General features: G+C 73.5%; 53 protein-coding genes and 2 pseudogenes (1 of these 55 only partly in view). 33 read left to right on the top strand and 22 right to left on the bottom strand.

Annotated features, from left to right (window positions below):
- Positions 1-383: 383 nt before the first annotated feature.
- Positions 384-2039, bottom strand: coding sequence for an FAD-binding dehydrogenase (locus tag ACIRQY_RS25730; RefSeq protein ID WP_403929740.1), 1656 nt, complete (start codon positions 2037-2039; stop codon positions 384-386).
- Positions 2040-2132: 93 nt separating this feature from the next.
- Between ACIRQY_RS25730 and ACIRQY_RS25735 the strand changes: the two genes are divergently transcribed.
- The 5 genes from ACIRQY_RS25735 (at position 2133) to ACIRQY_RS25755 (ending at position 5052) form a co-directional block, all read left to right on the top strand.
- Complete coding sequence (locus ACIRQY_RS25735; RefSeq protein WP_403929743.1) at positions 2133-2783, top strand: TetR/AcrR family transcriptional regulator; 651 nt, start codon at positions 2133-2135, stop codon at positions 2781-2783.
- Positions 2780-3544, top strand: a complete 765-nt coding sequence (locus ACIRQY_RS25740; RefSeq protein ID WP_403929745.1) for a glucose 1-dehydrogenase — start codon at positions 2780-2782, stop codon at positions 3542-3544. The genes ACIRQY_RS25735 and ACIRQY_RS25740 overlap by 4 nt, the downstream gene beginning before the upstream one ends.
- A gap of 86 nt (positions 3545-3630) precedes the next feature.
- Positions 3631-4146 carry an NUDIX domain-containing protein gene (locus ACIRQY_RS25745; protein WP_403929748.1) on the top strand — a complete coding sequence of 172 codons (516 nt, stop codon included), beginning with the start codon at positions 3631-3633 and terminating at the stop codon, positions 4144-4146.
- Between the two features lie 43 nt (positions 4147-4189).
- Positions 4190-4585 carry a DUF202 domain-containing protein gene (locus tag ACIRQY_RS25750; RefSeq protein WP_351788746.1) on the top strand — a complete coding sequence of 132 codons (396 nt, stop codon included), beginning with the start codon at positions 4190-4192 and terminating at the stop codon, positions 4583-4585.
- A 143-nt stretch (positions 4586-4728) separates the two neighbouring features.
- Complete coding sequence (locus tag ACIRQY_RS25755) at positions 4729-5052, top strand: DUF202 domain-containing protein (protein ID WP_403929960.1); 324 nt, start codon at positions 4729-4731, stop codon at positions 5050-5052.
- A gap of 160 nt (positions 5053-5212) precedes the next feature.
- Here the strand turns inward: ACIRQY_RS25755 and ACIRQY_RS25760 are convergent, their stop codons facing one another.
- Both ACIRQY_RS25760 and ACIRQY_RS25765 read right to left on the bottom strand, forming a co-directional pair.
- Positions 5213-5467, bottom strand: coding sequence for a hypothetical protein (locus tag ACIRQY_RS25760; protein ID WP_403929751.1), 255 nt, complete (start codon positions 5465-5467; stop codon positions 5213-5215).
- Positions 5464-6345, bottom strand: a complete 882-nt coding sequence (locus tag ACIRQY_RS25765) for an isocitrate lyase/PEP mutase family protein (protein ID WP_351788754.1) — start codon at positions 6343-6345, stop codon at positions 5464-5466. Before ACIRQY_RS25765 ends, ACIRQY_RS25760 begins: the two co-directional genes overlap by 4 nt.
- Positions 6346-6596: 251 nt before the next feature.
- Between ACIRQY_RS25765 and ACIRQY_RS25770 the strand changes: the two genes are divergently transcribed.
- The 3 genes from ACIRQY_RS25770 to ACIRQY_RS25780 all read left to right on the top strand — a co-directional run bounded on the left by ACIRQY_RS25770 (position 6597) and on the right by ACIRQY_RS25780 (position 9937).
- The gene (locus tag ACIRQY_RS25770) at positions 6597-7508 is read left to right on the top strand and encodes an MBL fold metallo-hydrolase (protein WP_351788757.1); all 912 of its coding nucleotides are present in this window, start codon (positions 6597-6599) and stop codon (positions 7506-7508) included.
- Between the two features lie 185 nt (positions 7509-7693).
- A complete protein-coding gene (locus ACIRQY_RS25775; RefSeq protein ID WP_403929755.1) occupies positions 7694-8716 on the top strand; it encodes a phosphotransferase in 1023 nt (340 codons plus the stop codon).
- Positions 8717-8722: 6 nt separating this feature from the next.
- Complete coding sequence (locus ACIRQY_RS25780; RefSeq protein ID WP_403929759.1) at positions 8723-9937, top strand: acyl-CoA dehydrogenase family protein; 1215 nt, start codon at positions 8723-8725, stop codon at positions 9935-9937.
- Positions 9938-10089: 152 nt separating this feature from the next.
- Here the strand turns inward: ACIRQY_RS25780 and ACIRQY_RS25785 are convergent, their stop codons facing one another.
- Positions 10090-10683 carry a TetR/AcrR family transcriptional regulator gene (locus ACIRQY_RS25785; protein WP_351788765.1) on the bottom strand — a complete coding sequence of 198 codons (594 nt, stop codon included), beginning with the start codon at positions 10681-10683 and terminating at the stop codon, positions 10090-10092.
- A gap of 118 nt (positions 10684-10801) precedes the next feature.
- Positions 10802-11638, bottom strand: a complete 837-nt coding sequence (locus ACIRQY_RS25790; RefSeq protein WP_403929763.1) for an SDR family oxidoreductase — start codon at positions 11636-11638, stop codon at positions 10802-10804.
- Positions 11639-11976: 338 nt separating this feature from the next.
- Here ACIRQY_RS25790 and ACIRQY_RS25795 point away from each other — a divergent pair, with 338 nt between their 5' ends.
- From ACIRQY_RS25795 to ACIRQY_RS25810, 4 genes are all read left to right on the top strand, one after another.
- On the top strand, positions 11977-13254 hold the full coding sequence (locus tag ACIRQY_RS25795; RefSeq protein WP_403929766.1) for an exo-beta-N-acetylmuramidase NamZ domain-containing protein: 1278 nt from the start codon (positions 11977-11979) through the stop codon (positions 13252-13254).
- A 74-nt stretch (positions 13255-13328) separates the two neighbouring features.
- A complete protein-coding gene (locus ACIRQY_RS25800) occupies positions 13329-14672 on the top strand; it encodes an erythromycin esterase family protein (RefSeq protein WP_403929769.1) in 1344 nt (447 codons plus the stop codon).
- 175 nt (positions 14673-14847) lie between these two features.
- Positions 14848-16143, top strand: a complete 1296-nt coding sequence (locus tag ACIRQY_RS25805; RefSeq protein ID WP_403929963.1) for a serine-threonine protein kinase — start codon at positions 14848-14850, stop codon at positions 16141-16143.
- Positions 16144-16517: 374 nt separating this feature from the next.
- A complete protein-coding gene (locus ACIRQY_RS25810) occupies positions 16518-17129 on the top strand; it encodes a hypothetical protein (RefSeq protein ID WP_351788776.1) in 612 nt (203 codons plus the stop codon).
- Positions 17130-17389: 260 nt separating this feature from the next.
- On the opposite strand, the gene soxR is transcribed toward ACIRQY_RS25810, so the two are convergent.
- Positions 17390-17881, bottom strand: a complete 492-nt coding sequence (gene soxR, locus ACIRQY_RS25815; protein ID WP_351788779.1) for a redox-sensitive transcriptional activator SoxR — start codon at positions 17879-17881, stop codon at positions 17390-17392.
- 134 nt (positions 17882-18015) lie between these two features.
- Between soxR and ACIRQY_RS25820 the strand changes: the two genes are divergently transcribed.
- Positions 18016-18477 (top strand): MaoC family dehydratase, encoded by a 462-nt coding sequence (locus ACIRQY_RS25820; protein WP_351788782.1) that lies wholly within the window; start codon positions 18016-18018, stop codon positions 18475-18477.
- On the opposite strand, the gene ACIRQY_RS25825 is transcribed toward ACIRQY_RS25820, so the two are convergent.
- From ACIRQY_RS25825 to ACIRQY_RS25835, 3 genes are all read right to left on the bottom strand, one after another.
- Positions 18468-19094, bottom strand: a complete 627-nt coding sequence (locus tag ACIRQY_RS25825) for a TetR/AcrR family transcriptional regulator (RefSeq protein ID WP_403929774.1) — start codon at positions 19092-19094, stop codon at positions 18468-18470. The two genes, ACIRQY_RS25820 and ACIRQY_RS25825, sit on opposite strands and share 10 nt — an antisense overlap.
- A gap of 160 nt (positions 19095-19254) precedes the next feature.
- Entirely contained in the window at positions 19255-19542 is a 288-nt protein-coding gene (locus tag ACIRQY_RS25830) for a YiaA/YiaB family inner membrane protein (protein ID WP_351788788.1), read from the bottom strand.
- A 70-nt stretch (positions 19543-19612) separates the two neighbouring features.
- Positions 19613-20764, bottom strand: coding sequence for an acyl-CoA dehydrogenase family protein (locus ACIRQY_RS25835; RefSeq protein ID WP_403929778.1), 1152 nt, complete (start codon positions 20762-20764; stop codon positions 19613-19615).
- A gap of 58 nt (positions 20765-20822) precedes the next feature.
- Between ACIRQY_RS25835 and ACIRQY_RS25840 the strand changes: the two are divergent.
- From ACIRQY_RS25840 to ACIRQY_RS25855, 4 genes and pseudogenes are all read left to right on the top strand, one after another.
- A pseudogene (locus ACIRQY_RS25840) lies at positions 20823-21494 on the top strand (TetR/AcrR family transcriptional regulator); the annotation flags it as partial.
- 186 nt (positions 21495-21680) lie between these two features.
- On the top strand, positions 21681-22376 hold the full coding sequence (locus ACIRQY_RS25845; RefSeq protein WP_403929781.1) for an ArsR/SmtB family transcription factor: 696 nt from the start codon (positions 21681-21683) through the stop codon (positions 22374-22376).
- A gap of 104 nt (positions 22377-22480) precedes the next feature.
- Positions 22481-23389, top strand: coding sequence for a DMT family transporter (locus ACIRQY_RS25850; protein WP_351788795.1), 909 nt, complete (start codon positions 22481-22483; stop codon positions 23387-23389).
- Positions 23390-23603: 214 nt separating this feature from the next.
- Positions 23604-24293 (top strand): TetR family transcriptional regulator, encoded by a 690-nt coding sequence (locus ACIRQY_RS25855; RefSeq protein ID WP_403929784.1) that lies wholly within the window; start codon positions 23604-23606, stop codon positions 24291-24293.
- A gap of 138 nt (positions 24294-24431) precedes the next feature.
- Here the strand turns inward: ACIRQY_RS25855 and ACIRQY_RS25860 are convergent, their stop codons facing one another.
- A complete protein-coding gene (locus ACIRQY_RS25860) occupies positions 24432-25094 on the bottom strand; it encodes a helix-turn-helix domain-containing protein (protein ID WP_351788801.1) in 663 nt (220 codons plus the stop codon).
- A 155-nt stretch (positions 25095-25249) separates the two neighbouring features.
- Between ACIRQY_RS25860 and ACIRQY_RS25865 the strand changes: the two genes are divergently transcribed.
- From ACIRQY_RS25865 to ACIRQY_RS25910, 10 genes are all read left to right on the top strand, one after another.
- The gene (locus ACIRQY_RS25865) at positions 25250-26188 is read left to right on the top strand and encodes a DMT family transporter (RefSeq protein ID WP_403929787.1); all 939 of its coding nucleotides are present in this window, start codon (positions 25250-25252) and stop codon (positions 26186-26188) included.
- A gap of 324 nt (positions 26189-26512) precedes the next feature.
- Positions 26513-27313 carry an MBL fold metallo-hydrolase gene (locus ACIRQY_RS25870; protein ID WP_403929790.1) on the top strand — a complete coding sequence of 267 codons (801 nt, stop codon included), beginning with the start codon at positions 26513-26515 and terminating at the stop codon, positions 27311-27313.
- 35 nt (positions 27314-27348) lie between these two features.
- On the top strand, positions 27349-28050 hold the full coding sequence (locus ACIRQY_RS25875; RefSeq protein ID WP_351788808.1) for a DsbA family protein: 702 nt from the start codon (positions 27349-27351) through the stop codon (positions 28048-28050).
- A gap of 220 nt (positions 28051-28270) precedes the next feature.
- Positions 28271-29449 (top strand): aminotransferase class I/II-fold pyridoxal phosphate-dependent enzyme, encoded by a 1179-nt coding sequence (locus tag ACIRQY_RS25880; RefSeq protein WP_351788811.1) that lies wholly within the window; start codon positions 28271-28273, stop codon positions 29447-29449.
- Positions 29439-29984, top strand: a complete 546-nt coding sequence (locus tag ACIRQY_RS25885) for a DUF6190 family protein (protein WP_403929793.1) — start codon at positions 29439-29441, stop codon at positions 29982-29984. Before ACIRQY_RS25880 ends, ACIRQY_RS25885 begins: the two co-directional genes overlap by 11 nt.
- Before the next feature lie 25 nt (positions 29985-30009).
- The gene (locus tag ACIRQY_RS25890; protein WP_351788816.1) at positions 30010-30813 is read left to right on the top strand and encodes a dihydrodipicolinate synthase family protein; all 804 of its coding nucleotides are present in this window, start codon (positions 30010-30012) and stop codon (positions 30811-30813) included.
- Positions 30810-31706, top strand: coding sequence for an iron-containing redox enzyme family protein (locus tag ACIRQY_RS25895; RefSeq protein ID WP_403929796.1), 897 nt, complete (start codon positions 30810-30812; stop codon positions 31704-31706). Before ACIRQY_RS25890 ends, ACIRQY_RS25895 begins: the two co-directional genes overlap by 4 nt.
- Positions 31703-32017, top strand: coding sequence for a Rieske (2Fe-2S) protein (locus ACIRQY_RS25900; RefSeq protein ID WP_403929799.1), 315 nt, complete (start codon positions 31703-31705; stop codon positions 32015-32017). The genes ACIRQY_RS25895 and ACIRQY_RS25900 overlap by 4 nt, the downstream gene beginning before the upstream one ends.
- The gene (locus ACIRQY_RS25905; protein ID WP_403929802.1) at positions 32014-33501 is read left to right on the top strand and encodes a purine-cytosine permease family protein; all 1488 of its coding nucleotides are present in this window, start codon (positions 32014-32016) and stop codon (positions 33499-33501) included. Before ACIRQY_RS25900 ends, ACIRQY_RS25905 begins: the two co-directional genes overlap by 4 nt.
- Positions 33502-33504: 3 nt before the next feature.
- On the top strand, positions 33505-34461 hold the full coding sequence (locus tag ACIRQY_RS25910; RefSeq protein ID WP_403929805.1) for a PDR/VanB family oxidoreductase: 957 nt from the start codon (positions 33505-33507) through the stop codon (positions 34459-34461).
- Positions 34462-34596: 135 nt separating this feature from the next.
- Here ACIRQY_RS25910 and ACIRQY_RS25915 read toward each other — a convergent pair whose 3' ends face one another.
- The 10 genes and pseudogenes from ACIRQY_RS25915 to ACIRQY_RS25960 form a co-directional block, all read right to left on the bottom strand.
- A complete protein-coding gene (locus ACIRQY_RS25915) occupies positions 34597-35688 on the bottom strand; it encodes a Zn-dependent alcohol dehydrogenase (protein ID WP_403929808.1) in 1092 nt (363 codons plus the stop codon).
- A 35-nt stretch (positions 35689-35723) separates the two neighbouring features.
- Positions 35724-37115 carry an aldehyde dehydrogenase family protein gene (locus ACIRQY_RS25920; RefSeq protein ID WP_403929811.1) on the bottom strand — a complete coding sequence of 464 codons (1392 nt, stop codon included), beginning with the start codon at positions 37113-37115 and terminating at the stop codon, positions 35724-35726.
- 436 nt (positions 37116-37551) lie between these two features.
- Complete coding sequence (locus tag ACIRQY_RS25925) at positions 37552-38364, bottom strand: class F sortase (protein ID WP_403929813.1); 813 nt, start codon at positions 38362-38364, stop codon at positions 37552-37554.
- The gene (locus tag ACIRQY_RS25930) at positions 38351-38977 is read right to left on the bottom strand and encodes a hypothetical protein (RefSeq protein WP_403929816.1); all 627 of its coding nucleotides are present in this window, start codon (positions 38975-38977) and stop codon (positions 38351-38353) included. Before ACIRQY_RS25930 ends, ACIRQY_RS25925 begins: the two co-directional genes overlap by 14 nt.
- A gap of 372 nt (positions 38978-39349) precedes the next feature.
- The gene (locus ACIRQY_RS25935) at positions 39350-40858 is read right to left on the bottom strand and encodes a CitMHS family transporter (protein ID WP_403929819.1); all 1509 of its coding nucleotides are present in this window, start codon (positions 40856-40858) and stop codon (positions 39350-39352) included.
- 119 nt (positions 40859-40977) lie between these two features.
- Positions 40978-41373: pseudogene (locus tag ACIRQY_RS25940) on the bottom strand (molybdopterin dinucleotide binding domain-containing protein); the annotation flags it as partial.
- A gap of 50 nt (positions 41374-41423) precedes the next feature.
- The gene (locus ACIRQY_RS25945; RefSeq protein ID WP_403929822.1) at positions 41424-42284 is read right to left on the bottom strand and encodes a TetR family transcriptional regulator; all 861 of its coding nucleotides are present in this window, start codon (positions 42282-42284) and stop codon (positions 41424-41426) included.
- Between the two features lie 37 nt (positions 42285-42321).
- A complete protein-coding gene (locus tag ACIRQY_RS25950) occupies positions 42322-43581 on the bottom strand; it encodes a hypothetical protein (protein ID WP_403929966.1) in 1260 nt (419 codons plus the stop codon).
- A gap of 113 nt (positions 43582-43694) precedes the next feature.
- A complete protein-coding gene (locus tag ACIRQY_RS25955; RefSeq protein ID WP_403929969.1) occupies positions 43695-44507 on the bottom strand; it encodes a hypothetical protein in 813 nt (270 codons plus the stop codon).
- Between the two features lie 338 nt (positions 44508-44845).
- Entirely contained in the window at positions 44846-47197 is a 2352-nt protein-coding gene (locus tag ACIRQY_RS25960; protein WP_403929825.1) for a right-handed parallel beta-helix repeat-containing protein, read from the bottom strand.
- Positions 47198-47431: 234 nt separating this feature from the next.
- On the opposite strand from ACIRQY_RS25960, the gene hmgA reads away from it, so the two are divergent.
- The 3 genes from hmgA (at position 47432) to ACIRQY_RS25975 (ending at position 50976) form a co-directional block, all read left to right on the top strand.
- Positions 47432-48754, top strand: a complete 1323-nt coding sequence (gene hmgA, locus ACIRQY_RS25965) for a homogentisate 1,2-dioxygenase (protein WP_403929828.1) — start codon at positions 47432-47434, stop codon at positions 48752-48754.
- Positions 48755-48794: 40 nt separating this feature from the next.
- The gene (locus ACIRQY_RS25970; RefSeq protein WP_351788850.1) at positions 48795-49544 is read left to right on the top strand and encodes a GntR family transcriptional regulator; all 750 of its coding nucleotides are present in this window, start codon (positions 48795-48797) and stop codon (positions 49542-49544) included.
- A gap of 199 nt (positions 49545-49743) precedes the next feature.
- Complete coding sequence (locus ACIRQY_RS25975) at positions 49744-50976, top strand: type ISP restriction/modification enzyme (protein WP_403929972.1); 1233 nt, start codon at positions 49744-49746, stop codon at positions 50974-50976.
- A 260-nt stretch (positions 50977-51236) separates the two neighbouring features.
- On the opposite strand, the gene ACIRQY_RS25980 is transcribed toward ACIRQY_RS25975, so the two are convergent.
- Positions 51237-51971 carry a TetR/AcrR family transcriptional regulator gene (locus tag ACIRQY_RS25980; protein ID WP_403929831.1) on the bottom strand — a complete coding sequence of 245 codons (735 nt, stop codon included), beginning with the start codon at positions 51969-51971 and terminating at the stop codon, positions 51237-51239.
- A 63-nt stretch (positions 51972-52034) separates the two neighbouring features.
- On the opposite strand from ACIRQY_RS25980, the gene ACIRQY_RS25985 reads away from it, so the two are divergent.
- The 3 genes from ACIRQY_RS25985 to ACIRQY_RS25995 all read left to right on the top strand — a co-directional run bounded on the left by ACIRQY_RS25985 (position 52035) and on the right by ACIRQY_RS25995 (position 55015).
- Entirely contained in the window at positions 52035-52973 is a 939-nt protein-coding gene (locus ACIRQY_RS25985) for an ATP-binding cassette domain-containing protein (RefSeq protein WP_403929834.1), read from the top strand.
- Positions 52970-53749, top strand: a complete 780-nt coding sequence (locus ACIRQY_RS25990; protein ID WP_403929837.1) for an ABC transporter permease — start codon at positions 52970-52972, stop codon at positions 53747-53749. The genes ACIRQY_RS25985 and ACIRQY_RS25990 overlap by 4 nt, the downstream gene beginning before the upstream one ends.
- 69 nt (positions 53750-53818) lie before the next feature.
- Complete coding sequence (locus ACIRQY_RS25995; protein WP_403929840.1) at positions 53819-55015, top strand: CaiB/BaiF CoA transferase family protein; 1197 nt, start codon at positions 53819-53821, stop codon at positions 55013-55015.
- Between the two features lie 377 nt (positions 55016-55392).
- On the opposite strand, the gene ACIRQY_RS26000 is transcribed toward ACIRQY_RS25995, so the two are convergent.
- Positions 55393-55428, bottom strand: the 3' end of a protein-coding gene (locus ACIRQY_RS26000; RefSeq protein WP_403929843.1) for a hypothetical protein. The gene runs 237 nt beyond the window's last position; the window shows 36 of its 273 coding nt (coding positions 238-273); its start codon lies beyond the right edge, outside the window; it ends in the stop codon at positions 55393-55395.

Consider the following 55428-nt stretch of genomic DNA (forward strand, 5'->3'; position numbering starts at 1 on the left):
GGGGTGGGGGGACTGTTTTTGGGGGGGCGCGGGGGGGGGGTGTGGTCCCCGGGGGGCCCCCGGGCCCGGGGGGGGGCCGGGCCCCGGCCCCCCCCCCGCCCCCCCCCCCCGGCCCTCAGTCGCTCAAGCCCTTCCTCCTCGGGGAGATGCGGGAGGCCCTGGGCGACCCGGCCTTCACGGCGGACGACGGGACGATGCCGGTGGTGGAACGGTTCCGGGTGGTGGCGCCGCCGGGGAGCGCGGACGGAGTGGCGGGGGCCCCGAGCGGGGCCTGGGGGCGGGACAGGGCACGGGCCTCGGGTGCGACGGATCAGACTCGCACCCTCAGACCCGTATCCCCATCCCCGGACCCGCGTCTCGGACCCGCGCCCCGGCGGTACGTCTCAGCCCACCGCCCTCGCCGCCGCGCGGCCCGCCGCCCGGCCCGAGAAGACGCAGCCGCCGAGGAAGGTGCCCTCCAGGGAGCGGTAGCCGTGGACGCCGCCGCCGCCGAACCCGGCCGCCTCGCCCGCCGCGTACACGCCCTCCAGGGGTCCCCCGCCGTCCGTCAGGACCCGGGAGTCCAGGTCGGTCTCCAGGCCGCCGAGCGACTTGCGGGTCAGGATGCTGAGGCGGACGGCGATCAGCGGGCCCGCAGCGGGGTCGAGGACGCGGTGCGGGGCGGCCGTACGGATGAGCTTGTCGCCCAGGTATCTGCGGGCGCCCCGGATCGCCGTGACCTGGAGGTCCTTGGTGAAGGGGTTGGCGATCTCCCGGTCGCGGGCGGTGATCTCGCGGCGCAGCGCGGTCTCGTCGATCAGGTCCTCGCCGGTGATCCGGTTCATGCCCCGGACGAGGGCGGAGAGGTCGTCCTCGACGACGAAGTCGACGCCCTTGTCCATGAACGCCTTCACGGGACCCGGCACGTCGGCGCGGGCCCGGCCCAGGACGTCACGGATCGACCTGCCGGTGAGGTCGGGGTTCTGTTCGGAGCCGGAGAGGGCGAACTCCTTGCCGATGATCTTCTTGTCCAGGACGAACCAGGTGTGGTCGTACCCGCTCCGCATGATGTGCTCGAGGGTGCCGAGGGTGTCGAAGCCGGGGAAGAGCGGGACGGGCAGCCGTCTGCCGGTCGCGTCCAGCCAGAGGGAGGACGGTCCGGGCAGGATGCGGATGCCGTGCCGGGCCCAGACCGGGTTCCAGTTCTCGATGCCCTCGGTGTAGTGCCACATCCGGTCGCGGTTGACGTGCCGGGCGCCCGCCTTCTCCGCGACGCCGAGCATCAGTCCGTCGACGTGGGCGGGGACCCCGGAGAGCAGTCGGGCGGGCGGGGTGCCGAGCCGGTCGGGCCACTGGGCGCGGACCAGGTCGTGGTTGCCGCCGATGCCGCCGGAGGTGACGATCACCGCCTGGGCGCGCAGTGTGAAGGTTCCGGTGACCGTACGGGTGCTGGCGGTGCCCCGGGCGGCGGCGGAGGGTTCCAGGATCTCGCCGGAGACGGTGTCGACGGCTCCGGCGGTACGGCCGAGGGCGGTGACCCGGTGGCGGAAGCGGAAGCGGACGAGACCCCGGGCGGCGCCCTCCCGGACCTTTCGCTCGAAGGGGGCGACGAGACCGGGGCCCGTACCCCAGGTGATGTGGAAGCGGGGGACGGAGTTGCCGTGGCCGTTGGCGTCGTAGCCGCCGCGCTCGGCCCAGCCGACGACGGGGAAGAAGCGCACCCCGCGCGCGTGGAGCCAGGCGCGCTTCTCGCCCGAGGCGAAGTCGACGTAGGCCTCGGCCCACTTCCGGGGCCAGTGGTCCTCGGCGCGGTCGAAGCCCGCGGTGCCGTACCAGTCCTGGAGGGCGAGGGCATGGCTGTCCTTCACCCGCATCCGGCGCTGCTCGGGCGAGTCGACGAGGAAGAGGCCGCCGAAGGACCAGTGGGCCTGGCCGCCGAGGGACTGTTCGGGTTCCTGGTCGAGGAGGATCACGGTGCGGCCCGCGTCGACCAGTTCGGCGGTGGCGACGAGTCCGGCGAGACCGGCTCCGATCACGATCACATCAGCGTCGTAGGACATGGACCGCATCTTGGATACACGGATGTATCGAGTCAACCGTCCGGACCGACCCCGGCCCTCCCGCTTTCTAATGCCGAGCATTAACATGAACGCATGGCGAGGACATCCGGACCCGGGACCCGGGACAGACTGATCCGGGCGGCGGAGGAGATCTTCGCGGCCCGAGGAGTCCACGGCGCACAGCTGCGGGACGTGGTGGCGCTGGCCGGACAGGCCAATCCGTCCGCCGTGCAGTACCACTTCGGCTCCCGCGCCGGGCTCCTCGACGCGGTGATGGCGGGCCGCCAGGCCCGTACGGAAGAGGTGCTCGCCCCGCTGCTCGCCGCCGCCGAGGACGAGACGCGCGCCCTGGTCGGGGCCCTCGTCACCGCCGAGGCGAGCGAGCTGCGGACCGAGCGGGGGCGGCGCTGTCTGCGGATCTCGGCGCAGCTCAGCCACGAGAGCGGAATCCGTGCCCGCACTCCGCACCCCACCCTCGCGGGCACCGCCTACTGGCGTCTGATCGAGCGGATCGCCGACCGGCTGGGCGCCGACGGGCTGCCGGGGCCGCTGCTCCTGGAGCGCCTCGACCTGGCACTGACCGTGGTGGGCGCGGCGCTCGCGGACCGGGCCCGGCAGTACCTCGACGGCATCGAACCCCTCACCGGAGAGGCGCTCTTCCTGGCCGACCTGGTGGAGACCACCACCGCCCTGCTGCGCGCGGCACAGCCGGAGCAGGCGCACCACCGAAAGGAACTTCCATGAACGACCTCACCGGCCGGACCGTGCTCATCACCGGCGGAGCCCGTGGTCTCGGCGCCGAGGCCGCCCGTCAGGCGGTCGCCGCGGGGGCGAACGTCGTCGTCACCGACGTCCTGGACGAGGAGGGCCGGGCGACCGCCGAGGCGCTCGGCGAACAGGCCCGCTTCTTCCACCACGACGTGAGCTCCGAGGAGGAGTGGACGGCGGCCGTCGCGTACGCGGTGGCGGAGTTCGGCGGGCTGCACGGTCTGGTGAACAACGCGGGCATCTCCACGGGCACGCTCCTGGAGACCGAGTCCGTCGAGCACTTCCGCAAGGTCCTCGACATCAATCTGACCGGTGTCTTCATCGGCATGAAGGCCGCGGTCCCGGCGATGCGGGAGGCCGGGGGCGGTTCGATCGTCAACATCTCCTCGGCCGCGGGCCTCATGGGTCTGGCGCTGACCGCCGGGTACGGCGCCTCCAAGTGGGGCGTCCGGGGTCTGACGAAGATCGGCGCGGTGGAGCTGGGCACGTCGAAGATCCGGGTGAACTCCGTCCACCCGGGCATGACGTACACGCCGATGACCGCCGCCGTGGGCATCCAGCAGGGCGAGGGCAACTACCCGAACACGCCGATGGGCCGGGTCGGCGAGGCCGACGAGATCGCGGGCGCGGTCGTCTTCCTGCTCTCGGACGCCGCCTCGTACGTGACGGGCGCGGAGCTGGCGGTCGACGGCGGCTGGACCACCGGTCCGACGGTCAAGTACGTCATGGGCCAGTGAGGCCGGTCGGGCGCCTCGGGACGACTCGGGGTGACTCGGGTTGACTCGGGGTCCGGTGGGCCCGGCGGGTTTGCTTGGATGGCGGCATGAGCGCCGCTGAAGAGATCCTCGACGTCGTCGACGAGCACGACCGGGTGATCGGCCGGGCCCCGCGCGGTGAGGTGTACGCACGGGGGCTGATCCACCGCTGTGTCTTCGTCCGGGTCAGGGACGCCGGGGGCCAGGTCTTCGTGCACCGCAGGACACCGACGAAGCTGGTCTTCCCCTCCCTGTACGACATGTTCGTCGGCGGGGTGGTCGGAGCGGGCGAGTCCTACGACGAGGCCGCCCTGCGCGAGGCCGAGGAGGAACTCGGCGTACGGGGCCTGCCCCGGCCCGAGCACGTCCTCACCTTCCTGTACGACTCCGGGGGCGTGGCCGGGAAGTGGTGGTCGGCGGTCTACGAGGTGCGGTGCGAGCTGCCGGTGGAGCCGCAGGCCGAGGAGGTCGCCTGGCACGGCTTCCTCACCGACGAGGAGCTGTCCGCCCGGCTCAGGACCTGGTCGTGGGTGCCGGACGGGCTCGCCGCGTACGAGCGTCTCCAGGCCCGCCCGGCGGGCTGAGACCACCCGGGCGGGCCGGGCATCCGGCCGTTAGGGTGCACATGTGAGCGATTTTGTGCGGAGTCTGCGGCTGTGGTTCGCGCCGCAGCGCGTCCGGGACGAGGGGGAGACGCCCGACTACCGTTTCTCCCTCGCCAACGAACGGACCTTCCTGGCCTGGATACGGACCGCGCTCGCCCTGGTCGGCGGCGGTTTCGCGGTGGACCAGTTCCTGCCGGACCTGCGGTGGGGCGTCCGGGTCGGGCTCGCGCTGGCGCTGCTCGCCGCCGGGGTGCTGTGCGCGCTGCGCGCGGTGAACCACTGGGTGCGCTGCGAGCGGGCCATGCGGCGCGGCGAGGACCTGCCCGGCTCCCGCTTCCCCGCGGTCCTGAGCCTGGTGGTGGCCGTGGTGGCGCTCACGATGGTGGTGGTCGTGCTCTTCGGCTGGGCGGGGCGGTGACGGACGCCGGTGACGGGCGGCCCGCCGGGGACCCTCCCGATCGCGGACGCCCGCCCGCCGGGAACCCTCACCGTCCGGCGCTCCCGCCCGCCGGGGACCCCCACGATCACGGGCTCCCGCCCGCCGGAACCCCTCACCGTCCACTGCTCCGGCCGCCGGTCGAGTCACTCCGTGATCCGGGGCTCCAGCCGGAGCGGACCCGGCTCGCCTGGCGGCGCACGACGCTGTCCTGCACCGTGGTCGCGGTGCTCGCGGTCAGACTGGGCGTCCGGGACGGGACCACCCCGCTGGGGGTGGCGGGGTTCGCGCTGTCGGCGCTGGTGTGGATCGCCTTCCTGGCCGTCGCCCACCGCCGCATCCGGTCCCTGAGCGCGGCCCGGCCGGACCCGCTGTCGTACCGGGGGGCCTGGCTCACGGCGCTCATCACGGTCTCGCTCGCGGTGTTCGGCGCGGCGATGATCTGGTGAGGCCCCCGGCGCCCGGACCCGTAGGGGACGCGCGGACGGGACGCGCGGACCGGACGCGCGGACGGCCGGACACCCTCTCCCGGTGTCCGGCCGTCCCCGTGTCCGCGCGTCCTCACCTTCCCCGCGTCCGCGCATCTGCGTGTCCGTGCGTCCTGGGGCGTCAGTCCTCGTCGTCGCCCTCGACGACCCCCATCAGGGCCTCGATCGCATCGACCGCGCTGCCGTCGTGGTCGCTGCCGACGGTTCCGCTGCCGCCGTACTGGACGTTGGCCGCCCGGTCGACCTCAAGGATCGAGTCGGCCTCGGAGTTGTCGATGACGGTGATCAGGCTGCCGCCGGCGACGGCGGGCCCGGTGGCGGCCGCGAGCAGCGCCACGGCGAGACCGAGGGCTCTGAGCGGGACCGCCCGCTTCACACCCCCACCGCCTGGGGGGCCTCGTGGCGGCGGGCGATGTTCCGCTCCAGGAGGCGGGTCGACGCGGCCACCCCGATGCTGGCGGCGGGATCGAAGGACGGCAGCCGCCCGTCCGCCCGCTTCAGCTCGGTGAGCGCCGAGTCCATGGCCTGGTGCGCGGCGAAGAGGCAGGGGGTGCTGTAGATCGCCACGTCCACGCCCAGCTCGGAGAGTTCGGCGAGCGAGAGCCGGGGGGACTTGCCGCCCGCGATCTGGTTGAAGAGCAGCGGCTTGTCGCCGACGACCTCACGGATGCGCTTGATCCACTCCACGTTCCGCACGCCGTCGACCAGGACCACGTCGGCTTCGGTCGCGGCCAGGCACTTGGCCCGGTGGAGGATCTCCTCCTCGTCGGTCGCGTCCGTACGGGCCACGACGACCATGTCCCGGCGGGTCGCGAGGACCATCTCCAGCTTGTTCAGGTACTCGTCCAGCGGCAGCACCTGCTTCCCGTCCGCGTGCCCGCACCGGCGCGGGCGCTTCTGGTCCTCCAGGATCACCCCCGAGGCCCCGATCCGCTCCAGGCCCTCCACGACGTGGCAGGCCACCTCGGGGTCGACGTAGCCGTCGTCGATGTCCACGAGCAGGTGCTGCTTCGGGAACGCGCCCCGGAGCCGCTGCACGAACCCGACCATGTCCGGCCAGGCGATGAAGCCGACGTCCGGCAGTCCGTAGTACGAGGCGGAGAAGCCGAACCCGGAGACGAACATCCCGTCGTAGTGGTCGGCGGCGACGGACGCCGAGTACATGTCGAACACGCCGATCAGCGGGGTCGTGCCGGGCGCGGCGATCCGCTCGCGCAGTTTGGTTCCGTAGCTCTCGTGACGTGCGTCGCTCAACGTCCCACTCCTGGTCTTCTCGGGAAAGCAGAAAAAGCGTCGGGGCCGTCACGACACGACAACCCCTTGCCTAAACCTGATGATTTCGTGGGAAGTCGTTGAACTTCACCATGCGAACGCTTTACTCACTCTCCAGGCTCAGCGCATTCACCACAGAAACGTCACTGCCGACGGTGGACCCGGGCTCCGCGACGCCCTCTCCAACTGACAGTCTTCCTCTGTCCAGTTGGACTCCGAACGGAGGGAACCCCTTGTCCGCGACCGACCCCTACGTGGTCACGCTCGCACCGCACGTGCACGCCTTCGTCCAGCCCGACGGGGGCTGGTGCCTGAACAACGCCGGATTCCTCGGCGACGCGCGGGAGTCGCTGCTCGTCGACACCGCCGCCACCGAGCGCCGGGCCCGACTGCTCCGCGAGGCGGTCCTCGCCGAGGGCCTGCCGCTGCCCCGCACCGTCGTCTCGACCCACCACCACGGCGACCACACCTACGGCAACGGGGTGTTCATGCCGGAGGCACGGATCGTGGGGCACGAGAACTGCCGGGCCGAACAGCTGGAGGCCGGGCACCAGCTGCATCTGCTGTGGCCGCGGACGGACTTCGGGAAGGTCGAGATCCTGCCGCCGTCGGTCACCTACCGGGACCGGCTCACGCTGTACGTCGGCGACACCGAGGTGCGGCTGATCCACCCGGGGCCCGCGCACACCACGGGCGACTCCGTCGTGCACCTTCCCGAACAGGGCGTGGTGTTCACCGGCGACCTGGTCTTCCAGGGCGGGACGCCGTTCCTGCCGATGGGTTCGCTGACGGGGTCGCTGCGCGCCCTCGACCTGCTGCGGTCGCTGGACGCGCCGACGGTGGTGCCGGGGCACGGCCGGGTGACCGACCCCTCGGCGTACGACTCGACCGAGCGGTATCTGCGCTGGGTGCGGGAGCTGGCGGCGGAGGGGCACGCGCGCGGGGCGACGCCGCTGGAGACGGCCCGGCGCGCGGATCTGGGCGAGTTCGCCGTCTGGCGGGAGAGCGAGCGCCTGGTGGCGAACCTGCACCGGGCGTACGCGGAGCTGGCGGGCCTTCCGGAGGGCTCGCCGCTGGACCCGGTGGCGGTCTTCGGCGACATGGCGGCGATGAACGGCGGAGTGCCGGTGGCCTGCCACGCCTGAGCCGCGCCCGAGCCTCGCGGGGAGCCCGTACGGGGGATGGGGAGGGGGACGAGGAGGCGGGCGCGGGACCTGCGGGGGCTTCGGTTCCCTCCCGCGCCCGGAGGGCGCCCCGCGGGCCCCTCTGGACGACATACCGACTGGTCGGTCATCATGGGCGGCGACCGCAGCCGATCCGGAGGTAGCCCATGAGTTCCGCCCCGCCGCCAGGTCTCGACCCCGAGCGGCTGCGCCGCTTCCTCGACGCGGAACGGCCCGGCCTGGTGACCGGCCCCCTCGAAGCCGGGCTGATCCAGGGCGGGCGCTCGAACCTGACGTACACCGTCACCGACGGCACCGGCCGCTGGGTCGTCCGCCGTCCGCCGCTCGGTCATGTCCTCGCCACCGCCCACGACATGCGGCGCGAGCACCGCGTCATCAGCGCCCTGCACACCACGGACGTCCCCGTCCCCCGGACCCTGCTGCTCTGCGAGGACGAGTCGGTGCTCGGAGCGCCGTTCTACGTCATGGAGTTCGTCGACGGGACCCCGTACCGTTCGGCCGGCGAACTCGCCCCGCTCGGCCCCGGGCGCACCCGCGCCACCGTCCTCGGCCTCGTCGACACCCTCGTCGGCCTGCACTCCGTGGACCCCGGCGCCGTCGGGCTCGGCGACTTCGGGCGCCCCGAGGGCTTCCTCGACCGGCAGCTGCGCCGCTGGGGCAAGCAGCTCGACGCCTCGCGCGGCCGTGAACTGCCGGGGATCGAGGAGCTGCACGCCGCCCTCGGCCGGGCGCTGCCCGTCTCACCGCCGCCCACCGTGATCCACGGCGACTACCGCCTCGACAACGTCCTCGTCGGCGCCGACGACCGCGTCCGGGCCGTCCTCGACTGGGAGATGTCCACCCTCGGCGACCCGCTCACCGATCTGGGCCTGCTGGTCATGTACAGCACCCCGCTCGACCTGCCGGACTCCCCCCTCTCCAGCACCGCCACGGCCCCCGGCCACCCGAGCGCCGCCGAGCTGGTCGAGCGCTACGCAGCCCGGTCCGGCCGCGACACCTCCGCCCTCTCCTGGTACACGGCCTTCGCCTGGTTCAAGCTCGCCGTGATCCTGGAGGGCATCCACTACCGCTGGACCCTCGGGCAGACGGTCGGCGCGGGCTTCGACCGCATCGGCGAACTCGTCCCCGTCTTCATCGAGCACGGCCTGACCACCCTCCAGGAAGGCTGACCCGCCATGGACTTCGCCCACGACGCGCGCACCGAGGAACTCCGCGCGAGGCTCCTCGCCTTCATGGACGCGTACGTGTACCCGGCCGAGCGGACCGCCGGGGAGCAGCGCGCCCTGCTCGCCTCGCCCTGGGACACCCCGCCGGTCGTCGAGGAGCTCAAGGCCGAGGCCAGGCGGCAGGGGCTCTGGAACCTCTTCCTCCCCGACAGCGCCTACGGAGCCGGTCTGACCAACCTCCAGTACGCGCCGCTCGCCGAGATCACCGGCCGCAGCCCGCAGCTGGCCCCCACCGCCCTCAACTGCGCCGCCCCGGACACCGGGAACATGGAGCTGCTCGCCCAGTTCGGCGACGAGGAGCAGCGGAAGCGGTGGCTGGAGCCGCTGCTCTCGGGCGAGATCCGCTCGGCCTTCGCGATGACCGAACCCGAGGTCGCGTCCTCGGACGCCACGAACATCGAGACCCGCATCCGGCGGGACGGCGACTCGTACGTCGTCGACGGCCGCAAGTGGTACATCTCCGGGGCGATGAACCCCGACTGCCGGATCTTCGTCGTCATGGGCAAGACCGATCCCGACGGCGCCGACCCGCGCCGCCAGCAGTCGATGGTCCTGGTGCCGCGCGACACCCCGGGCGTCGAGGTCCGGCGCGCGATGCGGGTGTACGGGTACGAGGACCACTCCCACGGCGGCCACGCCGAGGTGCTCTTCGACGGCGTCCGCGTCCCCGCCTCGCACCTCATCGGCGAGGAGGGCGGCGGTTTCGCCATCGCGCAGGCCAGGCTCGGCCCCGGCCGCATCCACCACTGCATGCGGCTCATCGGCATGGCCGAGCGGGCCCTGGAACTGACCTGTCGGCGCGTGGTCTCCCGTACCGCCTTCGGGAAGCCGCTGGCCCAGCAGGGCGTGGTGCGGAACTGGATCGCGGACGCCCGGGTGACGATCGAGCAGCTGCGGCTCCTCGTCCTGAAGACCGCCTGGCTCATGGACACCGTCGGCAACCGGGGTGCGCACACCGAGATCCAGGCCATCAAGATCGCGACTCCGCGCGCGGTCGTCGACATCATCGACAAGGCCGTGCAGGCGCACGGCGCGGGCGGGGTCTCGCAGGACTTCCCGCTGGCCGAGCTGTGGGCGGCGGCCCGGACGCTGCGGCTCGCGGACGGCCCGGACGAGGTGCACCAGCGGTCGCTGGCACGGCATGAGCTGAGGAAGTACCGGTAGGCGGCGGACCGGGCGGGACGGGCCTTCGGAGGGCCCGTCCCACCGGGGCCCGAGGAGCCTCGGGGCGGGGCGGGCCTGAGGGGCCTGGTGACCTGAGGGGTTCCGGCGGGTGCGGGGCTCCGGGGCCGGGGAGGCCTCGGGGCGCGCGTACCTCAGGGCCGGAGGGCCCTCAGCAGCAGGTCGGCGAGGTGGTCGGCGACCTGTCCGGGGCCGAGGGGGCCGTCGGGGCGGTACCAGGTGGACAGATGGTGCACGGAGCCGAAGTGGTAGTCGACCACGAGGTCGGCGGGGGTCGCCGCGGAGAACACCCCGGTGCGCTGGCCCTCCTCGACCAGGGCCCGGAAGCGCTCGTGGTAGCGGCGGCGCTCGGCCCGTACCTGCTTGTTCTTCTCGGGGCTGAGGTGGTGCATCGAGCGGAAGAAGATGGCGGCGTCGTCGAGGTTCTCGATGGTGGTGACGACGACGTCGGCGGCGGCGGTACGCAGCCGGTCCTCGACGGGCGCGTCGGCGTCCGCGTGGGCGTCGAGCCGTTCCTGCTGGAGGCGCAGGACCCGGGCGTAGACCTCCTGGAGGAGGTCCTCCTTGGAACCGAAGTAGTGGTAGAGGGCGCCCTTGGTGACCCCGGCGGCCTCCACGATCTCCTGGACGGAGGTCCGGTCGTACCCCCGCTCCGCGAAGAGCCGGGTGGCGGCGGCGAGGAGCCTCTGGGGGACGGGCGTACCGCTGTCGTCCGTCGTCCTGGCCATGCTCCGCCGCCTTTCCTGATGATCGTTCTCGGCCGGGGGACTTCTCCCCGCCCGGTAGATCTTCCCATCCACCGGGGCCCGGGACGTCCGCCGAGGCCCGGCGGGCGCCCGGGCGCGGTCAGCGGGGGCCGCTCTCCCAGGTGCGCTGGAGGTGGTTCATCGTGCTGAGCCAGCGCTCGGGGTCGGTGGCCCGGTTGCGGTAGTACCCGGCGACCTCGGGGTGGGGCAGGACGAGGAAGCGGTCGGCGGCGACGGCGTCGAGGAGGGCGTCGGCGACGGCTTCGGGCTCGATCGCGGTGGGCGCGAGGACGAGCTCCCCGGCCGATCCGGCGGCGGTGAGCATGTCGGTGCGGACGCCCTGCGGGCAGATCGCGTGGACGGAGAGGCCCCGGTGCCGGTAGGTGAGCGAGAGCCATTCGGCGAAGGCGTACGCGCCGTGCTTGGAGACGCTGTAGGGGGCCGCGCCGATCATGGTGAGCAGCCCGGCGGCGGAGACCGTGGAGACGAACCGGCCGCTGCCGCGCTCCAGCCAGGCGGGGAGGAGGGCGCGGGCGGCGCGGACGTGCGCCATCACGTTGACGTCCCAGGCCGCGGCCCAGACGTCCTCGTCGGCGAAGGCGTCACCGGGCGAGGAGAGTCCGGCGTTGGCGCACCAGATGTCGACGGTGCCGCCGAGGGCCTCGCGGGCCTCCTCGACGACGGCGGAGGCGTCGCCGGGGACCGCGAGGGCGCCGGTCTCCTCCGCGATGGCCTTCAGCCGGGCGGGGTCGAGGTCGTTGACGACGACCCTGGCCCCCTCGGCGGCGAACCTGCGGGCGAGGGCGGCGCCGATGCCGCCGCCCGCCCCGGTGACGACGACTCCGGCGCCCCGGACGGCGCCGACGCCCGTGCTCCCGCCCGTGTCCGTGCTCGTATCCGTGCTCGTATCCGTGTCCGTGCTCGTGTCCCCGCTCATGTCCACCTCGTCGACGTGACGGCCCCGGCCTTCCGGACGGCAGACTAACCGGTCGGTATGTCATGGGGGAAGGGGCCGGAGCGGGAGCGGCGGCGAGAGGAGCGGCGGCGAACGGGAGGACCCGCCCTCCCGGTCCCGCACGTCCGGTCCGCACGCCCGATCCCGCACATCCGGTCCACGCGCCCGGTCCGCCCTCTCGGTCCCGCCCTCTCGGTCCCGCACGCCCGGTCCCGCACGCCCGGTCCCGCACGCCTCGTTCCCCGGTGGCGCCGGGAGCGCTAGCGTGCGTGCCCATGTCACGCACCCCGGCCGGGGGCGGCGAACGAGGAGGTCTGCGCATGGGTCTGACGCGACGGAGTCTGCTGGCCGCCGGGGGCGCCCTCGGGGCGGTGGCCGCCACCGCCCCGGCCGCCGCCACCGCCGCCGCGGCTCCGGCCGCCCCCGCGACGGGCCGGTCCCCGGGGCGCGGCCGGGTGCGGACGGGCTTCGACCGGCTGGCCGCCGACGGGTACGCGCTGCTCGCCGGGGAGCGCGTCGGCATCGTCACCAACCCCACCGGGATCACCGCCGACGCCCGGCACGTGGTGGACGTGATGCACGCCGACGACCGGGTGGAGCTGACCGCCGTCTTCGGCCCCGAGCACGGTTTCCGGGGCACGGCCCAGGCGGGCGGTTCGGAGGGCCGGTACGACGATCCGGCGACCGGGCTGCCCGTCCACGACACCTATCTGAAGAGCGGGCAGCCGCTCGCGGACGTCTTCACCGCCTCCGGCGTGGACACCGTCGTCTTCGACATCCAGGACGTCGGCGCCCGCTTCTACACCTACATCTGGACGCTGTACGACTGCATGGCCGCCGCCGCGCTCGCCGGGAAGCGGTTCGTGGTCCTCGACCGGCCGAACCCGGTGACCGGCCGGGCGGCGCTCGGCCCCGTCCTGGACCGGGCGTTCGCCACCTTCGTGGGGCGCGAGCCGATCGCGCAGGCGCACGGGATGACCGTGGCGGAGCTGGCCCGGCTCTTCGCCGCCGAGTTCCTGACCACACCGGTCGACCTGGAGACCGTACGGATGACGGGGTGGCGGCGCACGGACTTCTTCGACGCCTGCGGGCTGCCCTGGGTGCCCCCGAGCCCCAACATGCCGACCCCGGAGACCGCACTCGTCTACTCCGGCACCTGTCTCTTCGAGGGGACGAACCTCTCGGAGGGCCGGGGCACCACCCGCCCGTTCGAACTGCTCGGCGCCGAGGGCGTGGACCGCCGGTGGGCGCAGGCCGCGAACGCCCTGGGGCTGCCCGGGGTCCACTTCCGCGAGGCGTACTTCGCGCCGACCTTCTCCAAGTTCCAGGGCAGGACCGTGGGCGGGGTCCAGCTGCACGTCCACGACCGGGAGTCGTTCGACCCGGTGCGGACCGGCATCGGGCTCCTCGTCACCGCCCGCGCCTCCTGGTCCGGCTTCGCCTGGCGGCCGGACCACTGGATCGACAAGCTGACCGGCTCGGCCCGGGTGCGGACCCTGATCGACGCGGGGGCGGGCGTCGACGAGGTGACGGGCGCCTGGGGGGCGGACCTGGGCGCGTTCCGGGCGCTGCGGAAGGAGCACCTGCTCTACCGCTGACGGGGGTTGTCCCCCGCCGACGGCCGGGGGACGGCGGGATGTCGCCCGGCCGGTGCGGCGACCAGGCTGTCCCCATGAAGCCCACCACCCTCACCCTGCGCCGTCGGCTCCCCCTCGTCGGGCTGCTGGTCGCCGCCTGCCTCGGCGCCCTGACGCCCGCCGCCGGGGCGGCCGGTCCCCCGGCCGGTCCCGACCCGGCGCGCGAACTCGCCCGTACGGCGGTGCCGTTCACCGATCTGGCACCGCTCGACCGGATGATCGGCTCGGCCAGGGTCGTCGGTGTCGGCGAGGCCACGCACAGCTCGGCCGAGTTCTTCACCGCCAAGCACCGGATCTTCGAACACCTGGTGGAGCGGCGGGGCTTCACCACCTTCGCCCTGGAGGCCAACTGGTCGACCGGGCTGCTCGTCGACACCTGGGTGCGCACCGGCCGGGGGGACATCCGGGCGATCATGCGGGACGAGTTCCAGGAGTCGTACCGTCTGTGGAACACCGAGGAGTACCTCGACCTGTTCCGCTGGATGCGGCGGCACAACCAGCTCCATCCGGGGCACCAGGTCCGCTTCATGGGCAACGATCTGGGGTACGCGGGCCGGAACCTCTTCGACGCCGTGACCTCCCACGTGGCCCGTACCGATCCGGCGCTCCTCCCCCGGCTCCGGGAGCTGTACCGGGCGTCGCGGCCCACCGGGAGCGTCGAGAGCTGGATGAAGGGGTACATGGCGAGGCCCCTTCCGGAGCGGCGGCGGATGGCCGCCGAGGTGAACGGGGCGCTGGCACTCCTGGAGCGCCGCCGCCCGGCCACGGACCCCGGCGCACGCGAGGCCGACGCCTGGGCGGTCCAGCACGCGCGGGCCATCGCCCAGGTCGGCACCGAGATGGCGCACGACTTCGGGACCGACGAGGGGATCGCGGCGGCGATGCTCTACCGGGACCGGACCATGGCCGAGAACACGGTCTGGTGGCAGCGGCGGACCGGCGACCGCATGGTGCTCTCCGCGCACAACGGGCACGTCGGCTACGAGACCACCGCGCCGGAGCAGTACCCGAGGCTCCAGGGCGCCTTCCTCCGCGACGCCCTCGGCGACGGCTACGTCAGCGTCGGCGCCTCCTTCGGACAGGGCTCCTTCAACGCGCACGAGATCGGGGTCCCCGGCGAACCCCTCCGGTCCTTCACGGTCGGCCCGCTGGGACCGGACAGCACCTCCGCCGTCCTGGACCGCGTCTCGCCCGGCGCCTTCTACCTGGACCTGCGGCGCGCAGGCCCGGCGGCGCGCGACTGGCTCGGCGTCCACCGGCCGACCCGGAACATCGGGACCGCGTACCCCTGGCCCGGCGACCTCGTCCCGGTCCGGCTCGCCACCTCGTACGACCTCCTGGTCCACTTCCCCCGGGTCACGGCGGCGCGACTGCGCTGAGCGGGCCCGCCACCGCCCCCGGGCACCTTTCGGCTCCGGCGGCGCTTTCCGGACACCGTCCAGGTCTGACCGGGGCCCGGCACGGGAATGCTCGCCGGGGAAGCCGCCGCCCGCGCACCGCGCGCAGGGCGCGACGGCCCCCTCGACGCGGAGGGACGGTCGCCCCGTGACCGGAATGAGTGTGGAGCCGTACCGGGAGCTCGTCTTCGACAAGGAGGGTGACGGTCCCGCCGGGCAGGCCGGCGCCCTCGCCTCGCTCGCCCGGCAGGGGGTCGGCGACCTGATCGTGTTCGCGCACGGGTGGAACAGCTCGCCGTCGGGCGCCACCCGGCTCTGCTCCGACTTCTTCGCCCCCTTCCCGGAGCTGCTCGCGCCGGGGGCGGAGGTGGGGTACGCGGGCCTGATCTGGCCGTCCATGATGTTCAGCGGCGAACCGGCCCCGGACTACCGGGCCCTGGTGACCGTTCTGCCGGAGAAGGAGCAGGTCCTCGACCGGATCACGGACCTGCTGGTGGCGGCCGCTCCGGACGAGGCCGCGTTCGCCCGGTTCGGGGCGCTGCTGCGGGAGTTCGCGGACGTGCCGCCCGGGGAGGGCGCCGAGGGCGCGGCCGGACCCGCGGCGCGGGTCCCCGGGTTCCTGCTCGCGGACCCGGTGGAGACGTGCGCGCTGTTCACCGCCGCGCTCGACGCGTGCGGGCGGGGCGGGGCGGGCCCGGAGCCGGAGGGGTTCCGGGTGGGCCTCGGGGCGTACTGGCGGGGCGCGCGGGAGGCGCTGCGGCAGACCACGTACTACCTGATGCGGCAACGGGCGGGCCGGGTCGGCGAGTTCGGGCTCGGTCCGCTGCTCGGCGAGGTGGCCCGTGCCGCGCCCGGACTGCGGGTGCACCTCGTCGGCCACAGCATGGGCGCCCGGCTCGTCGCGTACGCGCTGAAGGGGCTGCCGCCGGGGGCGCGGCCGGTGGCCTCGGTGACGCTCCTCCAGGGCGCCTTCTCCCACTACGCGTTCGCGGAGCGGCTCCCGCACGATCCCCGGCGCTCCGGCGCGCTGTGGGACGTCCGGTCGCGGGTGCGGGGGCCGGTGGTGGCCTGCTACTCGCGGCACGACACGGCGCTGGGGGTGATGTACCCGCTGGCGTCCCGGCTCGCGGACGAGTCCGCGTCGCTGGCCGCCGCCGTCGGGGTGCCCGGTCCTTCCCCGGCCGGAGTCGCCGCCGGGGCGCCCGGCGCGGCCCTCTCCGGCGCAGGGCGGCTGCCGGGCGTGGACGACCCGCGCTGGGGGGCGATCGGGCACGACGGGGTGCGGGCCGTCCCGGGGACGGCGGAGCGGACGCTGGCGCGGGTGCTGCGCGAGGGGGTGCCGGGGTCGGGGTGCGTGAGCGTGGACGCGGCGGAGGTGGTCCGCTCGCACGCGGACATACGCCATGCGGAGCTGGCCCGGGTGGTGGTGTCGGCGGCGGGGGCGGGCCGGTAGCGGAGACCCGGGAGCACGGGAGGGGTCGCCGGGGTGGCGGGAGTCGGCGGTACGGGGGCAGGCGTTGAGCGTCGAGCGTTGGACGTCGGGCGTCGGGCGTCAGGCGTCGGGCGTCGGGCGTCAGGCGTCGGGCGTCGGGCGTCGGGAGCGAGCCGGGAGAGCGAGCTGGGAAAGGGAGTCGGCGCCGGGGTCCGGGCACGGGGATCCGGCGCGGTGGCCAGGGGCGGAAGCGCACCGGACGCCCTGGTTCTGCTGGTTCCCTTCCGTCTCTCCCGCCTCGCTGATGCCTGCCATCCGAATTCCGATGGAACACCGGGGGCCGCTCGTTCGTCCCTCTGATACCGCGGAAGGACCAGCGACGGAGGTGGCGAGGGATGGCCGGTTTCCGGAGTCTCGCGAGACAGGTGCGCGATCCGGGGTGCGACACCGCGCTGCGCAGGTACTCCCTGCGCAAGTGCCTGGAGCGGTTCGCGCCGTACGGGCACCGGGCCACGTGGGACCATCTGTGCCGCAGGCACGGGTTCGGTCCCGAGGACCGGGAGCTCGACCCTGGGCGGCTGACGGCCGCGCTCGACGAACTGGAGGAGGCGCGGGCCGTGTGGCTCGCGTACGAGGAGGGGTTCGCCGCCCGGCGGCGGCGCGAGAAGCAGGAGGGGCTCCGGCGGCTCGGGGCCCTGGACGACTGGCACCGGCGGGTCTGGGGCGGCAACGGGGTGGTCCGGTGCGGCGACCCGTCCGTGCACCCCTCGGCCCCGCTGCCCGAGGTGCTGCGGCGGCTCGTCACCGCCCTGGAGGGCGAGCCGGGCGAGGACTGTCCGGTGTGCGCGGGGCCCCGCGTCGCCTGGGCCGCCCCCACCGACCCGTACGAGCCGAGGCTGGGCCCGGTGTGCGGGGACTGCGGGGTGGACGTGCCCCGCGCGGTGCTGACCCCGGGGGCGCTGGCACGGGCCAGGAGGCAGGACCACACGCTGGCCTCCGCCGCGTGAACCGGGGCGGTGAACGCACCGCTCCAGATCCGTCCGGACGGGCACGGGGGAACGGGGGACCCGCCCACCGTGCGAGGCCGTCGAGGCGCTCGCCGCGCCCTGCGGCGCGGTCGGTGACGGCCGGAGCGCGGGAAGCACGCCCGCGCGCCCGTACACCCGGCAGAGGCCGCGTCGCTCCCGCACCGCGCGGTCGGTCCCGTGCGCGACCGGGGCGCGGCGGAAGTCGCGGTCACGGTCGCGGCGGAGGGAAGGAACCTGCCTCAGTCGCCCGGGGATTCCGGGGTGGCCGGTGCGGGGTGGCTGACCCCGAAGAGGAGGGAACCCGCGATCCGCCCGCCGAAGACGTCGTCGGGGTTGGACAGGACGCAGGTCTCCAGGGACAGACAGCCGCAGCCGATGCAGTCCGTCAGGTGGTCGCGGAGCCGACCCAACTGCTGTATGCGTTCGTCGAGTTCGGCACGCCAGGCGACGGAGAGCCGGGCCCAGTCCTCGTTGGTGGGGGTGCGCTCCTCGGGGAGCCGGGCGAGCGCGTCACGGATCGTGGCGAGCGGGATGCCGACCCGCTGCGCGGCCCGCACGAAGGCGACCCTGCGGAGAGTGTCTCGGCCGTAGCGGCGCTGGTTGCCCGAGGTGCGGCGGCTGCTGATGAGCCCCTTCGCCTCGTAGAAGTGGAGGGCGGAGACGGCCGCCCCGCTACGGGCGGAGAGCTGGCCGACCGTGAGCTCGTGGATCTTCTCTGGAATCTGCGGCACCCGGTGCACCCTACTGGTCCGTTGACACCGCATCCCCTGCCCCACATGCTGAGCAAGCGCTTGGACAGCGCGACCGGGAGCCGCCGCCGGGGAGCCGGGAGGGCGGGACGCGAGGTACGAGAGGGAGCAGGGACATGGCCGAGCCGAGGATCTTCACCTCCGCCGAGGAGCTGCGCGCGGGGGTCGGCGAGCAACTGGGGCACAGCGACTGGCTGGAGATCGACCAGAAGCGCATCGACCTCTTCGCCGAGGCCACCGGCGACCACCAGTGGATCCACGTGGACCCGGAGCGGGCCGCGGCCGGGCCGTTCGGCGCGACCATCGCGCACGGCTATCTGACGCTCTCGCTGCTGCCCGCCCTCGTCCCGCAGGTGATGTCCGTGGAGGGCATGCGGATGGGCATCAACTACGGCACCGAGAAGGTGCGGTTCCCCTCCCCGGTGCCGGTCGGCTCACGGCTGCGCGCCACCGCCGTCCTGACGGAGGTCACGGAGGCGGGCGGCGGCGTCCAGGTGACGGCGCGGGTGACCGTGGAGCGCGAGGGCGCGCAGAAGCCGGTCTGTGTCGCCGAGTCGGTCTCGCGCTACTACTTCTGACCGCCGACCATCCGCAGCACGAGGTCGGCGTAGAGCGCGCCGACCTCGTCGGGCGTCCGGCGCCCCTGGGTGGTGAACCAGCGGGAGACGTCGATGCACAGCGACAGCACGGCGACCGTGGTGCCCGGCACGTCCGGCACGTCGAACTCGCCCGCCGCGACGCCCTCGGCGATGATCCCGCGCACCGCCGCGTCGGACTCCCGGCGCAGTTCCACGATCTCGGCGCGGTGCTCGGGACCGAGGGCGTCCAGCTCGTACTGGACGACCCGCGCGGTGGCGTGCCGCTCGGCGTGCCAGCGGACGAAGGAGCGGACGGCGCCGGCGAGCCGCTCGGCGGCGGTGCCCTCCCCGTCGGCGGCGGCCCGGAGGATCTCCAGGGCCTTGTCGTGCCCGATCCGGCTGATCCGGTGGAGCAGCTCTTCCTTCGTCTTGTAGTGGATGTAGAGCGCGGCGGGGCTCATCCCGGCGCGGCCCGCGATGTCCCGGGTGGTGGTGGCGTGGTAGCCGCGCTCGGCGAAGGCCTCGACGGCGGCCACGAGCAGCCGACGGGCCGCCTCGGGCGTGACCTCGCCCCAGGACACGTCCTCGCCCCCGGGAGTCTCCTCCGCCGTGCTCATCCCACTGCTCCTTCTCGGACCCTGTCAGGACGAACACCATACAACGAACCTGAGCAAGCGCTTAGAGGCGGTCCGTGAAGTGGGCACCTCAAAGGCGGTCTTCCCAGGGCGGGCTCCCCCGGGCGGGCTCCGCGTGCAAGGCCGCGTGCGGAGCCGCGGGTCAGAGCTTCTGGAAGGGGTCGTGCTCCGCCAGGAGCTTCTCCAGGCGCGCCTGGTCCACCCGGCTGACGATCTGCCCCGCCTCCTGGCGGTCCCGTACGACCTTGGCGAGCGTGAACGCCGAGGTCGTGAGGTAGAGGACCGAGACGGCGAGGAAGGCCCGCACCCAGGCGCTCGCGTCGAGCTGGTAGACGCCGATCGCCACCGCCGCGATGGCGATCCCGAAGGAGATGACGGCCTGCGCGTAGTAGGCGGCGGTGTTCTGCTGCTTGACCGGTGTGTCGCTCATGCCGCCCAGCATCGGACGGATGTGGCGGGTGCCACATCCGTCCGGCTACTCAGGTGGGCGCCCCCGGTACTCAGAAGGCCGAGACGCCCGTCAGGGCCCGTCCGATGATGAGCTTCTGGATCTGGCTGGTGCCCTCGTACAGGGTCATCACCCGGGCGTCGCGCAGCAGTTTCCCGACCGGGTACTCGTCGATGTAGCCGTAGCCGCCGAACACCTGGAGGGCGTTGTTCGCGGCGCGGACGGCCGCCTCGGAGGCGTACAGCTTCGCCTGGGAGGCGGCGGTGGCGAAGTCCTGGCCCCGGTCGATCAGATCGGCGACCCGCCAGGTCAGCAGCCGGGCCGCCGCCACGTCGACGGAGATGTCGCTGATCAGCTCCTGCACCAGCTGGTACGAGGCGATGGGCTTGCCGAACTGCTCGCGCTCCCCCGCGTACCGCACGGCGGCGTCGAGGGCCGCCTGCGCGATGCCGACACAGCCCGCCGCGACCGACATGCGCCCCTTGGTGAGGGCGGACATGGCGACGGAGAAGCCCTTCCCCTCGGGGCCGAGCAGGGCGGAGGCGGGGACCCGGACGCCCTCCAGGACCAGCTCGGCGGTGGCCTGGCCGCGCAGCCCGAGCTTGCCGTGGACCGGACGGCGGGTGAGTCCGGGGGCGTCCGCGGGGACCAGGAAGGCGGAGACGCCCTTGTGGCCGGGGGCAGCCCCGGTCCGCGCGAAGAGCAGGACGACATCGGCCCAGGTGCCGTTGGTGATGAACATCTTGGTGCCGTCGATGACGTAGTCGCCGCCGTCGCGGACCGCGCGGGTGGTGAGGTTCCCCGCGTCCGAGCCGGTGCCGGGTTCGGTGAGACCGAAGCAGCCGAGCGCCTCGCCGGAGGCGAGCCGGGGCAGCCAGGCGCGCTTCTGCTCCTCGTCGCCCCAGGCGGCGATCGTCTTGGCGACCAGCCCGAGGGAGACGGAGACGATCCCGCGCACGGAGGAGTCGCCGCGCCCCAGCTCCTCGGTCACCAGGCAGTAGGCGAGGTGGTCGCCGCCGGAACCGCCGTACTCCTCGGGGACGGTGAGCCCGAGGAAGCCGACCGCGCCGAGCTTCCGCACGATCGCCCGGTCGACCTCCTCCGCGCGGTCCCAGGCGACGGCGTGCGGGGCGATCTCGCGGGCGACGAACTCCTCGGCGAGCCGCCGCACGGCCTCCTGTTCCCCACTGAGTGCCAGATCCACCGCGCCCACCCCGCCCACCATTAATTACCACTGCTAGTTTTTGATGTCCGGGCCTACTATGTGCGCCATGGCCCGACCGCGCAAGCCCCTGCTCAGCCGAGACCGCATCATCGAGACGGCGGGCGCGCTGGTGGACGCGGAGGGTCTCGCCGCGCTCTCCACCCGGCGGCTCGCGGCCGGGCTCGGGGTGAGCGGGCCCTCGCTCTACAACCACTTCCGCACCAAGGACGAGATCCTCGACGCGGTCGCCGACGCGGTCAGCGCCAAGGTCGACCTGTCGATGTTCGACGAGGACGACGGCCGCGACTGGCTGACGGCGCTGCGCGACTGGGCGGTGTCCTACCGCGCCGCCCTGGCCGACCATCCCCACATCGTGCCGGTGCTCGCCCGGGGCCCCGGCCGCCGCCCGGCGGGCCTGCGGGTGGCCGACGCGGTCTTCGGCGCGATGGTCCGGGCGGGCTGGCCCCCGGCCCAGGCCACCTCGATCGGCGCGCTCATGCGGTACTTCGTCACCGGCTCCGCGCTCGGCTCCTTCGCGGGCGGGTTCGTCGACGACGAGACGGCGTACGACCCGGCGGCCTACCCCCACCTGGGCCGGGCCCACCTCCTCGCGGAACACCGCCAGAAGGTGGACCAGGGCGCCTTCGACACGGGCCTGCGGGCCCTGCTCGACGGTCTCAGGCTCCAGTACGAGGCCAGGTTCGAGGCCGGGGAGCCGCGCACGGGACGGGACGGCGAGGGCCCGGCCCCGGACGGTCCGGGGCGGGGCGGTCCGGGGCAGGGCGGTTCCTCTGCGGACGGTTCGGGCCCGGACGGTCCAGGTTCGGTCGATTCCGGCCCGGTCGATTCCGGCCCGGGTGGTCCCCGTCCGGACGTTTCGGCGGCGGCCGAAGGGTGAGTGCGGCAGCCTGGGACCATGGCTGCCAGTGACCTCGCCGCGCTCGCGGCGCTCTTCGCGGACGAGACCCGCGCCGCGTTCCTCCTCGCGCTCCTCGACGGCCGGGCCTGGACGGCCGGCGAACTCGCCCGGCACGCGGGCGTGGCCCCCTCCACCACCAGCGAACACCTCGGCAGACTGGTCGGCGGCGGGGTGCTCACCGAGGAGCGGCAGGGCCGCCACCGGTACGTCCGCCTCGCCGACCCCGGGGTCGCGCACCTCGTCGAGGACCTCGCCGCCCGCTCCGAACCGGCCGTTCCCCCACCGCCCCGTTCGCTGCGGGCGGCGAACGCCGGACGGGCCATGGCCAGGGGCCGGACCTGCTACGACCACCTCGCCGGGCGCCTCGGCATCACGATCACGGAGGCGATGACCGGTCGCGGACTCCTCCGCCAGGACACCGGGTTCGCCCTCACCGACCGTGGTCTGGCCTGGTACGACGGGCTCGGCGTCCCGCTGGAGGACCGGGGGCGCAGACCCCTCGCGCGCGGCTGCCTCGACTGGACCGAGCGGCGGCCGCACCTGGCCGGGCTCGCGGGCGCCGCACTGTGCGCGCACGCGCTCGACGCCGGGTGGTGCGTACGGATCGGGTCCGAGCGGGCCGTACGGGTGACCGAGGAGGGCGAGCGCGCGCTCCGGGCGTCCCTGGGCATCGCCCCGGAATCCCTGCGCTGACCCGGGCCGGGGCATCCTTCCCGGAGCCCGGCGGACACCGCCCCGGCCGTGTCCCCACGACAGTGCGGCGGGCGCCGAAACGTCCGCCGCATAGCGTCGGGGGCATGCAGAAGCCAACCTCGCGTCCGGCGGTCGCCGCCGCCTGCGTCACGGTCGTCCTGTGGGCGTCCGCCTTCGTCTCCATCCGCAGCGCGGGCACCGCCTACTCCCCCGGCGCGCTGGCGCTCGGGCGGCTGCTCACCGGCGCCCTGGTCCTCGGGGCCTTCCTCCTGATCCGCCGGGAGGGTCTCCCGCCCCGGGCCGCGTGGCCGGGGATCGTGATCTCGGGGCTGCTCTGGTTCGGCGTGTACATGGTGGCGCTCAACTGGGGTGAGCAGGAGGTCGACGCGGGCACGGCGGCGATGGTGGTCAACATCGGCCCGATCCTGATCGCCCTGCTCGGCGCCCGCTTCCTGCGGGAGTCGCTGCCGCCCCGGCTGCTCGCGGGCATGGCGGTGTCCTTCGCGGGCGCGGTGACCGTCGGCCTGTCCACATCCGGTTCCGCCGGACACGCCTCACCGCTCGGGGTGCTGCTGTGCCTGCTCGCCGCGGTGGCGTACGCGGGCGGGGTCGTGGCGCAGAAGCCCGCCCTCGCGCACGGCAGCGCGCTCCAGGTGACCGCGTTCGGGTGCCTGGTGGGCGCGGTGGCCTGTCTGCCGTTCGCCGGGCAGCTGGTCCGGGAGGCGGCGACGGCCCCGTGGACGGCCACCCTGAACATGGTCTATCTGGGGGTCTTCCCGACCGCTCTCGCGTTCACCACCTGGGCCTACGCCCTGGCCCGTACGACCGCCGGGCGGATGGGCGCGACGACGTACGCCGTACCCGCTCTGGTCGTGCTGATGGCGTGGGGCTTCCTGGGGGAGCTGCCGGGGCCGCTGACGCTCGTCGGGGGCGCGTTGTGCCTGGCGGGCGTGGCCGTTTCCCGGTCACGCCCGAAGGCCTCTCCGGACACCGGAACGGCCGGATCCACCTGACAGGCCATACGCCTGGTTCCGGACACTTCACGGCCGGGCGGTGGCGAGGAAGCATCCCTCACCAGGAGGGCGGGCGCGCGTCAAGCCCCGGTTTCGGCCCGACTGCCGGGAGGCCACGTTTCGCGGCCTCCCGGCCGGATAGTTTCGAGACGGTCACAGGCGCGGGCCGGAACATGACGCTCCGGCACCTTCTCGCAAGCCGACGGGGGAGCTCATGGCGATTCAGCAGCGGGCCGAGCGGACGAGACGGGAGATCCTGTCGGCGGCCGCCCGGGTCTTCGACGGACTGGGGTACGAACGGGCCTCGCTGGCCCGGATCGCGGGCGAGGCGCGGGTCACCACGGGAGCCCTGGTCTTCCACTTCGCGACGAAGGCGGACCTGGCGACGGAGGTACGGGGGCGGGCCCGCGCGGTCACCCGCGTCACGGTCGAGTCGGCGTGCCTGTCGACGGAGGGCGTGGGCGGCACCGCGATCGACAAACTGGTGATCGCGACGCACGCGCTGATCCGGCTCTTCGAGACGGACCCGACCGCGCGGGCGGGCGAACGGCTGACGCGCGAACTGCAGTCGACCGGCCCGGGGGAGTCCAGGGAGTGCCCCTGGCGGCGCGAGGTGGCGCGGCTCGCACGGTTCGCGGCGGCGGAGAAGGCACTGCGGCCCGGGGTGGACGCGACGGCGGTCGCGGCGCTCATCGGGTACGTGATCACCGGGGTGGAGCTGGAGATGCGCTCGCCGGACGTGCGGGTCGAGGAGACCTGGCCCGCGGAGGAGTCCCGGGAACCCCGGTGTGCCACCGAGAGCGGTGCGCTGCCGGGCCCCGCCGAGCAACGGCTCGCCCGCATCTGGGAGTTGATCCTCCCGGGCCTGGTGCAGCAGCCGACCGTCCGGCGCCACGGCGTCTGATCCCGCCCCCACCGGGCCGGGGCCCGTCCGCCGGACGCCCCGGCCCGGTGGCGCGCCACCGGCCTGCCCCGCGCGACCCGGCCCCGGTCCCGTACGACCCGGCCCGCTCCGGCCCCGGTCCCGGCCCGTCGTCCTGGATCAGCCCCCGGAGCGCAGCAGTTCCCTGGCGAAGCCCGCGAGCGCCTGGCCGATGCGGTCGGTCGACAGGCCGAGTTGATGCCGCTGGAACTGGAACAGCTCGGGCGCCAGCGGACCGAGCGCGATGTCGATCAGCGGGTCCGGGTCCCGGACGCCGTGGTCGACGAGGAGCGTCCGGACATGGACGCGCCAGAAGCCGTACGCGCCCGTCCGGAAGCGCGCCGCGCCGGTCTCCGCCCCGAGGGCCAGCGGCAGGTGCCGTTCGAGGAGGTCCAGCATCGCGAGGTAGAACGCGGCGAGCCGCTCCCCCGCCGGTGCGCCGGGGCCGAGCGGCGGCGGACCGTAGATGAGCTGGCCCTGGAGCCTGCGCTCGTGCTCGTCGAGCAGCGCCACCGCGACCGAGGACGGGTCGGGGAAGCTCCGGTAGAGGGTGGCGCGGCCCACCCCCGCGGCCTTGGCGATCCGGTCCATGGTGACCGTCCGCGGGTCCTGTTCCGCGAAGAGCCGTTCCGCCGCCGTCAGGATCTGGGCGCGGTTGCGTTCCGCGTCCGCGCGCCTGCGCGGGGCGACGGGCTGTTCGTCCGCCGCCTGGAGGTCGCCGAGGAGCCCGCCGACCCGGTGCACGGATACGGCTCCACTCCGGCGCTGCTCGTCGTCGCTCATACACCCGACCTTACTTCCCTCGAAGCTAAGTGGACACCTTGTCCGTTTGCCATATTCCATGGCATGCTAAACGGACTCAGTGTCCACTTAACCGTTCGTCACCCCGCCATCTCGCCACCCCAGTCACCCCGTCACCCCGTCCCAGGGAGATCACGATGCACACCGCGCTCCTCGCCGCGGCCCTGCTGGTCGGCTGCCTCCTGGCCGTCCAGGCCTCGGTGAACCTCCAGCTCAACTCGGCCGTCGGCACTCCGTACGGCGCCTCGACCATCCAGCTCGGCGTCGCGACCGGTCTGCTGACCGTGCTCGCCGTCGTCGCCGGAGCCCTCGGCGCGCTCGGCAGACTTCCCGATGTCGAGCCCTGGCAGCTGCTCGGCGGACTGGCCAGTCCGCTCTACATCACCAGCGGCATCCTGCTCTTCCCGCGGCTCGGCGCCCTCGCCGCCGTCGGGCTCTTCGTCACCGGCCAGATGTTCGCCTCGCTCGCGCTCGACCTCTTCGGCCTCCTCGGCCTGGCGCGGAAGGACCTGAGCCCGGGCATCGTCATCGGCGCCCTCGCCGTCCTCGCCGGCATCGTCGTGATCATCCGAGGCATGAAGGCCGCGGCTCCCCCCGGCGCCCCCAGGATGTCCAGCGCCGGACGCGTCGGCTGGCTCGCGCTCGGTGTGCTCGCCGGTGCCGTGCTGCCCGTGCAGGGCGCGGTCAACGCCCAGCTGCGCGCGCAGATCAAGGAGCCCATCACCGTCGCCGTGATCAGCTTCGCCGTGGCGACCTTCACCATCGCCGTCGTCCTGCTGGTGCTCTACGCGACCCGCAGGACCCCCAAGCCCAAGATCGCCCCGCTGAAGAAGATGCCCTGGTGGGGCTGGCTCGGTGGCGCCTGCGCCGCCGTGTACGTCACCGGCACCTTCCTGCTCATCCCGTCCATCGGCGCGGCCGTCACCATCGCGCTCACCGTGACGGGCCAGCAGCTGACCTCGGCCCTGATCGACCACAAGGGCCTCTTCAAGCTCCCGCAGCGCTCGCTCACCAAGCCGCGCGCCCTGGGCCTCGCCCTGCTGATCGCCGGTTCGCTCACCATCCAGCTCGTCTGACCCGGCCCGTCCGATCCGGCATCCCGCATCCGGCATCCGGACCAGCTCGTCCGGCCCGGCCCGCCCGGTGCGGCGTCCGGTCCGGACCGCCCGATCAGGCTCATCCGACCCAGCCCGTCCAATCCGGCTGCTCCGATCCGGCCGCTCCGATCCGGCTGCTCCGATCCGGCTGCTCCGATCCGGGCCGATCGCCCCCAGGACCCACCCCGGGGCGATCGGCCCGGAGCCCGCCCGGGGGCCGCCGCCCGCCCGGTGCGCCGGGAGGCCCGCCCGGTGCGTCACGCAACTCGCCGCGTCATGAAAGCCCGTCATGAAAGGTGTGTCATGAAAGCGTCCTACACCGCCGGGCAGGACATCCATGTCCTCCCCTCGGCCCTGCCCATCCCGGGCCTAGGCGACCAGCCGGTGAACGGCTTCCTCCTCCGGTCGGGCCAGCCGCTCCTGGTGGACACCGGGATGCCGGTGGACCGCGAGGGTTTCGTGGACTCCCTCTGGTCGCTCATCGACCCGGCCGACCTGCGCTGGGTCGTCGTCACCCACGACGACCGCGACCACACCGGCGCCCTGGCCCGCGTCCTGGCGGAGGCTCCGCACGCGAAGGTGCTCGCCAACGCGATATCACTGACTCGAATATCCGAAGAGTTCAGCATTCCGCAGGACCGGGTAGTAACTGCGAACCCGGGCAGTCGCGTGAAGCTCGGGGACCGCGAACTGAGTTTTCACCGTCCGCCCACTTTCGACTCCCCCGGGACCCTCGCCGTGTTCGACCATTCCGATGGAACGCTCTACAGCTCCGACAGTTTCGGCACCGTGGTCGAGGAAATCGCCCACGAATTCACCGACCTCGCCGAGGAGGAATTCTTTCACGGCTTCGAGGTCCTCAACCGGGCGATAGCCCCCTGGACCGCGCTCGTCGACGAGGCGAAGTTCCTCCGCCCGGTGCGCGAACTGGCCGGGCTGCGGCCCGCGAAGCTGCTGAGCGCCCACGGACCGACCGTCCGCGGGGACGCCGTGCCGCGGCTCTTCGAGGCCATGGCCCGCATCCCCTCCCTGCCCGCCTGGCTGCCCGACGCCGACCTCGACCTGGAGGCGGCACTGGACGCCGTGGAGTCCCCGGCGGGCTGAGCCCCGCCCCGCCCGCGTACGAACCGAGGAGAACCATGTCCGACCCGACCACCGCCGACCTGACCCCGCCGCGCGGAGTCGTCACCGTCTTCTCCGACATCTGGTGTTCCTTCGCGCACATCGCGATCCACCGGCTGCACGCCGCACGGACCCGTCTCGGCCTGGAGGAGCAGGTCTCCTTCGACCTGCGCGCCTTCCCGCTGGAACTGCTGAACGACGCCCCGAGCCCGCGCCCCGGCACGGACAGCGAGGTCGCCCGGATGGCCAGCCTGGAGCCGGCCGCGGGCTGGCAGCTGTGGCAGGCCAAGGACTGGCTCTACCCCTCGACGACCCTGCCCGCCCTGGAGGCGGTGCTCGCCGCCAAGGAACAGAGCCTGAACGCCTCCGAACAGCTCGACCTCGGACTGCGCAGGGCCTTCTGGGCCGAGTCCCGCTGCATCAGCCACCGCAAGGTGATCCTGGACGTGGCCGCCGCCACCGGCGCGGTGGACGTGGGCGCCCTCACCGAGGCACTGGACGACGGACGGGCCCGCCGGGCCCTCGCCGACCAGGCGGCGCTGTCCGCGAGCGACCGGGTGAACTGCAGCCCGCACCTGTTCCTGCCCGACGGCTCCGACCACGCCAACCCGGGCATCGACGTCGGCTGGGAGGGCGCGTACGGCATCGGCTGGCCGGTGATCGCCTCGGACGACCCGAAGGTGTACGAGGACATCCTCCTCAAGGCCGCCACCGAATAACCGAAAAGACCGCGAAAAGCGGCCGTAAAACGAGAACGACGTCCAGGCATTCCTGTTCGAGGAATGCCTGGACGTCGTTCCTTTTTTTCTCCGTCAGAACATCGCGGTGATTATTAATTGCGTGACCCGGCCGTTATTCGCAAGGCCGCTCGAAGCTCCTAAAGTCATTCATGCCGCCGGAATTCCGGACGGACATTCGCACCGACAGCGGGAGTTCCTCATGTCCTTGACCGACAAGGCGGACGTCAGCACGTTCGTCGACCTGACCCAGCACGAGATCGAGGCCCTGAAGACCCGGTTCAACCTGGCCGACGCGCACACCCACCAGCGCCAGTCCGTCTCGCAGGAGCGGATCGTCTCGCGGCTGCCCGAGCTGTGGCACGAGTCCGAGTCCAAGCAGCAGGCGCACTTCGAGCGCCAGTTCGTCGACGCCTTCTTCCGGCTGCACCAGCAGCCCACCGCCCGCGCGATGGACCGCACGCTGCTCTCCTACTCCGCCAGCGTGTCGACGATGGTCGCCGGCATGTTCCTCAAGCAGCGCGGGATGTCCGTGCAGCTGGTCGAGCCCTGCTTCGACAACCTGGTCGACCTGCTGCGCAACATGCAGGTGCCGATCTCCCCGCTCGCCGAGTCGGCGCTGCACGAGAAGGACGCCATCTACGAGCGGCTCGTCGAGCAGATCGACGCGGACGCCCTCTACCTGGTGGACCCCAACAACCCGACCGGCTTCACCCTGCTCGCCGAGAAGCTGGAGGGCTTCCGCGAGGTCGTCCGCTACTGCGTGGACCACGACAAGGTCCTCGTCATGGACTTCTGCTTCGCCTCCTTCGCGCTCTGTGACGAGAACATCGGCCGGGTGGACATCTACCGGCTCCTTGAGGAGTCGGGCGTCACCTACATGGTCATGGAGGACACCGGCAAGACGTGGCCGATCCAGGACGCCAAGTGCGCCATGATCACCGCCAGCCGGAACATCCAGGAGGAGGTCTACAACCTCCACACCAGCGTGCTGCTCAACGTCTCGCCGTTCGTGCTCAACATGGTCACCCAGTACGTCGAGGACTCCATCACCGACGGCTTCGCCTCCGTCCGCGGCATCATCAGGACCAACGGCGACGCCGCCCGCGCCGCGCTCGACGGCACGATCCTGGAGTTCCAGGAGCCGGTGGTCGGCACCAGCGTCGCCTGGTTCCGCATCACGGCCGAGCACGTGACGGCCTCCCAGCTCCAGGCCGTCCTCTTCGACGAGGAGGTGTACGTCCTGCCGGGCACCTTCTTCTACTGGAACACCAAGGAGAAGGGCGAGCGCTTCGTCCGGCTGGCCCTGGCCCGCGAGCCCGAGGTGTTCGCCGGTGCCATGGAGCGGATGCGGAAGGTCCTCGAGCGCTATGCGGCCTGACGCGAACGCCCCCGTCTTCGTCGACGCCACCCTCTTCATGGGGATGCACAGCGAGGACGAGGCCGTACGGACCGGCTGCAAGGCCTTCTTCGCCGGCCGGCTGGCCGCCGGGGAGGCGGGCCGGGTCCTGATGAACTGGGAGCAGGTCGGCCGCTGCGACGACCTCGTCTGGGGCTACGGGCGACGGACGCAGGACGAGTACTACCCGTTCATGGACGTCCTCCACACCGATCTGGCCGTCAACCGGGTCCCGTACGACGAGGACGACGTCCGCCGGGCGTTCACCTCGCCCGGACTCGGCGGGCTGCCCGCGCACGAACGGCTGCTGCTGGCCCAGGTCGTCGGCCGCGGCGGCGTCCTGCACACGGCCAGCCCCCGGCTGGCGGAGGCGGCGGGCGGGTTGCCCGTCGTCCCGGTCGCCCCCCGCGCGTCGGCCGCCGCGCCCGCTCCGCTCGTGGAGCCCACGTTCCCCGCGTACCTGGAGGACCTCTACCAGCGGTCGCTGGTCCTCACGGTCGTGTCCGCGAACCTCTGACAGACCTGCGAAGGACACCCCACTCATGGCTGGCACCTACTCCGGGACCGTCGTCCCGCTGATCACCCCCCTCGACGAGCACGGCACCGTCGACGAGCAGAGCCTCGTCCGCCTCCTGGACCACATCAGGGGCGAGGTCACCGGCTTCATGCCCGCCCTGACCTCCGGCGAGGGCTGGAAGCTCGACGCCCGGCAGTGGCAGGACGTCGTGACGTACACCGTCCGGCACGCGGGCGGACTGCCCGTACTGGCCGGCATCCAGCTCCCCGACACCGACTCGGTGATCGAACGGGCCCGTACGGCCGCCGCGATCGGCGTGGACGCGGTCGTCGTCACCACCCCGTTCGGCACCGAGGTCACCCAGGACCGGATCGTCGAGCACTACCGGGCGCTCCGCGCGGCCGTCGACGTCCCGGTCTTCCTCTACAACGAGGAGGCCCTCTCGGGCAACCGCATCGAGTTCGACACCCTGCTGAGGATCTGCGAGACGCCCGGGATCGTCGGCATCAAGGAGTCCAGCGGCGACGCCGCCTTCACCCGCAAGACGGCCGAGGCGGGCACCGGCATCCCGGTCTTCGAGGGCTGGGAGAACCTGCTCGTCGACGCCCGGGGCATCGACGGCTTCATCGGCCCGCTGGCCAATCTGGAACCCGGTCTGTGCAACGCGATGCTGGTCGACCCCACCCCCGACCGGCAGGCGGAGATCAACTCCGTCTGCGAGAAGTACGGCGTCTTCAAGGACGACTGGTACCGCTGGGTCAAGCGGGAGCTGCACCGGCGCGGTGTGATCAGCTCCCCCACCGTCCACGAGGAGGCGAAGGCGGCATGAGCACCACCCCCGCCACCCCTTCGCCCCCCGGCCCCGTCGCCGTCCCCGTCCCTGTCGCCGCGCACTCGATCACGGCTCCCCCGGCGACGGCCCAGCGCGAACTGCACGCCCTCTACCGGCGCGTCCCCCACCTCGGCGACTACGGATCGATGACCGCGATCGAGGAGCGGTGGATCCTGCCGAAGGCACGGGCGTACGAGGCCTCCGCGCCGCGCTTCGGCTCGGCGGGCGAACTGCTCCAGGCCCTCAAGGAGTTCCTCGCCGAGGAGGAGGCCGCGCTCCCCGAGAGCGCGACCTTCCTCGCCGAGCGGGCGACGCTCGACCAGTTCAAGCTCGTGGTGCGGCAGTTCGCCCTCGACGGGCTCACCGAGTCCGAGTCGCTGCTGCCGGTCGTCCCCCGGCTGCCGTACCGCTCGGCCATGGCGGTCTTCCGGGTCCTCATCGACGAACTCGGCTGCGGCAACGAGGAGAAGGCGCACTCCCAGCTCTACCGCGACCTGCTCACCGAGCTGGATCTGAGCCTGCGGCTCGACGACTACCTCGACGAGACGACCCCCGAGTGCTTCGCCTACGTCAACATGTTCCACTGGCTGGCCAGCCGGGCGCCCTCGCCCCAGTACTTCCTGGGCGCGTACGCCTACTTCGAGACCAGCGTCCTGTACGCCTTCCAGAGCTACGCCCGCGCGGCGCGGCGGCTGGGGATCGTCCACGACGCCTACTACACCGAGCACCTCTACATCGACTCGTACCACAGCGGTCACATGCGTACGGCGATCCGCTCGCTGGAGGAGCCGGACCTGGCGAAGATCTGGGCGGGCGTGCGGCTGGCGTCCGACATCGTCGGCGCCGCCAACGAGGCGGCCGTCGCGCGGGCCAGGGGGACGGCCGCGTGACGGCCGTGCCCGCCGGGCGGCGGCGGGGCACCGAACCCGCCGTGCGCCAGGTGACCGAGGAACTGATCCTGGTCGAGGTCGCCGGACGCAAGGTCCTCGCGTCCGCCGTCTGCCCGCACCGCGGGGGCAGGCTCAAGTACTCCCGGGTCGACGGGGAAAAACTCCGTATCACCTGTCCCCTGCACCACACGACCTTCGATCTGACCAGCGGGGAGCGCACCTCCGGCGCGCTGTGCGCCTCCCTCCGCGTGGTCGACGTCCTGCCCAGCCGGGACGACACCGGCCCGACCCCGTCCGGAGGCGCCCCATGACGAGCACACCGACCGGGGCGGCGCCCACCGCGGCGCCGCCCCGCGCGGCGGCGGACCACGACGGCATCGCCCCGGTGCCCGAGGCCGAACGGACCTCGTCACCCGGTGACTTCGGCTGGATCTGGCCCTCCGCGCAGTTCTCCTTCGGCACCGTCGTCCTCGGCGCGCTCCCGGTCGTCTTCGGTCTCGGCTGGTGGGCCTCGGCGAGCGCGATCGCCACGGGCGTCGCCGTCGGCACGGTACTGCTGGCGCCGCTCGCCCGGTTCGGCGTCCGCACCGGCACCAACGATCCCGTGTCGAGCGGCGCGCACTTCGGGGTGCGGGGCAGGATCGTCGGCAACACGATCACGGTGGTGACGGCGCTCGGCTTCTTCGCCATCGCGGTGTGGACCGGCGGCACGGCGGTGATGGTCGCAGGGCACCGACTGCTCTCCACGCCGACCGGGCCAGGCGCGCTGACGGCCGCGATGTCCGTGACGGCGGCGGCGGTCGCGCTGGTCGCGGTCCGGGGCCACGAGACCCTGGTGCGCACCTACAAGGTCACGGCGGTCACCGGCGGCGCGGTGCTCCTGGGGACCGTGCTCGTCCTCGCGCCCGACTTCGACGCCGGGTACGCCGGGGGGACGCTCGCCCTCGACAGTCCGCTGCACACCTGGCTGCTCGCGGTGACCGCGTCCGCGACCGTGCCCCTCTCCTACACCACCTTCCAGGGCGACTACACGCGGTTCATGCCCGCGTCGACGCCCCCGGGCCGGGTGGTGCGGGCGAGCGGTGTCCCGATGTTCCTCAGCAGTCTGACCGCGCTGCTCACCGGCGCGTACGTGACGACGCTCTTCCCGGTCCCGGACGGGCCGTGGCTCCAGGGGCTGACCGACGCGGTGCCCGGCTGGTTCGCAGTAGCGGTCGTGGTCTTCGGCTTCGCGGGCACCCTCCCGCAGGCCGGTCTGTGCCTGTACGCGGCCGGGCTCTCCGCCAACTCGGTGTTCTGGCGCTCCTCCCGGGCGGCCGTGACCACGGTGGTCGCGCTGCTCGCGGCGGGCGTGCTGTACCTCGGGGCGGTGGTGTACGACGCCATGGACGCGATGTCGGCGTTCGTGACGCTGCTGCTCACGGTCGTCGCCCCGTGGGCGGCGGTCCTCTCGGTGGGGTACGCGCGCCACCGGGGCCGGTACGACGCGGCGGCGCTGCGCACCTTCACCAGCGGCGGGGGCGGCCGGTACTGGTACACGGGCGGGGTCAACCCGCGTGCCGCCACGGCCTTCACGGCCGGTTCCGTCGTCGGTGTCCTGTGGGTCAACAACCCTCTGTACATCGGTCCGTTGACCGAGTTGACCGGCGGGGTGGACCTGAGCCTGCCGGCCTCGTTCCTGGTCGCCGCCGCGCTGTACGGGGCGCTCTGCCGGATCCGGCCGGAGCCGCTGCTGCCGCCGTCGCCCGCCGGGCCCCGGGCCCGTTCCCGTCCGTCCGTCCCTGATCCGAGGTGATCCGTGTCCCTGTTCCCGCTCACGGTCCGGTCGGTCGTCCGGGAGGCCGAGGACGTCCTCGGCCTGCTGCTCGCCGATCCCACGGGCGCCGCACTGGCACCGTGGGAGCCCGGCGCGCACCTGGAGGTGACGCTGCCGTCCGGCGCGGTACGGCACTACTCGCTCTGCGGCGACCCGGGGGACCGGAGCGCGTACCGGCTCGGGGTGCTGCGCGAACCGGCGGGCCGGGGCGGCTCCGAGGAGATCCACACCCAGGTGCGGGAGGGCACGGTCCTGGGGGTCCGGGGGCCGGTCAACCGGTTCCCCCTGGTGCCCGCCGAGCGGTATCTGTTCCTCGCGGGCGGCATCGGCATCACTCCGCTGCTGCCGATGGTCCGCGCCCTGCCGCCGGGCACCTGGAGCCTGGTGTACGGGGGCCGGAGCCTGGCCTCGATGGCGTACCGCGAGGAACTCGCCGGGCTCCCGGGCGTCACCCTCGTCCCGCAGGACACGGCGGGGCGGCCCGATCTCGACGGGGTCCTCGGCGGGCTCGCGCCGGACACGGTCGTCTACTGCTGCGGCCCCGAGGGGCTGCTGCGGGCGGTGGCGGAACGGTGGCGGGGGCCGCTGCGCACGGAACGGTTCGGCGCGGTGGTCCCGGCGGGCACGGAGAGCCCGGCGTCGCCTGCGTGCGGGCAGGGCCCGGCGGGGCCGGAAGGCTTCGAGGTGGAGCTGCGCCGGAGCGGGCTGACCCTGTGGGTGGAGCCCGGCCGGACACTCCTCGACGTGGTGCGCGGGGCGGTGCCCGGGGTGGCGTACTCCTGCGAGGAGGGCTGGTGCGGCACCTGTGAGACGAAGGTGCTCGCCGGGGCGCCCGAGCACCACGACACGGTCCTCGGCGCGGACGAGAGGGCGTCGGGGACGACGATGATGATCTGCGTGGGCCGTGCGCACGGCCCCCGCCTCGTCCTGGACATGTGAGACGCGGGGAGCCCGTACCGGCGCGGTCGCCGGTACGGGCTCCCCGCACGCGTCCGCACGCCGGGGCCGCCCGCGTTCCCGGGGCGGTACGGGTTCCTCCCCGGGCCGGGTCCGTCGGGCGGGAGGACCATCGGCTCACCGTCGGGCGGGGAAGACCACCAGGGCCCGGCCTCCCTTGCCCGCGAGCATGTCGGCGAAGGCTCCGGGGATTCCTTCCAGGGTGATGCGTTCGGTCACGAGGGCGCCGAGGTCGAGCCGTCCCGCCCTGATGTGCCCGGCGAGCACGGGCAGGTCCTCGGCGGGGTTCGCGTTGCCGTAGACGCAGCCGGAGAGGGTGCGGCCCCAGTGGAAGATCTCCAGGGCGTTGAAGGTGACCTGCTGGTCCTTGCCGCCGATGCCGACGACCGTGGTCCGGCCGCCGCGCCGGGTGGACTCCCAGGCGGTGCGGATGGTGACGGCGCGGCCGACGCACTCGACCGCCACGTCGGCACCGTGGCCGCCGGTCAGCGCCCGGATCTCCCGGGCGGTGGTGCCGGAGGCCACGACGTACTCGGTCGCGCCCGCCGCCCGGGCCAGCGCCTCCTTCTCCGGGGAGACGTCCACGGCGACGATCGTCCCGGCGCCCGCGATCCGGGCCGCCTGGAGAGCGGCGAGGCCCACCCCGCCGACGCCGAACACCGCGACGGTCTCGCCCGCCCGGACCCGCGCGGAGTGGTGGACCGCGCCCCAGCCGGTGAGCACGGCGCAGCCGAGCAGCGCGGCCTCGACGAGCGGCACCCCTTCGGGCAGCGGCAGGACACAGCCCGCCGGTACGACGGTCTCCTCCGCGAAGGCGGCGACGTTGAGGCCGGGGTGCAGCGCGGTGCCCTCGGCCGTGTGGGCGTGGACGTTCCCCGTTCCGGTCAGGGCCTCGGCGCAGAGCCAGACCTCGCCGAGCGAGCAGGCATGACAACGGCCGCAGGAAGGCGCCCAGTTGAGGACGACCTCGTCGCCGGGAGCGATATGCGTGACGCCCTCGCCGACGGAGACGACCGTGCCGGAGCCCTCGTGGCCGAGGACGGCCGGGACCGGGACGCGCATGGTGCCGTCGGACAGGGAGAGGTCGGAGTGGCAGACCCCGGCGGCGGCGAGGCGGACCCGGACCTGTCCGGGTCCGGGCTCAGGAAGCTCGATGCCGGTGATCTCCAGGGGAGAACCGACGGCGGGCAGGACTGCGGCGCGGATCACGCTCGTTGCTCCTTCTGCGCTCGGGACCGTGGGGATCAGAACTGCAGGGACTTGGTCTGGAGGTACTCGGCGAGGCCGTGCGCGCCGAGCTCCCGGCCGACGCCGGACTGCTTGTAGCCGCCGAAGGGGGCGAGCGGGTTGAACCGGCCCCCGTTGATGTCGACCTGGCCGGTCTCCATCCGGCGGGCGAAGGCGACGGCCTCGTCGGGCTCGCCCCAGACGGCTCCGGCGAGACCGTAGACGGTGCCGTTGGCGATGCGGAGCGCCTCCTCCTCGTCCTCGTAGCGGAGGAGCGAGAGGACCGGCCCGAAGATCTCCTCCTGGGCGACGGTCATCTCGGGGGTGACGTCGGCGAGGACGGTCGGGGAGACGTAGTAGCCGGTCTCGCGGGGGGCCTCGGGGCCGCCCGCGACCAGCCGGGCGCCCTCTTGGAGGCCCTTCTCGATGTGGCTGCGGACGCGCTCCCGCTGCTTGGCGCTGACCAGCGGGCCGACGCGCTCGCCGGGGACGTACGCGGCGACGGCCTCGGCGGCGAGCGCCACGGCCTCCTCGTAGCGGTCGGCGGGGATCAGCATCCGGGTCCAGGCGCTGCACGTCTGGCCGGAGTTGGACATCACGTTGGCGACGCCGACGGCGACGGCCCTGGCGAGGTCGGCTCCCGGCAGGATCACGTTGGCGGACTTGCCGCCGAGTTCGAGGGCGACGCGCTTGACGGCGCCGCCCGCGAGGGCGCCGATGCGGCGGCCGACGGCGGTGGAGCCGGTGAAGGAGACGAGGTCCACGTCGGGGTGCTCGGCGAGCGCCTGTCCCGCGACCGGGCCGACCCCGGTGACCAGGTTGAAGACTCCGGCGGGCAGGCCCGCCTCATGGACCGCCTCGGCGAAGAGCTGGGCGGTGAGCGGAGTGTCCTCGGCGGGCTTGAGAACGGTCGTGCAGCCCGCGGCGAGGGCCGGGGCGACCTTGGCGACGATCTGGTGGAGCGGGTAGTTCCAGGGGGTGATGGCCCCGACGACGCCGATCGGCTCGGCGTACACGGTGGAGTTGCCGATCCGCTCCTCGAAGGGGTGGGTGGCGGCGAGTTCCGCGTAGGAGCCGGCCACCGCGATCGGCAGTCCGGTGTGGACGGCGGCGGCGAGCCGCGGCGGGGCGCCGAGTTCGGCGGTGACGGTGGCCGCGATCTCGTCCGCGCGGGCGACGAGGGCGTCCCGCAGGGCGGCGATGCGGGCGGCGCGCTCGGCGGGCGGGGTCGCGGCCCAGCCGGGCAGCGCGGCGCGGGCGGCCCGTACGGCGGCGTCCACGTCCTCGGCGGTGCCGGCGGGGACGTGGCCGATGACCTGTTCGTCCGCCGGGTTGATCACGGCGATGGTGCCGGAGCCCAGGGCGGGACGCCACTCCCCGCCGATGTACATCGCGTCGTGCGCCTTCATCCGCCGTCTCCTCACACTGCCGACAGGTCCGCCGTCGCCCCAAACTAGCGTCGTTAGTTTTCGGGCGCCAGAGCCTTCCGGAGTGCCCCCTGTCTCATGCGGCCCGGTGGTTCACGGCCGCGCCCGGCGGGCACGCACCGGACGGCACGGCCCGCCGGGCGCGGCGGGAAGGGGCCGACGGAACGGCTGGAATCCGTCGGAACCGGGTGCGGTGGTGCGGGTCGGCCTCCTGAGGGGTCGGTTCTTCTGCGGTCCGGCTCTTCCGGGCCCGGCTCTCGCGGTTCAGATCTTCCGGTTCGACGCTCCGGATCCGGCCTCGGGTCCGGCGTCCCGGGTTCAGATCTCCAGGTCTCTGGGCTCGGATCCTCGGGTCTCTGGGCTCAGACCCTCGGGCTCAGATCTTCCGCTTCAGACCCTCGGGTTCAGGTCTTCCGCTTCAGATCTTCTGGGCGATGTCGGTGAGATGGGCGAAGACGACGATGTTCGCCTCGTAGCCCGTTCTGCGGTCGAAGGATCCGCCGCAGGTCAGCAGGCGCAGTTCGGGGCGCCCGGTGGAGCCGTAGACCTCCTTGTCGGGGAATTCGGCCTTGGTGTACGTCTGGACGCGATCGACCGTGAAGACGGCGACCCGGCCGTCGGCGCGGGCGATCCGGACCGTGTTGCCGGGGCTGAGCGAGTTCAGGTTGAGGAAGACGGCGGGTCCCGTACGGGTGTCCCGGTGGCCGACGACGACGGCGGTCCCACTCTCCCCCGGTGTCGCTCCCTTCGCGTACCAGCCGACCGCCCGGGGGTTGTCGACCGGCGGGGTCGCGAGCCGCCCCTGGCCGTCGAGACCGAGTTCGACCACCGGCGCCTCGATGGTGATGGCCGGGACGGCGACGGCGGTGGGACGCGAACGCGCCAGCGGGGCGGGCGGGGGTCCCGGACGGGGCGGGGGTGCGGTCTTCGCCCGTTGCGCGGGCACACCGTCCGGGCCCTTCGCGCCGCCCGTGCCGTCGGTGCCGTGCGGTGGGGCCCCGGGGTGCTCCCTGGCCTTGGCCTTGTGGTCGAGCGCGGTCGCCGCACCGGCCGCCACGGCGTTCAGGCCGGGGGCCGCCGGTCCGACGGAGAGCTGCGGCCCGGCCGGTTCCTCGTCTCCGGCCCACCAGGCGCCTCCGCCCACCAGGACCACCGTCACCGTCACGGTCCTCGCGAGCCGGAAGAGGCGCCGCCGTCGGCGCGAGAGGCGGGCGGGCCTACGCGACGCCATCGTCGCGGCGGCGGGAGCGGCGGATCAGGACCAGTCCGGTCGTACCGGCGAGAGCGGCGGCCACGGCCGTCCCGATGCCGAAGAGGGAGGGGCCGTCGTCGGCGGCGAGTTCCGCGCTGCCGCCGCCTCCCGCGCCGACCGGGCCCTGCGGGGGTTTGCCGGGGCCGTTCCCGCCGGTCGTCGGGGGGCCGCTGGTGGCACAGTCGACCTTGAAGACCTTCTGCTTGGCCGCCCCGGTCTCGCCCAGGAAGGTCCAGACGAGCTTGTACTGCCCGTCGGGCAGCGACAGCGGGGCGGTGTGTCCGGTCCCGGTGCCCAGGTTGATGAGACCGCTGAGCTGCGGGACGGCGACCCTGGCCGACTGGGCGGTGATCGACCAGCTGACCTGCTGGAGCGCGTCGAAGTCGAAGGCCGCGAGGTAGAACCTGCAGACCTTCGGCTCGTCCTTCGAGTCACCGAAAGGCGTGCCGACCGTGTGGATCTTCACGTCGCCGTTGTCGCCGGGGGCGGCGGACGCGGTCTGCGCCCCGGTCAGCGCGAGGCCGCCGACGGCGAGCACGGCGGCGGTCACGGCAGCGGTCCCGGCGAGGGGCCGGACGGTACGAGGGGACATGCGGGGGTCCTCCGGAAGGGCAAAGTCAGATGGATGATCCGATAATCGGACTATCTGTCATGACATGACCACGGAGGGTCGCAACATGCCCGCGCCGCCCCCCGATGTCGCCCGTCCGGCCGCAGGCCCGCCCCGAGGGCGTGTTTCGAAAGTCCCGCCTGCCTGGCGGCGTCTGGTGCGCACGCTCGCCGCGTTGTCGGGATCACCCCGATACATCCAGTACCGGGGCGACCCTCCGCCTTGCGATCGCACGCACCAGACGCCGCCAGGCCTGCCCTCCGGGCAGACGACGCCACTTTCGAAACACGCCCTAGGAGGGGCGGGCCTGCGGTCCTTCCGGTGCCGGGCAGGGGCCCGGCTCCTGAATCCGGATCAGATGATGCCGAAGAGCATGCCCGCCGCGAGGACGACCAGCGAGGTCAGCGCCGCCCACTTCACGGTGAACCTGGTGTGGTCGCCGAACTCCACCTTCGCCATGCCGACGAGGACGTACACGGCGGGCACCAGCGGGCTCGACATGTGCAGCGCCTGGCCGACCAGCGAGGCCCGCGCGATCTCCAGGGGCGAGACGCCGTGGGCCGCGCCCGCCTCCGCGAGCACCGGCAGCACGCCGAAGTAGAAGCCGTCGTTCGACATGAAGTAGGTGAGGGGGAGGCTCAGCAGGCCCGTGACCAGCGCCATGTGCGGGCCCATGCCCTCGGGGATGGTGTTGACCAGCCAGTCGGCCATGTGCTTGACCATGCCCGTACCGGTGAGGACACCGGTGAAGACGGCGGCGGCGAAGACCATGCCGGAGACGTTGAGGACGTTCTCCGCGTGGGCGGCGATCCGCTCCCTCTGCTCGCTCATCTTCGGGTAGTTGACGGTGAGCGCGAGCGCGGCGCCGAGGAGGAAGAGGACCGGGATCGGCATCAGTTCGAGGATCATCGCGGTGAGCAGCGCGATGGTCAGACCGGCGTTGAACCAGTACAGCTTCGGGCGGAGCGTCGGCCGGTTCGGGTCGAGCCCCTGGAAGCCCTCGTCGCCACCCAGGACGGCGACGGAACCGGCGGGACCGGCGGAGCCGGAATCGGAGGAGCCGTCGGCGGCGGTGCCCGAGAGGGCTCCGGCACCGGAACCGGCGGCCGACTTCCCGGCCTTCCCGGCCTTACCCGTCTTGCCGGACTTCCCGCCCTTGCCCGACGTGGTGGAGGTGTCCGAGGTGCCGCCACCCGTCCCGACCAGTACGGTCTCGTTCTCCGGCGTGAGGGCCTCGTCGAGCGTGAGGTAGCCGACGCGCTTGCGCTCACGCAGACCGAGGGCGTACGCGAGGACGAAGACGAAGAGCAGGCCGACGCCGAGCGCGGGGATCATCGGGACGAAGATGTCTCCGGCGTCCAGCTTCAGCGCGGTCGCCGCACGGGCGGTGGGGCCACCCCAGGGCACGGTGTTCATGACGCCGTTGGCGGTCGCGGCGACACCGGTCATGACGACCAGGCTCATGCCGAGCCGCTTGTAGAGCGGATACATCGCCGAGACGGTGATCATGAAGGTGGTGGAGCCGTCGCCGTCCAGCGAGACGATCGCGGCGAGCACCGCCGTACCGACGACGACCCGCATCGGGTCCGCCTTGCAGAAGCGCAGGATGCCCCGGACGATCGGGTCGAAGAGACCGACGTCGATCATGACGCCGAAGTAGACGATGGCGAACATCAGCATCGCCGCCGTCGGAGCCAGCTTGCCGACCCCTTCGATCACGTAGTCGCCGAGCTGGGCCCCCTGGCCGACCGCGACACAGAAGAGCGCGGGAATGAGTACGAGCGCTGCGATCGGCGACATCTTTTTCGTCATGATCAGAACCAGGAAGGTTGCGATCATGGCGAAGCCGAGGACGGTCAGCATGGAGGACACCTCACGTTCACCCTTGAACTGCCGCCGAGCGGCGGTCCGGATGACCGTAGGTGCCCGCTTCTGTTGTTAACAAGATGTTGACGTGTGAGCAATACGAGCAAAACCCCAGGTCAAGGCAGGGGTGACAGCTCCACGGGGCAGCCGTTCAGGACGGCGGCCCCCGACAGGGGGTCGATCCGGGAGCCGTCGAGGAGCTGATGGACGTCGGTCCCGGGGCGCGCGGACGCGACGGACAGCCGGGTCCCGGGCCGGTCGTGACCCCAGCCGTGCGGGATGCTCACGACCCCCGGCCGCACCCCGTCGCCGCTCTCCACGGGGAGCTCCGGCTCGCCGCCCTCGCCCTTCACCCGGGCGAGCCCGCCGTCGACCAGCCGCAGCCGGGCCGCGTCCTCGGGATGCACCTGGAGGGTGCACCGGCCCGAACCTCCGCCGAGCGCCAGGATGTTGTGCGGCCGGTTGTTGTTCGAACGCGGATGGCGGCGCCCGACGAGCCGGAGGGTGCCCGGGTCGGGTACGCCTCGAAGTCACCCCGGAGCGCTGGAACTCTCCGGATGCGTCACACCAACGAGGGCGCCAGGTAGGCGTGGAGGAGCAGGCGGGTCTCGTCGACGAGCGCGGGGTCTCCGGCGGGATCGGTGCGGAAGGCGAGCCGGACGAGGGCGTCGGCGGTCTCGACACCGACCAGGACCTTCCGGCGCAGATCGGTGTCGGCGGGCCGGTCCAGATGGGCGGCGAGCAGGACGCAGATCCGCTCGGCGACGAGCCGGTTGGGGTCGTCGAGTTCGCCTCCGGCCCCGGCGCCCCCGTTTCCGGCGCTTCCGGTTCCGGCGCTTCCGGCGCTGTCGCCTGCGGCCCCTTCACCTGCGGTGTCTTCGGGTCCGGTCCCGGCGCCCCCTGCCCTGCGGGTCCCGGCGCCTTCCGCCCCGGTACCTTCCGTTCCGGCTCCCTCGCCCTCCTCCCCCTCCGTCTCGCCGCCCCCGCCGGGGCCTTCCTCGCGCTCGCCCGCGTTCTCGCCGGGAGTGGCGGAAGGGATGCCGAAGTCGACGAGGGCGAAGCCCGGGACGGTCCGCTTCATCGCGATGAACTCGTCGAGGACGCCGTCGATGGCCCCGTGCGCGTCGAGGGCCGGGGTCTCGGCGAGGCGGCGCGAGACCCGTCGGGCGTACTCGTCGAGGTTGCGGTGGGCGAGGGCGGCGACCATCGCCCGTTTGTTGCCGAAGAAGCGGTAGACGGAGCCGATGGGGACCCCGGCGCGGCCCGCGACGGCCCGGGTGCTCAGCTGCTCGTAGCCCGTCTCGTCGAGGAGCGCGGCGCAGGCGTCGAGGATGCGGGCGAGCCGCTCGGCACTGCGCTGCTGCACGGGGGCACGGCGGAGGGCGGGCGGAGTCTGGGGTCGCGTCTGGTGCACGGGGACCATGATGCCGCTCCGGTCGGTGGTCGGGCGAGGAGCGCCCTCAGGCGATCAGCAGACCGATGCCGCCGAGGGTGTACGCGATCATCAGGACGAACAGCGGGAGTTGACCTGCGACGGCCCGCTCGGGCGGGAAGAGCCGGACCGCCCGGTCGTGTGCGGCGATCACACCGAGGACGTGGCCGGTGACGATCGCGGAGACCTGGAGCGTGGCGAGGCCCGCGGGACCCAGGAGCGGGGCGGGCGGAAGGGCGTTGTCAGTGCCCCCTGCCATCATGACTGTACGTGGTCCTTCGGTGACGAAGAGCGAGAAGTAGTGGGCGACGAGATAGCCGAGGGCGATGGGCAGCAGCGAGTGGGCGAAGGAGGTGAGCGGGGTGGTGACGGCTCGGTGCATCAGACGCAGGGCGCCCGCGCAGAGTCCGTAGCAGGCGGCGGCGAGGGCGACGGCGGCGAGGAGGCCGAGGGTGGCGGTGGGAGTGGGGCCGAGGGATGAGGTCTGGAGGGTGGTGATCCAGCGGGGGTTGTCGGAGAGGCCGTCGTAGGCGGTGGAGCCGAGGAGGACACAGACGGTGGCGACGAGTCCGGGGATCTGTGGGGTGGCGTCGAGACCGTGGAAGGGGGAGCGCAGGACCAGGCGGCCGTCGGTGCGGCGGCCGAGCGGGGAGAGCCGGGCGAGGAGGGAGGAGAAGACCTCGAAGGGGTCGGCGTGGGCGAACCACCGGTCGCCGTAGCGGGCGGCGCCTACGAGCTGCACACCGGTGTGGACGGCGAGGGCGACGAGGAGGGTGGCGGAGGAGGTGTTGTCGGGGACGACGAGTTCGAGCCAGGTGAAGAGGAGGAGCCCGACGGCGGCCGGGCGGATGCCGACGGCGGCGGGGAGGGGGCGTGGTGTGCGGGGCGGGCGGAGGGAGTGCAGGGCGCGCAGGGGGTTGAGGAGGCGCCAGACGGGGCCGAGAAGGAGGGAGGCGGGGACGAGTCCGACCCAGAGGAGGACGTAGAGGGCCCCGGGCGCGGGGTTGTGGTCCGGGTCGTCGGGACCGAGGAGGAGGTGGAGGAGGACGACGAGGGCGGCGGCGCTGCCGAGGAGGCGGAGGACCGTGCGGGTGGTGGGGGCGTCGGCGGCCCGCTGGAGGGCGGCGGGGAGCGGACGGCCCGCGAGGTCGCCGCGGAAGCGGGAGGTGGACCAGAGCAGGCCGAGGGCGAGGAAGGAGACGAGCAGCGCGGCGAAGGCGCCCGCGTAGGCGTAGAACGGTGAGAGGGGGAGGTCGTGCTGTGAGCCCACGCCGTGGGCGAGGGAGATGCCGGGGCTGAGGGGCGTTCCGGGGGCGAGGGGCGTTCCGCCGGTGAGACCGGACACGGGGGCGGTGGCCCAGACCGCTTGTGCGGCCTGGGCGGCCTGGGCGAGGGGGCCGGTCATCGGACGACGAGTTGAGTCAGCACGAGTCCGGACTCGTGGGTCTCCACCTCGAAGAGACCGGTGCGGTCGACGGTGAGGGTGAGGGTCGCGGGAGTGCCGGGGGCGAGGGTCAGTTCACGGTCGTAGCCGTGTACGTGGACGGTGTCGGCGCGGTCGGCGGTGACCCGGAGGGTGAGGCGGTCACCCTTCTTCAACTCGATGCGGGACGGAGGTGGTGAGACGGTCTTGCCGGTGACGGTGAGGGTGACGGTCCGGCCGGGGTCGGGTGCGGCGGTCCCGGTGGGGCGCGGGGCCCCCGAGGTGGCGGGGCCGGGGGTGGCGGCCGGGGGCGTCCCGGGGTCCGACGGGGCGGGCGCGGCGCCCAGGGGCAGGGTGGTCTGGACGGGGGCACCGGCGACGGCCCAGACGGTGTGGTCGTCCGCGTGGAGCCTGACGGTCAGGGTGCGGGCACCCGGGGGCACGTACCCCCAGGGGCCGTAGAGACGGCCGGTCTCCCGGCCGTCGACCAGCAGACGGGCGTGGCCGCGGCCCGGGAGGGCCCCGCCGCCGGTGCTCTCGGGGGTGAAGCGGAACCTCTCCACCGTGAGGTGGACGTTCCAGCCGCCCTCGCTGTCGGGGACGGCCTCGGCCCGGACGGTCGGCGCGTCGGCCGCGGGCAGCTCCCGGAGCCGGTGCCCGCCCTCGTCCCGGGCCGGGAGCAGGGTGCCGTTGCTCCCGGTGGCCTCCTGGTGGCTGGTCCCCGGCTTGTGGTGGGTGGTGGCGCGGCCGCCACAGCCCACCAGGGCCAGGGCGGCGACCAGGACGCCCATGACGAGCGCCCGGGGAGCCACGAGAGTCCGTCGCGCCAAGGGCCCCCGGGAGGCCCCTCCGGCGCCGGGAAGGAAGGGGGTACGGGCAGCGGCGGGGGTGGGGGCGGACGCATGGACAGAGGCGGGGGCGGGGGCATGGACAGAGGCGGGGAAGGGCGCACTGACGTCCGTACGCGCTGCGGTCCGGACGGAGGCACTCACGGCCGCACGGGCTGCGACACGGCCGGGAGTACGGACGGCTGTGCGGACTGCGGTACGGAAGGGGTTGTGGACGGCCGTACGGACTGCGGTCCCGAAGGGGGTACGGACTGCGGTCCCGAAGGGGGTACGGATCGGGGTCACGCCGTCCCCTCCTCGCCGGGCCTGGCCTGCGCGGGTCCGGACGGGGGCCCGGGACGGAGGCCGGTCGGGGACGCGGACCCGGGGCCGGAAGTGGAGCCGGGGCTGGGGTTGCTGCCGGTGCCGGTGCCGGAACCGGCAGCGAGGCCGGAGCCGTGACGGGACGCCGACGCGCCTCCGGGTGCGGGGCCGGAGCGTGAGCCACCCATGGCGCCCGCCCCGCCCACGGAGCCGGTGGCACCCCCGACACCGCCCGCGGCACCCGCGCCCGCGCCCTCGTCGGTGTCCTCACCGGGTCGCGCTCCCCCGGGGCCCGTGGGCGACGGCGGTTCCGGGGACGGGGCGGCGGAGCTGCGCCCGCCCGCTGCCACGACGGCCCAGAGGACCCAGACCACGCCGAGGAGCAGACGGAGCCAGGCCGGGCTCAGGGGGATGCCCGGGACCATCAGGACCGCCTTGTCGAAGGCGTCGAGGAGGGTGAGGGCGCCCAGGGCCACGGTGGTCCAGGCGAAGACGGGACGGGTGGGACGGAGGGCGAGGCCGAGCAGGGTCCACCAGGCGCCGGTGAGGAGCAGCGCGAGGGCGGGGACGACGGTCGGCGTGAGGGCGAGGGTCGATCCCGCCACGTCGAGGGCGAGGCCCGCGAGGCCGAGGAGGGAGGCGACGGCGGCGAGGCGGCTGCCGCGGAGGCGGCGCCACCAGACGGCGAGGCCCGCCAGGGCGAGGACGAGGGCGCTGCCGAGGGCGAGCTGGGTCTCGACGCGCTGGACGCCCCGGGCGCCGTACCAGTCGCAGCCGGCCGGGAGGCGGCGGGCCTGGACGTTGTAGTCGGCGCAGACGAGGAGCTGGGCGAGCTTGACGGGTTCGCCGACGAGCCGGTCGGTGTCGCCGGAGACGTCGCCCCGGCGGGCTCCGCAGCCGGGGAGGGCGCCGGGAGTGGTGGCGCCGGTGTCGCTCTGCCAGCAGTTGCCGCTGCCCTGGCCGTCCCACCAGACGTCGGTGCGGTTGGGGCGGGAGACGCCCGCCTTGTCGACGCCGAGGCGGTTGCCCGCATAGCGGTTGCGGTGGGAGGTGTCGGCCTGCTTGGCCCAGGCGGACTCGCCCCGGATGAAGGCGGGGACGGCGTTGAGGAAGAAGGCGGTGCGCTGGTGGCCGTAGATCCAGTTGTCCTCGTAGAGGTTCCAGTTGCCGCCCGCGGTGATGATGCCGGTGCCGGGGGGCATGGAGATCTGGGGACAGACGACGCCCTGTTCGTAGCCCCGGTCGACGGGGGGCTTGGCGCAGGTGCCGTCGGCGACGTACGGGTAGTAGTTCGCGTTGTTGTCGTGGATCAGGTTGCGTTCGAAGCGGGCGTGGTTCTGGGGCAGTCCGGGGTGGCCGGGGAAGGCGGAGTCCATGGAGGCGCCGCCCATGTTGTTGTCGAACTCGTTGTCGTGGACCCAGACGGAGTCTCCGGCGGTGCCGGAGTAGCCGACCATGTTGTGGTGGCTGCGGCAGCCGGTGATCTCGATGGAGTAGCGGGGGACGTCGTAGCCGCGCCCGTCGTTGATGTTCGAGGCCGAGCCGGGGTAGATGCCGGAGTCGCCGTTGCCGTAGGACTCGCAGTTCTTGTAGAGGCCGTGGTCGGAGGCGAAGGTGAGGAAGCCGTACTCGTCGTTCCAGCGCGTGAGGACGTCGTCGATGACGAAGCCGTCGGCGGCGAGGACGTACAGCGAGTTGAAGGTGGTGCGCTGGGCGGTGAAGTTGCGGAAGTAGATGCCGTCGGTGCCGTCGGCCCGCAGGGCGTTGAGCTTGCGGTACTTGGCATCGATGACGACATCGAGCCGGGAGGCGCCGGTGCCCTCGATCTGGAGGTCCTTCTTGCCGAGGATGGCGACGAGGTTCTGGTTGTGCGGGCACCGCAGCTGCTGTTCGTAGCTGAGGATCTGGTAGCCGAGGGAGGACTTGGGGGCGTCGAGGGTGGCGCAGGCTCCGGTGGGCTGGGGCTGCGAGGGCTCCTCCTCGTAGAGCCCGGGGAGGATCGCGATGGTGAGGCCGGGCCGGTCGACGGCGTCGACGGCCTGCTGGAGGTGGCGGTAGCCGTCACGGACGCAGCGCTCGAAGAGGGCGAGGTTGCGGGTCCTGAGGGTGGTGGGGAATCCGGAGACGCGGCGGGTGAAGTCGGTCCGGTCGGTCTTGCAGACGAGGAGGTCGGGTTCACCGGTGCGGAGCTTCGGCACGCTGCCGGAGCCGTCGGGGAAGGTGACGGGCCGCTCCTCGTGGGCCTGGGCCCCGGGTGCGGCGAGCAAGGTCGCGGCAAGTGCGGCGAGCACGGCCGAGAGCGTGAGGACGAACCTTCGGGTCCAGGACATGCGCGTGAGAGTAGAGCAATGTTCATCTTTTTTGACCCCCTCGCGCGGACATCCGGACGGACAGCCTTCGCTCGGCGCCCCGGCGACCGAGCGGACAACCGGACGGACAGCCTTCCCTCGGCACCTCGCCGACCGGACGGACAGCCTTCCCGGGGCGCCCCGTTGACGGGAGGGCGCGCGGAATCCTACGGTCATGCATAGGATTCCCTTGGGGACTCAGGACAGGAGCGGTCGATGACCACGGAGCAGGCCAGGAAGACGGCCGAGACGCTCGGCTACACCACGGGCTTCGGCAACGAGCACGGCTCGGAGGCGGTCCCCGGGGCGCTGCCGGACGGCCGCAACTCGCCGCAGCGCGCCCCGCTGGGGCTCTACGCGGAGCAGTTGAGCGGCAGCGCCTTCACCGAGCCGCGGGCCCACAACCGCCGCTCCTGGCTCTACCGGATCCGCCCCTCGGCCGCGCACCCGCCGTTCACCCGGACCGGCAACGGGGGGCTGCGCGGCACGCCGTTCACCGAGACGGTGCCCGACCCCAACCGGCTGCGCTGGGACCCGCTGCCCGAGCCCGCCCCGGGCACCGACTGGCTGGCCGGCCTGTGGACGCTGGGCGGCAACGGTGACGCGACCCAGCGCACCGGCATGGCCGTGCACCTCTACCACGCCAACGCCGCCATGGAGCGGGTCTTCGGGAACGCGGACGGCGAGCTGCTGATCGTGCCGGAGCGGGGCGGTCTGCTGCTCCGCACCGAGCTGGGCCTGCTCGCGGTCCGCCCCGGCGAGGTCGCGCTGGTCCCGCGCGGGGTCCGGTTCCGGGTGGAGCTGCTCGACGCGACCGCGCGCGGTTACGTCTGCGAGAACTACGGGGCGCCGTTCCAGCTCCCCGACCTCGGCCCGATCGGCGCCAACGGCCTGGCCAACGCACGGGACTTCCGGGCGCCGGTCGCCGCGTACGAGGACGTCGAGGGCCCGGTGGAGGTGGTCAACAAGTACTGCGGCAACCTCTGGTCGGCGACGTACGGCCACTCCCCGCTGGATGTCGTCGCCTGGCACGGCAACCACACCCCGTACGTGTACGACCTGCGCCGCTTCAATGTCATCGGGACGATCTCGTACGACCACCCGGACCCGTCGATCTTCACCGTGCTCACCTCGCCGTCGGACACCCCGGGGCTCGCGGGCGTGGACTTCGTGGTCTTCGCACCGCGCTGGCTGGTCGGCGAGGACACCTTCCGGCCGCCGTACTTCCACCGCAACGTGATGAGCGAGTACATGGGCCTGATCGAGGGCGCGTACGACGCGAAGACCGCCGGGAAGGGCGGGTTCGTGCCGGGCGGCGGCTCACTGCACAACATGATGTCGGCGCACGGTCCCGACCGGGAGACCTTCGACCGGGCCAGCGCCGCCGAGCTGCGTCCACAGAAGATCGACGACGGTCTGGCCTTCATGTTCGAGACCCGCTGGCCGCTGGTCACGACCCCGCAGGCGTCGGAGAGCGACCACCTGCAGCGCGGGTACGACGACGTGTGGCAAGGTCTGCAGCGCCACTTCCGGCCGTAGTGTCCCGGCCGTGAGCCCGTAGCCCCCGTACGGAGAAACCGTGACCGCCTTCGCTCCCGACTCCCTGGTCCTGAACCGCAAGCTGCCGCTCTGGTATCAGGTCTCGCAGTCGCTGCGCGCCTCGATACTGGGCCGCGTGCCCGACGCCCCGCTGCGGCTGCCCACCGAGGAGCAGCTCGCGGCCCACTACGGCGTGAGCGTGCTGACCATGCGCCAGGCCCTGAAGGAGCTGGAGGCGGAGGGTCTGATCAGCAGGCACCGGCGGCGCGGCACCTTCATCGAGCCGGGCGCCCGGCGCTCCACCCCGCGCCGGCTGCTGGGCTCGATCGACGCGATCGTGGCGCAGCAGTCGGGCGAGCGGACGACGGTCCTCGGGCACGGCGTCGAGCCGGTGCCCGGGGAGCTGGCGGAGCACTTCCCCGGTGTGCCGGAGGTGATGGCGTACCGGCGGCTGCGCCGGGACGGCGAGAGCGGCGAGCCGACCAACTGGGCGGAGAACGCCGTGCTTCCGGAGCTGGGCGCCGCGATCGACCCGGCGGACCTGGAGCGCTGGCCGATGACGAAGGTCCTGCGGGACGTCGTCGGGGTGCGGATCAGCCGCATCACGGACACGGTCGAGGCGCGGCTCGCCGATCCGGAGACGGCGGGGCTGCTCCAGGTCCCGCTGCTCTCGCCGATCCTCCACTACACCGGCGTCACCTACGACGAGGACGGCCGGGTCGTGGACGTGGCCCGCATCCGCTACCGGGGCGACCGCTTCTCCTTCACGGTCACGGTCGAGGCCCGCTGACGACGCGCGGCCCGGCGGCTCCGCCCCCGAAGCACCCGCCCCGGCTCCGGGCGGGCGCCCGTGGCCCTGAGGGGCCCGTCCCGAGAGGTCCGACGTCGCGGGAGAGCCGGTTCGCGGGAGAGCCGGTCCCCGAGGAGCGTCCGTGGCCGTGAGGGTCCGGCGGGCGGACGGTGGAAGGGTACGGAGCGCCCTCGTTAGCATACGGGGCGTGACGGAAGCCCCCGGAGCGCCCGACGACGACCTGCCCCTCCTCGACGACCTCATGCCGTGGTCCGTCGCGCCCCTGCGCCTCGGCCGCCCGTGGGTCGCGGCCCCGGACGCGCGGACGCTGCGCGCCCGCTGGGACCGGCTGGTCTCGGCCGAGGGGCCCGAGCGGGAGGCCCTGTTCCGGCCCAGCCGGGCGCGCACCCCGTCGAGCGCGGTCGCCGCCCTTCCCGGCCAGCGGACCGGAACCGCCCGCTGGTCCCGAGAGCCCGGCCCGTGCCCGGAGCCGGTGCGGGTGGCGCGGGAGCCGTTCGACGAGCAGTGGCTGCTGCCCGACCACCGGCTGATCGACACCGCGCGCCCGGAGCTGTGGCGGGTCGCCGGGCCGCCTCAGCTCTTCGTGGTGGAGCAGGGGTACGTGCCCGGGGCGGCGGGCCCTGCTCTCGTCGTGACGGGTGTGCTGCCGGAGGGCCGCTCGCCCGCCGGGCGGCCGGGCCGCATCCGGCCGCTGTTCCGGCGCCCGGACGGCCGGGAGCCCAATCTGGCGCCGGGCCTCCTCGCCTTCCTCGGGGCGCGGTACGGGCCCGGGTCCGACGCCCACGCGTGGCTCGCGTGGACCGTGGCGGCGGCCCTGCCCTCCCCCGCCGGGTGCCGGGTGCCGCTTCCCGGGGACCCGGAGGTGTGGGCGGCGGGGGTGGCACTGGGCCGGGAGCTGGTGGACGCGCAGACGCGGGGCGCCCTCAGCGGGACGAAGCCCCGGCTGCCGGGCGGGCGGCGGCCCTATGTGCGGGCGGCGGTCCCGGCGCGGCCGGAGACGATGACGTACGAGGCGGGGGACGGGACGCTGTGCCTCGGCGAGGGGCGCGTCTCACCCGTCCCGGCGGAGGCGTGGGAGTTCCGGGTGGGCGGGGTGCGGGTCCTTGAGCGCTGGTTCGCGCACCGCACGGCCCGGCCGGAGCCCGGGTCACTGGAGGCGATCGGCCCGGCGGAGTGGCCGCAGGAGTGGACCTCGGAGCTGCTCGATCTGATCACGGTGCTCGCGCTGCTCGGCGCCCGGGAACGGGAACGGGCCCGGCTCGTGGAGGCGGCGGTCCTCCCGGCGGGCACGGCGGGGCGGGCGTCGCTGCGGGCGGCCGGGATCCTGCCGCCGCCGGACCGGACCCGCCGCCCGGCTTCCGTACTGGACCATCAGGAGGAGGGCCCGGAGGGGCAGTTCATGCTGTTGTGACGGCCCGGCCGGAACGTGCCCGACAGAACCACCTCCGGCCGGAGCGCCCTCATCAGGACGACATCCGGCCCGGCCGCCCCGCCGTCCCCGCCGTCCCCACCGGGACCACCGGGACCACCGGGACCACCGGGACCACCGGGACCACCGGGACCACCGGGACCACCGGGACCACCGGGACCACCGGGACCACCCTCACCCCGGCCACCCCGACCGCACCAGCCGCCCCTGCCACCCCGGTCACCCCGGCCACCCCGGCGATCTCAGCCCGAACCGCCCCCGCCGCGCGCGGGGTCGAAGGAGTCGAGGAGCCGTCGGATGGTCAGGTCGAAGATCTGCTCCGTGTCGGCCGGGACGGGCGAACCGGCGAGCAGGGCGGCCAGCTGCGGATACCGTCCGCTCGCCAGTTGCCCCCTGAGGTAGGTCCCGCGCACCGCCTGCTCCTCCTCCTCGGTCCAGGGCAGTCCCCTGGCCCGTTCGGCGACGGCGTGCTCGTCGCCGACGGTCGCCATGACCGTGCCGTTGACCATGGCGATCAGCTGCATCTTCACCCCGGCGGGGGCGTCGAGGGGGGCGAGGCAGCCCAGGCACCACTCCAGGAAGCGCAGGGCGTTGGGGGTGAAGCCGTAGGCGGTGGTCGTCATCCGGGGGAGCCAGGGGTGCCGGTGCACGATCGCGCGGGCCTGGTGGGCGACGGCGGTCATGTCGGCGCGCCAGTCACCGCTGGGCTCCTCGGGCAGTTCGTACTCGCCGCTGACGGCGTCGACCATCAGCTCGTGGAGGTCCTCCTTGCGGGGGACGTAGTTGTAGAGCGACATGGTGCCGCAGCCGAGTTCGGCGGCGACGCGGCGCATGGAGACCGCTTCGACGCCCTCGCCGTCGGCGATGCGGACGGCCGCGTCGACCACGTCCCGTCTGCTGTACGCGGGCCTGGGGCCCCGGCCCGCGCGTTCGGGCCGGGTCCAGATCACTTCCGGTTCGGCCGCTCGGCCCGTCATGGATCATCACCTCGCCCCCCATCGTAGTTACGTACAGCGTACGTAGTGGGGTACGGTCACGCCATGACAACTACGTACGCTGTACTTAGTGAAGGTCTGCGGAAGCGCTACGGCGACGTCCAGGCCCTGCGCGGGCTCGATCTCGCCGTCCCCGAGGGCTCGGTCTGCGGCGTCCTCGGCCCCAACGGCGCGGGCAAGACCACCGCCGTCCGCGTCCTCACCACCCTCGTCCGGCCCGACGCGGGGAGCGCCCGGATCGCCGGGCACGACCTGGTGCGCGACCCGGCGGGGGTGCGGCGGGCGATCGCGGTCACCGGACAGCACACCTCCGTCGACGGCGATCTGACCGGCGCCCAGAACCTGCGGCTCTTCGCCCGGCTGCTGCGCGCCCCGCGCTCCCGCGCCGACGAACTCCTGGACCGGTTCGGCCTCACGGAGGCCGCCGGGCGCCCGGCCCGTACGTACTCCGGCGGTATGCGGCGGCGCCTCGACCTGGCCGCCAGCGTCCTCGTACCACCCCGGGTCCTCTTCCTCGACGAGCCGACGACCGGGCTCGACCCGCACAGCCGCAACGCGATGTGGGACGCCGTGCGGGAGCTGGCGTCCGGCGGCACCACCGTCCTGCTGACCACCCAGTACCTGGAGGAGGCCGACCGGCTCGCCGACGACATCGTCCTGATCGACGGGGGGCGGGTCGCGCAGCAGGGCACCCCGGCCCAGCTCAAGGCGCTGGTCGGCGGCTACGCCGAGGTCACCCTCGCCCCCTCGGCCCCGCTCGACGCCGCTGCCGCCGTCCTCGACCGGCTGACCGGCTCGGCGCCCGTCCTGGACCCGGAGCGGCGCACGGTCGGCGCGGTGACCACCGACCCCGCGCTCACCCTCCCCCGGATCGTCCGCGAGATCGACGCGGCCGGGGTCCCCCTCGTCGATGCCTCCCTGCGCCCGCCCACCCTCGACGAGGTGTTCCTGCGCCTCACCGACCGGAAGGAGACCGCCGCGTGAGCACCGCCCTCGTCCACGACGGCGCCGCCGTCCTCGGCCGCCACCTCCGGCGCGTCCGGAACGCGCCCGCCCTCACGGTGATGACCCAGACGATGCCGATCGTCATGCTGCTCTTCTTCGGGTACGTCTGCGGCAGCGCCCTCGCCCTCCCCGGCGCCGAGTACCGCGCCCAACTGGTCCCGGGACTCTTGGTGGCGACGGCCGCCGGCGGGCTCATGACCGGTATGTTCCAGGCCGCCCAGGACGCGCACCGGGGCGTCACGGACCGCTTCCGGACCATGCCGGTCAGCCGGGCCGCCGTCCCCCTCGGACAGGCCCTCGCCGACCTGGTGACCTGCGCGGTCGGCACGGTGCCGCTGGTCCTGGCCGGGCTCGCGATGGGCTGGCGGATCGAGGGGACGCCGATGGAGGCGGTGGCGGCGTTCGGCCTGCTGCTGCTCTTCCGGTTCGCGGCGACCTGGGTCGGCATCCTGCTCGGCCTGGCCTCGAAGAGCGAGGAGGCGGCCGGACAGCTCGCCAGTGCCACGTTCGTGCTCCCGCTGCTGTCCAACGCGTACATCCCGACGGACAACCTGCCGGGATGGCTGCGGACCCTCGCCGAGTGGAACCCGATCTCGGCGGTCACCACGGCGGCCCGGTACCTCTTCGGCAACGCGCCGGTACCCGCCGACGGCGCCTGGCCGGTGACCCACCCGGTGGCGGGGGCGCTCCTCTGGTCGTGCGCCCTGATCGCCGTCGCGGCTCCGCTCGCGGTGCGCCGCCACGCCCGGGGCTGACCCGCGCGGCCCCCGGAGTGACCCGGCCCCTGATGACAAGGGTGTCCCGGCACGGTAGGCAGGGCTGCCATGAGCACTCAGCCACTTCCCCTCGAAGGGATCACGGTCGTCGCCGTCGAGCAGGCCGTCGCCGCCCCCTTCGCCACCCGGCAGCTCGCCGACCTCGGCGCCCGGGTCGTCAAGATCGAGCGCCCGGACGGCGGGGACTTCGCCCGGGGGTACGACACCGCCGCCCGTGGTCTCGCCTCGCACTTCGTGTGGTGCAACCGGGGCAAGGAGTCCGTGGCGATCGACCTCAAGGACGCCCGGGGCCTCGCGCTGGCCCGTCGGCTCGTGGCCGGGGCGGACGTCTTCGTACAGAACCTCGCCCGGGGCGCGGCGGCCCGGCTCGGACTCGACGCCGTCACCCTCTGCGCCGCGCACCCGCGTCTGATCGCCGTGGACGTCTCGGGGTACGGGCCCGAGGGGCCGTACGCGGACCGGCGGGCGTACGACATGCTCGTGCAGTGCGAGGCGGGCCTGGTGGCGGTGACCGGCACCCCGAAGCGGCCCGTCAAGTCCGGGATCCCGGCGGCCGACATCGCGGCGGGTATGTACGCCTTCTCCGGTGTCCTCGCCGCGCTCGTGCGGCGCGGCACGACCGGCAGGGGCGGTCCGGTGGAGGTCTCCCTGCTCGATGCGCTCGCCGAGTGGATGGGGCATCCGCTGCACCACGGGATGCACGGGGGCACTCCCCCGGCGCGTACGGGGCTCGCGCACGCGGTGATCGCCCCGTACGACGCCTATCCGACCGCCGACGGGGGCCTGGTGCTGCTGTCGGTGCAGAACGACCGGGAGTGGCGGCGGCTCGCGGAGCGGGTCCTCGGGCGTCCGGAGCTGGCCGGTGACCCGGCCTTCGCGACGAACGCGGCGCGGGTGGCCGGGCGGGCCGCGACGGACGCCCTGGTCGCGGCGGCGCTGGCCCCGCTGTCGGCGCCCGAGGCGCTGGCGCGGATCGACGCGGCGGGCGTCGCCTGCGCCCGGCTCAACTCGGTCGCAGATCTGGCGGACCATCCGCAGCTGACGGCCCGTGACCGCTGGCGGGAGGTGGAGTCGCCGGTGGGGCCGCTGCGCGCGCTGCTGCCACCGATCGTCTTCCCGGACGGGCCGGAGCCCCGCATGGACCGGATTCCAGCGCTCGGGCAGGACACGGACACGGTCCTCGCCGGTCTGGGCGTGCCGGAGACGGAGGTGCGGGAGCTGAGGGACGCGGGAGTGGTCGCCTGAGAACACCCGGCGGCGGATGACCGGGGATGGCGGTCGGGGGTCGGGGGTCGGTGGTCAGGGGCCAGGGTCCGTGACCGGGGGTGATGGTCGGGGGTGGGGGTCGGGACGGGCCGTCAGGGTCCGGTCGGAGGCGGGCCGTCCGCATCCGCCCGGTCCAGGACTGTCGGGGTCCGCCCGGAGAGCGGTCGTCCCGCCGGAGGGACCGGGCATCAAGGCGACGGCCTCGGCACGGCGGCATGCGGGCGGGCACGGCGAAGCGCCGGACGGGCGGGGACACGTCCGGCGCTTTCACGTCGTTCACGGAGGTACGGGGCCGGGGCGGCCGGGCGGGAGCGGGCGGGAACCTCGGGGTCACGCCCGCCCGGCACGCCCGGTCGTCAGCGGCGCGTACCGAAGAGGGAGCGGCGGAGACG

Origin of the sequence: Streptomyces sp. NPDC101490, assembly GCF_044767145.1 — a bacterium.
GTDB lineage: Bacteria > Actinomycetota > Actinomycetes > Streptomycetales > Streptomycetaceae > Streptomyces.

Coding starts and splice junctions, on each gene's coding strand:
- ACIRQY_RS25865 (WP_403929787.1), top strand. CDS start 25,250: ATGCACACCGCGCTCCTCGCCGCGGCCCTGCTGGTCGGCTGCCTCCTG.
- hmgA (WP_403929828.1), top strand. CDS start 47,432: ATGACCACGGAGCAGGCCAGGAAGACGGCCGAGACGCTCGGCTACACC.
- ACIRQY_RS25890 (WP_351788816.1), top strand. CDS start 30,010: ATGGCTGGCACCTACTCCGGGACCGTCGTCCCGCTGATCACCCCCCTC.
- ACIRQY_RS25730 (WP_403929740.1), bottom strand. CDS start 2,039: ATGTCCTACGACGCTGATGTGATCGTGATCGGAGCCGGTCTCGCCGGA.
- ACIRQY_RS25790 (WP_403929763.1), bottom strand. CDS start 11,638: ATGAGCGGGGACACGAGCACGGACACGGATACGAGCACGGATACGAGC.
- ACIRQY_RS25845 (WP_403929781.1), top strand. CDS start 21,681: ATGGCTGCCAGTGACCTCGCCGCGCTCGCGGCGCTCTTCGCGGACGAG.
- ACIRQY_RS25785 (WP_351788765.1), bottom strand. CDS start 10,683: ATGGCCAGGACGACGGACGACAGCGGTACGCCCGTCCCCCAGAGGCTC.
- ACIRQY_RS25810 (WP_351788776.1), top strand. CDS start 16,518: ATGGCCGGTTTCCGGAGTCTCGCGAGACAGGTGCGCGATCCGGGGTGC.
- ACIRQY_RS25920 (WP_403929811.1), bottom strand. CDS start 37,115: ATGAAGGCGCACGACGCGATGTACATCGGCGGGGAGTGGCGTCCCGCC.
- ACIRQY_RS25985 (WP_403929834.1), top strand. CDS start 52,035: ATGACAACTACGTACGCTGTACTTAGTGAAGGTCTGCGGAAGCGCTAC.
- ACIRQY_RS25895 (WP_403929796.1), top strand. CDS start 30,810: ATGAGCACCACCCCCGCCACCCCTTCGCCCCCCGGCCCCGTCGCCGTC.
- ACIRQY_RS25945 (WP_403929822.1), bottom strand. CDS start 42,284: ATGGTCCCCGTGCACCAGACGCGACCCCAGACTCCGCCCGCCCTCCGC.
- ACIRQY_RS25935 (WP_403929819.1), bottom strand. CDS start 40,858: ATGCTGACCGTCCTCGGCTTCGCCATGATCGCAACCTTCCTGGTTCTG.
- ACIRQY_RS25775 (WP_403929755.1), top strand. CDS start 7,694: ATGAGTTCCGCCCCGCCGCCAGGTCTCGACCCCGAGCGGCTGCGCCGC.
- ACIRQY_RS25905 (WP_403929802.1), top strand. CDS start 32,014: ATGACGAGCACACCGACCGGGGCGGCGCCCACCGCGGCGCCGCCCCGC.
- ACIRQY_RS25955 (WP_403929969.1), bottom strand. CDS start 44,507: ATGGGCGTCCTGGTCGCCGCCCTGGCCCTGGTGGGCTGTGGCGGCCGC.
- ACIRQY_RS25795 (WP_403929766.1), top strand. CDS start 11,977: ATGGGTCTGACGCGACGGAGTCTGCTGGCCGCCGGGGGCGCCCTCGGG.
- ACIRQY_RS25830 (WP_351788788.1), bottom strand. CDS start 19,542: ATGAGCGACACACCGGTCAAGCAGCAGAACACCGCCGCCTACTACGCG.
- ACIRQY_RS25930 (WP_403929816.1), bottom strand. CDS start 38,977: ATGTCCCCTCGTACCGTCCGGCCCCTCGCCGGGACCGCTGCCGTGACC.
- ACIRQY_RS25800 (WP_403929769.1), top strand. CDS start 13,329: ATGAAGCCCACCACCCTCACCCTGCGCCGTCGGCTCCCCCTCGTCGGG.
- ACIRQY_RS25885 (WP_403929793.1), top strand. CDS start 29,439: ATGCGGCCTGACGCGAACGCCCCCGTCTTCGTCGACGCCACCCTCTTC.
- ACIRQY_RS25780 (WP_403929759.1), top strand. CDS start 8,723: ATGGACTTCGCCCACGACGCGCGCACCGAGGAACTCCGCGCGAGGCTC.
- ACIRQY_RS25740 (WP_403929745.1), top strand. CDS start 2,780: ATGAACGACCTCACCGGCCGGACCGTGCTCATCACCGGCGGAGCCCGT.
- ACIRQY_RS25855 (WP_403929784.1), top strand. CDS start 23,604: ATGGCGATTCAGCAGCGGGCCGAGCGGACGAGACGGGAGATCCTGTCG.
- ACIRQY_RS25995 (WP_403929840.1), top strand. CDS start 53,819: ATGAGCACTCAGCCACTTCCCCTCGAAGGGATCACGGTCGTCGCCGTC.
- ACIRQY_RS25850 (WP_351788795.1), top strand. CDS start 22,481: ATGCAGAAGCCAACCTCGCGTCCGGCGGTCGCCGCCGCCTGCGTCACG.
- ACIRQY_RS25980 (WP_403929831.1), bottom strand. CDS start 51,971: ATGACGGGCCGAGCGGCCGAACCGGAAGTGATCTGGACCCGGCCCGAA.
- ACIRQY_RS25745 (WP_403929748.1), top strand. CDS start 3,631: ATGAGCGCCGCTGAAGAGATCCTCGACGTCGTCGACGAGCACGACCGG.
- ACIRQY_RS25820 (WP_351788782.1), top strand. CDS start 18,016: ATGGCCGAGCCGAGGATCTTCACCTCCGCCGAGGAGCTGCGCGCGGGG.
- ACIRQY_RS25860 (WP_351788801.1), bottom strand. CDS start 25,094: ATGAGCGACGACGAGCAGCGCCGGAGTGGAGCCGTATCCGTGCACCGG.
- ACIRQY_RS25825 (WP_403929774.1), bottom strand. CDS start 19,094: ATGAGCACGGCGGAGGAGACTCCCGGGGGCGAGGACGTGTCCTGGGGC.
- ACIRQY_RS25870 (WP_403929790.1), top strand. CDS start 26,513: ATGAAAGCGTCCTACACCGCCGGGCAGGACATCCATGTCCTCCCCTCG.
- ACIRQY_RS25735 (WP_403929743.1), top strand. CDS start 2,133: ATGGCGAGGACATCCGGACCCGGGACCCGGGACAGACTGATCCGGGCG.
- ACIRQY_RS25880 (WP_351788811.1), top strand. CDS start 28,271: ATGTCCTTGACCGACAAGGCGGACGTCAGCACGTTCGTCGACCTGACC.
- ACIRQY_RS25805 (WP_403929963.1), top strand. CDS start 14,848: ATGAGTGTGGAGCCGTACCGGGAGCTCGTCTTCGACAAGGAGGGTGAC.
- ACIRQY_RS25925 (WP_403929813.1), bottom strand. CDS start 38,364: ATGGCGTCGCGTAGGCCCGCCCGCCTCTCGCGCCGACGGCGGCGCCTC.
- ACIRQY_RS25960 (WP_403929825.1), bottom strand. CDS start 47,197: ATGTCCTGGACCCGAAGGTTCGTCCTCACGCTCTCGGCCGTGCTCGCC.
- ACIRQY_RS25875 (WP_351788808.1), top strand. CDS start 27,349: ATGTCCGACCCGACCACCGCCGACCTGACCCCGCCGCGCGGAGTCGTC.